This window comes from Shewanella algidipiscicola (assembly GCF_003605125.1).
Classification (GTDB): Bacteria; Pseudomonadota; Gammaproteobacteria; order Enterobacterales; family Shewanellaceae; genus Shewanella; species Shewanella algidipiscicola.
Map to the genome: position 1 here is coordinate 1 of NZ_QPQT01000022.1, position 56496 is coordinate 56496.

Below are 56496 nucleotides of genomic sequence, written 5' to 3' on the forward strand. Positions count from 1 at the left end.
CGATGGCATCCCTGCCATCAACGTCCGCAGCCGCATCTACACTGGGTTATTCTGTCTCTTCGATTTTGCTTCATTTCGTGCGAGTAGCTAGTTAAAAAGCTAACTCGGTTTTGGACAAAAGTGTGTTGGCCTTCGAATGAAGGTGGAGACATTTTTGGCTGGTAGCATTTGCCGGAATAGGTTTTTAGATAGCTGATGGTAGCGTTAACCTTCATCATTTTGAATTGCTTGCCGCAGGCCTTTCGTGCAGGTACTTCCTCGGCACCGCTGTAAACCCATCCTTGGGCGCTCTGCGATTTCATCCCTGAAATCGAAGGCCTCAGCCGCACCTACACCGAGTTCTGAATCTCTTCGATTTGACTTTACTCGTGTCACTTGGACAATCAAAAGCTAAATTGTTTTTGGACATTTCTGCGTTAGGATTTTTGCTCTACTATGTGAGTTTAAGATTAATATTTCTATGGCTAACGCCCTGTTAACAGGCAAAATATTGTTGGCTAAAATTGTTGAGGAACGAAACACAGTCAACTGTATTTTGTCCTTGTTTAACAGCTTGTTATACACACTATTCCGATTCTGTGGTAGTAGCATTTTTAAATACTATTGTTACACCGCCAAAATATGAATTTACCCACAAACCCAAAATCCCCAAAAGCCACATAAACAATGTAAATAATAAACCAATTAACAAACCTAATGGTATTGATACTAAAAAACCTGAAATACCTGTGACAGCCTCATGATTCCATTTTATTGTTTCAAAGCCAAAAATGGCTAAAATCCCCATCAATAAAGTAAAACTCATTAAACCATAACCGATACTTTGGAATAGTAATTTAAAAAATGATCTTTTAGAAATATTCTTGGCTGATACTTCCATAGTGATAAATCCTCCTGTGTGTATAACGCCTTGCTCACCTGCACATACTGCGGAGAGCGTTTTGTGTAAAAATGGAGCGCAGCGACAGACACAAAACGAACGTAGCAGTATGTGTCAGGTGCAGCAACTTGTTAGCATTTACACAGCCAATCGCTCCATGATGTAATTCTTTAGCTCTACGCCTCGCATAGATACAGTGTTTTCTCCAACAACCACAAAACCATATTTTTCAAAAAACGGTCTTGCTGTGATACTCACATGTGAATAGGCACGATTTAAATCCGAGCTTCCTATAAGGGCCTCCATTAGCGCGCCGCCTACTCCTTTTGATTGATACTCTGCACCTACAACAAAATGGTCAATATAGCCATCGCTTTGGAGATCTGCGTAGCCTGCAATTTTACCTTCATAAATTGCGATGTATGGGTTGATACCTTCTACCCGATCTCTCCACTTTTCAGCATTATACTCAAGCGGAAGCCAAGCTCTAATCTGCTCAGGCGTATAATCTCTACTGCAGGTCTCGCTAATTGCAGAAGTAAATACTTTAAAGAGTTCGAGCTCTACCCCTTTGTAATATGCTTGTATCGTGATCATAGATGCTAACGCCGCGCTTTGCGGCTGGTTTGGAGCGCAGCGGAAAACCAGTCCGACAACAGCGCTTTGTTACAAGTAAACTACGCCGGAATATGGAATAGCATAACAGCCAAGTTTACTTCTCTATTTTTGTCACCATTAAGGTGAAACCGATAACTATACCAACCTTCTTCCTGCTCATTTACGAAACCAAGGTAGTTTTCATGCTCGGAGATGGAATCCTTTGCAGTTTCAAGAACGGCCATAAAGTCTTTGTTTCTTACGAACATTACAACTGCTGCTTTAGAGTCGCGCCAAGTAAGGTATCCGAGTAATTGGCTGATGGTTTCTAAGAAACCTTTCTTGCCGTGCCAATATTTCAGCTCAGCTATGAACACATTTTTTCCTTCGTGGCGAAGCAGAATGTCAGTTTTCCCAGACTTGTTAAAAGTTTCGCCAGTAGCAGCCCCTTCAAAGTTTGGCTCAAGTATCAGAAGCATATGATCTCTTAGATGCTCTTCTTCCTTTCCAGAATAGGTAGAGGGCAACCTTTCAAACTGCTTTCCAACATCATGGATTATTTTGAGTATTTGCACGTAGATCGTTGAATCCAGGGTCGGCTCTGGCTGATAGCCTTTATCTGTGACTTTTGGCTGCGGTTTTGATGCAATAGCCTTTGTTCTTTTAGCTGGCACAGAAAATGTGCCCGACTTATTGCCAGTTTCTTTTATTGGTACACCTAATGATGCGATTAAATTATTTTTCTTTAGTAGTTGCTCTTTTCTTGCATCAAATATTCTTTCAGCATGTTGCCGAAGTGACGAATTGAAGCTTTCTATATTTCTGGTTAAATATCCGTTCTGGGTTTCTATGCTTCGGATAGTATTATCTGATTCCTGCTTTATTCTCTGTGCATCGAGATTAAAGTTAATCATTCTGAAGGTAATGCAGCCTTGCTCGACATTTATTAAAGGAGCGGACATAGAGTATGTGCTTGCCCTAACTTTTAATAATTGGGGGTCTCCGGAGAATGGGAGATGAAATACCAATACATCTCTTGGATACGAGCCGCCCCGATCCATAAAATAACCTCTGGGGTGCATTTCTGCAGGAATCATCTCCTCGTGCGTAGATACCGAGAGACCGTCCTTATGAATTTCTATAGGCTCTATACAGAATTCGCTAATCAGATGCTGTAGATATTCTTCTCGGTTAACATTAAGAATGTAATCATCAGCTTGTCTCTTAATGGCTTGATCTAGAGCTGACTTTTGGTTTTCGAACATGCTAAATCCGTCATATTCGGAAAATGCATGGAATCCTTCTCGTCGATATCCCCTCATAACTATCCTTTACTTGTAACATTTTATTAGTGCGCATGCGCGTTTACCTCGTTGGACCAGTGAAAACGCGCACAGTTAACTATCTGTATGTAATGAACTTATCAGCATTCTGTTAAATATACCATCCGGAAAAACGCGCATGCGCGTTTCCCAAACCTATTATCTAACCAATAGGTTTTATAATCACATGATTTTAATCATATTTATTTATATTGGAATGTGAAAACGCGCACGAAGTTGGGATAAAAATCGTCATGATTTCAATATGACTGTATGCCTGTCCAGCTTTTAAGCATTGCAACATTTGAGTGAAATGGATGAAAATTTCTAGGCAAGAAAGTCTGCTTGTAACTACTCCGCAAACCAGGTGTTAACTTACTTTGGGGCAAAAGCTTCTTAGCCTTTAACTCACTAGTCGTATCAAATGAAGTCCAATCGAAGAGGCGTTAGGTAGAGGTGTAAGCGCGGTTTTGGCCCTTGGCGGCATGGATGCCGCCGTGGAGCGTATAGGGATATATTCACAGCGAGCCAAAAAAGCGCTTACACATAAGCCTGCGGCAGGCAATTAACTGCCATTGAAGGTACGCATTGAAGTGCATCAAACCAACATTCACTAAATCAAATGTCATCGACCTTTATTTCAAAGGCCAACACACTTTGGGGCAAAAGCTTCTTAGCCTTTAACTCACTAATCGTATCAAATGAAGTCCAATCGAAGAAGCGTTAGAGATAGGTGTAAGCGCGGTTTTGGCCTTCGAAATCATGGATGATTTCGCAGAGCCTCCACGGATGGCTCACAACGATATCCCTATCTAAAAGCCAGTTCGACAATCCCTGTCTCTCGTTCATAAGCACGAAGCTATGCTTCACTCACCGAGCCAAAAGAGCGCTTGCACATTAGGTCGCTCCGTCACATCCATGTGATCACGACATTTGCGCATCCATGCACTGCACCTGCGGCAGGCTATTAATTGCCATTAAGGTGCGTTTTCATAGCACATCAATAAATGAAAATTCAGCATAACGCTGCTCAAGTAAACTTAAAAAAAATGCCAAACCTTCATCCCAAGGTGAGGTGACATCACCTACAATATCACGATCGTCGCTAATCCGAGGAAGGCAAAAAAGCCAACAACATCGGTGACTGTGGTTAACACCACGCCGCCGGCGAGTGCGGGGTCAACCCCCATTTTGCGAAGCAGTGGCGGAATGGTAGTGCCCGCCAAGACGCCAGCCAGTAAGACGATAATCATCGCCGAACCAAAGACCAAGCCCAACTGCCAATCGCCAAACCACTGAAAGGCGATGATGGCGACAATAGCCGCCCACAGCATGCCGTTTAATAGGCCGATACTAAACTCATGGCCAATCAGTTTAAGCATATTTTTGCTGTTAACCTGATTGAGCGCTAAGCCGCGAGTCACCATGGTGAGGGTTTGACTGCCAGCAACTCCTCCCATGCTTGCGACCACGGGCATCAACACGGCGAGGGCGACAATTTTTTCAATTGACGCTTCAAATAGGTCGATGACCCAAGCGGCTAAAAAGGCGGTTAACAAGTTGATGCCTAACCAGATAGCACGTCGCGCCGAGCTTTGAAGCACAGGAGCGAACATATCGGGATGGTTGTTTAAGCCCGCGCGTGAAAAGACCTCTTTATCGGCCTCCTCTTGGATAACATCAATGACGTCATCGACGGTAATACGGCCGATAAGCTTATGTTGCTCATCCACCACGGGGGCAGAAATAAGGTCTTTATCTTTAAACACCTGCGCCACCACAGTGTCAGGGGTAAATGGGGTAAAGCTGGTGACTTCGGTGAGCATCACTTGTCGCACGCTAAGGTCAAGTTCGTTAGAGACTAGCTGACTTAACGGCACGATACCGAGCAATATGTTGTTACGGTCAACCACCATTAAACTGTCAAGATGATCGGGTAAGGTGCCTTCACGTTGCCTTAGGCGGCGCAGGTATCGCAGGGCGGCTTTTATCGAGACATCGGCGCGCACGGCAGTGATGTCGACATCCATTAAGCCGCCAGCGGTTTCGTCGGGATAGTGTTTGACTTGCTCATACCGTTCGCGGCGTTGTGAGTCCATGGCTTGCACCATGGCCGAGATCACTGTGATGGGCAAGTCGCTGTCGATATCGGCTAATTCATCCATCTGCATGGTGCTGAGGCTAGCGATAAGCTCATCTTCATCTGTTTGTGAAATCAACGGACGGCGTAGCTCTGGGTGTAGCTCTAATAATATTTTGCCGTAGAGAGCAGTGGGGACCATGGGCCACAAGGCGAGGCGTTCTTTTTGTGGCAAGGATTCAATCACGCGGGCCACTTCGGCGGCCGATGCGTTGGCTAATATGGTCTGTATTGTTTCATTATCATTTTGCGTCATGGCCTGATCGAGTGAGTTGATCAGGTGATGAAATTTTTGCGTCATAGAGACCTATTCCTGTGGGGTAAATGTCGCGCTAAAATCCAGTTTTCATTGCGAGGTCGGTAAAATCACTTTGTTACTGAGCTTAGTGTCGTCGCCATTATGTGAGTCTAGTTGAGGGGGTAACCGATAGCCTAATGGTTACTGTTTTCGGGTTGACTGCGATGGCGACCTATTTATGGCATGCACGTGAGTTGTTGTGTTGGGCATGGCGTGATGAAAGTATGTCGCTGGCTAATGCCTGTGCTACTGCCGTTGCTGAGCAAGGTGGTTAAGCTAATCAGTTGAAATACCATACAGTATTGCTCGTTTTTATGCTAATTAAGTTGAGCGTGTAAGGTGCAGCCACCTTGGCTTAGAGGCGTATCGCGCCGTTAATATAGGCAGGAAATGTTAGGCCGGTAATGTTGGATAGTGCAGGCACTAATACAGGCGTTAGTGCTTGGTTAGTACTGTGATAGTACTGTGATAGTACTGTGATAGTACTGCCGCTACGCTAAATGGGGCCATCTGCGATTTATCTCGTAAGATAAATCGCTTCTAGGTGAGCGTGACAAGATGAGGCGCCGACAGAGGCTATCATCGGCGTGCTTAGCTGGCTATCGATTTAAGTGTTAGGTGAAAGCGTTTGATGTTAAATCGTAAGTTAGCGATTTGAATACCGCGTAGCTACTGGCAGATTAAGCTTGCAGCCCATTGAACTTGGGCTATTAGAGATTAAGTGCGGTAAAGCACTTTGACCACATGCCAGCCGAATTTGGTCTTCACCATATGGGGCGTGATTAGCTCTCCACTAAAACAGACCTTATCAAACGGCGGTACCATTTGGCCTTTTTTAAATTCGCCCAAGCTGCCGCCTTTTTTGCCCGATGGACACGTGGAGTGTTTCTTTGCCAGCAGATCAAACTTAGCGCCTTTTGCCAATTGCTGCATGATAGCTTCGGCTTGCTCTTTGTGTTTGACCAAAATGTGTAACGCTGCTGCGGTTCTTGCCATGATGTAAACTCATCTGTATTCAAAAGGATAACGCCAGCCACTGTGGCTTTAAAGTCAAATTGGCTGCGGTTTTGTGGCGTAATTATAACAATGACTGCCGCGATATTCATCGTCTTAATATTACCCGTAGTGAAGATGACCGCAGGTGCATTTGTCACGGACACGTAGCAATGCTGTGTGGCGCGGGGGAATTTGCTATAATGCGCGCCACATTATGATGTTATAGCGTAAGGTTGGCCTCGATGGCGCGTTGTGTTGGTACAGAGCTGCAACTTATTCATCTGTTTGTGCATTTAGTCAATGCAGGCGGTTTTTCTCAAGTGGCTAAAGAGTTAAGCATGCCAGTGTCGACCGTCAGTCGTAAATTGACCAAGCTAGAGGCGCTACTCGATACTCAGCTCATTATGCGCAGTACGCGTAAATTGCGTTTGACCGAAGAGGGGAGCGCGCTATTTGCTCGCTACCAAAACGTGGTGGCCCAGTTTGATAGCTGTGCCGAAGCGCGCCTAGATAAACCCGAGGGCACCTTACGTATCGCCGCGCCTGTGTCTATAGTGTCGATGATCTTTATCGAGGCGATTAACGCGTTTTCCAAAGCCTATCCCGATATTCAACTGCACATTACCCAAGATAACGGCAGCATAGATCTGATTGATGAAGGGGTCGATGTCGCTATTGTCGGCGGCGCGCAGCCCGACTCTTCTTGGGTATCTAAATCACTCGGTGTGCTCGATTATGGTTTATATGCCTCGAGTGGCTATTTGAATCAAGCCCCCAGAATTACTCATCCGGTGCAGTTGTCTGTGCATCGCTTGATAAAAGTGTGGCCGCTGTTTAACTGGTCACTTAAACATATCGATGGGGAAGACTTTTACTATGAAGGCCCGGCTAAGTTGACCCTTGGTGATCTGCATGGGGCGATTAAGGCCACTGTGGATGATGGCGGTATCTTGTATGGTCCATCGTTATTTGTTAACCCTCAATTGGCCAGCGGGGCGTTAAAGCGGGTATTACCCGACTGGCGTGGCGAGCAGCGGCGTATTTCATTGCTGTACCATCAGCGCAGCCAGCAGCCGCTGAAGGTCAAACTGTTTATTGAATTTATGCAAGATAAGGCCAGCAAGCTGTTTGATTAAACGGCTAGTTGATTAAATGGATAGTTGATTAACGCGCGAGTAAATAAAAAAAACTGCCACCGACGAGGCGTCGGTGGCAGCTGGCTCGAAGGTCAATTGCTGACCCGATAAATGTTAACTTAAGCCCTCGGGCGCATCGCGCCGCGGTCTTAAACTAGATACACATTCAAACTGCATGCCCCATGGGCACCCACCACTAAGGCTTGCTCAATATCGGCGGTTTTCGATGGACCTGCGATAAACACACCAAACTCGCCCGCATCTAAACCAATCTTTTTGATGGCTTGGTGCATATTGGCAACCACTTTGTCGGCTTCGACCACCAAAAATAGGTTTTCACAGATAAAGGGGGTGACGCGATGGCCAAGGTTTTGGTTGTTGACCCAAATCGCACCGTTTTCGGCGACGGCCAGATCGCCCGGGATCACCGCATAATCGATATCTTTTAGCTCGTGGGCAGTATCAGGGACGGCGCGATTGCCTTTGATCCCATCCACCGTTGAGATCACCTGTAAGCCTTGAGCTATCAGCTCATCCACTTTAGCCTGTAAGCCTTCGAGCCCAGCGCGGCGGTGCAGTGTGCCAGCCACAGTGGCAAGGTTGGTTTCAAACTGGCCAATAACGTCGTCAAGACGGGGGCTCACATCGATATTCGGCATCGCTTGTGGCTCAACGGCAACGGTTTTGAGCGCCTGCAGGATAGATTGTTTGCTTGACATATTACTGACCTCTATTTTTGTTAAACCAGGCTTCAAAACTGGAGTTAGGCGCGACCGGTAATTCGCGGTATTTACCCCATGCACCCGAGAAGGGTTTTAATAGGGCGCCAGGCAAGATCCGCAGTGCGGTGCGGGCAACGCTCATCGAACAGTTGAGCATGGTTTCGCTGGCCATAAAGTTACCCACCAGTGGCATATAAGTGCTCTTGCCATAAGGCAATTGTCCTGCTTGCGCCTTGAGGCGGCGATGGTGGTGGATGATCTTATCCAGTGGCACCTTAGTGGGGCACACATGAGTACAGCTGCCACACAAGGTACAGGCCCAAGGCATAGAGTTGGTGGCGTCATGTTGTGAGCCGACGGCAATACCGATAGGGCCTGGAATGGTGTAGTTATAGCTGTAGCCACCAGAGCGGCGATACACAGGGCAAGTGTTTAAGCAGCCGCCACAGCGGATACATTTAAGCGCTTCGGCTAAAATTTTATCTTGCAGCATCTTAGTGCGACCATTGTCGACGATGATCACATGCATCTCGCCGTCAGCCTGTGGCCCACGGTAAAATGAGCTGTAGGTGGTGACAGGTTGCCCGGTTGCATTGCGCGCCAAGGTGCGCAGCAGTACGGCGGCGCTGTCGAGATCGGGAACCACCTTATCGATACCCATAGAGTGCAGCTGCAACTTAGGTAGGTTAGCGCCCATATCGGCGTTACCTTCGTTAGTGCACACCACCACAGCGCCTTTATTGGCAATGGCCATGTTTACCCCTGTCATGGCCGCATCGGCCGACAGGAATTGTTCACGCAGGTGAGCGCGGGCCGCTCGGGTTAAGTAAAGTGGGTCTGATGCGCCAGCGTCGGTGCCGAGTTTGTCATGAAATAGGTCGCCCACTTCCTCTTTTTTAAGGTGGATAGCCGGTACCACAATGTGTGACGGTGGCTGCTTGGCAAGCTGAATAATGCGCTCGCCTAAGTCTGTGTCGATAACCTCAATGCCGTGGCTTTCAAGGTAGGGGTTTAAGTGACACTCTTCGGTGAGCATCGACTTTGATTTGACCAGTTTTTTGACCTGCTTTTCGGCCAAAATTTTATGCACTATCTGGTTGTGTTCCACACCATCTTTAGCCCAGTGCACCTGAATGCCGTTGGCTTGACAGTTTTGTTCAAACTCTTCTAAGTACTGGCCTAAATGGGTAAGGGTGTGCAGTTTAAGCTCAGATCCTAGTTGTCGCAGTTGTTCCCATTCCGGCAGGCTGCCAGCGGCGCGGTCGCGCTTTTCTCTCAGTGCCCACAACGCTTTAGAGTGCCAATCGACGCGGGATTCATCTTGGCAAAAGATTTCGCCTTTCTTCGCATGCGAGGCGGTAGTATGACTCGTAGACATAATGTACTCCTAAAGCGCGGCGTTAATAACTTGGGCGATATGTAAGGTTTCGATTGGCAGCTGTTGGCGTCTGATCATGCCATCTAGGTGCAACAAACATGAGGGATCGAATCCTACTGCGTATTTAGCGCCAGTTTCTGCGTGTGCTTGTGCTTTATCTTTACCCATTTTGGCCGATACAGCGCCTTCATCGATGGCAAAGGTACCGCCAAAGCCGCAGCATTCGTCGTGACGGCCGGGATAGACGATTTCAATATTAGGGATGGCCTTAAGTACCGCTTCAACCTTATTGGTGCGTGGTCCCATTTGCTCACTGGGGGTCGCTAAGTCGAGCATGCGAATACCGTGGCAGCTCAGTTGGAGACTGATCTTGTGGTTAAACGGTTTGTTAAAGGCGCTGATGGGGGCGACATCGTGAAGAAACTCGGTTAATTCATACAGCTTGTTGATCACAGCTTGAGCTTCTGGGCTGGTGTCAAATTCGTGGAAGTTTTCTTTTGCGGCCACCAAGCAAGAGGCGGCGGGGCAGACAATGGCATCGCACTCAACGCCTTTAAAGGCATTAAGCAGTTTGAGGGTGGTTTTTTTCGCTTCGTCAAAGCAACCCGAGTTGGTCATTGGTTGGCCGCAGCAGGTTTGCCCTTTAGGTAAGATCACCTGATGGCCTAGCTTTTCCAATAATTCAACGGTGGCGATACCAACATGGGGCATCATTTGATTAACCAGACAGGGGATAAACAGTGCTATCTTCATGAAGCGCTCTCTTATTCAGTGACTTGACTGCATGGGAACCTATGTACTGGCAAGGAGATGTTCGAGTTGCCGTTACACAAGCAATGGATCTTTCCCATCGTGCAGGAATTGTTCGTGCCGATAATTTAAGCGTATATCCTTACAATAAGTAGTGCTAATTTAGTAAATATAAACGGGCATTTTTTCATTAATGAAACAGGTGGCCATTGGGCGTTTCTAGGGCTGAAATGTCCATGAGCTAGGTCAATAAAGGTTGTGTTCAAACGTATATATTAAACGGTCGTTTAATTTTTTTATTTCAATCATGTGTCGTTAACGTATTGAAAAAGCATATATTTAATCTTAACAGCGACTTGTAAGTGTTAAGTTAGAGCTGTTTTTGTATTTAGAATGTTTGATCTAATGTAGATTTTGTGACGTAATGCACATAAATTAAATGGTCGGATGAGTCTGAAGATGAGTATAAGAACAAAATTTAAAAAAGTACTGCCGAGTATTTCTACAACAGAACAAGAAGCGCTCGATGCGGGTGATGTGTGGTTAGAAGGATCTATCTATCAAGGTATGCCAGATTTCGACGCCCTGCGCGCTGTGCCAGCGGTCAGCCTGTCAGCCGATGAGCAAGCGTTTCTTGATGGCCCTGTGCAGCAGTTGATCGAAATGGTCGATGATTTCGCACTGCAAAATTGTACTCACTTGCCTGACAATATTCTTAACTTTTTAAAAGAAAACAAGTTTTTCTCTTTAATTATCCCTAAGGCCTATGGCGGGCTGGAATTTAGTCCCTATGCCAATTCGACCATTGTCGCCACCATTGCCGCTAAAAGTTCTGCGGTTGCGGTTACCGTGATGGTGCCTAACTCATTAGGCCCGGGCGAATTATTAATGCATTACGGCACCGATGCGCAGCGCGATTATTGGTTGCCACGCCTTGCGAATGGTCAAGAGATCCCCTGTTTTGCCTTAACGAGCCCTGAAGCGGGATCGGATGCGGGTGGGATCCCAGACGTCGGTACTGTCACTATGGGCGAGTACCAAGGCGAGCAAGTGCTAGGCTTGTCGGTTACTTGGGATAAACGCTATATCACGCTGGCCCCTATCGCTTCAGTACTAGGCTTGGCGTTTAAGGTGCAAGATCCTCAAGGGTTACTCGGCGCTAAGGAGTCGCTTGGTATTACTTGTGCGCTTATTCCTAAGTCGCATCCGGGCGTGCAGCTGGGTAATCGCCATGATCCTATGGGATGCCGTTTTTATAACGGCACGACTCGCGGCGAAAACGTGTTTATTCCGATGGAATTTATCATAGGTGGCCAACAAAATATCGGCCGTGGTTGGCAGATGCTAGTGGCGTGTTTGGGCGCGGGGCGTGGTATTTCATTACCCGCACTTGGGGTGTCAGTCAGTCAGGCGGCATTTAAGTCGTCGGCTGAATACGCCGCGGTGCGTGAGCAGTTTGGTCTATCCATTGGTCAGTTTGAGGGGATTCAAGAGAAGCTGGCCGATATCGCGGGTAAAACTTATCTGCAAGAGGCGATGCGTGTATTGACCACCGAAGGCCTTGGCCTTGGGCTAAAACCATCGGTGGTTACCGCTATAGCCAAATACCATATGACCGAGATCGGCCGTGATGTATTGAACTCGGCGATGGATATTCAGGCGGGTAAAGCGATTCAGCGTGGCCCACAAAATACCCTAGCGTCAGGTTATGTGGCGCAGCCTATCGCGATTACGGTCGAAGGTGCCAATATTCTTACCCGTAACTTGATGATTTTTGGTCAAGGTGTGATGCGCTGTCATCCTCATTTGCAAAGCATGGTGGAGTCGATTCATAGCGATGCCGCCGATGCCGATAAGACATTTAATCGTATCTTTAGGCAAACGGTGGGTTATAGCGTTAACAATAGCTTGCGCGCCTTCCGCCTTGGTTTGCTGCCTTTTACGGCTAATGCGACCTCCGATTTGGGTGAGGTGATTGAATATGAAAAGTCGGTTCATAAGCTGGCCTCTAAGCTGGCGGTGTATGCCGATTTCTCGTTACTGGTATTGGGTGGCAAGCTCAAGCAGGCTGAGATGTTGTCTGCCCGTTTGGGGGATGTCATGAGCTACCTGTATGCGGCAATGGCTGCTATCCGTTATTACGAGCAAAAGGTGTCTGCCGCGAGCCGCGCCGAGGCCGCGCCGTATTTCCATTATGCGACCCGCTGGGCCTTGTGCAATGCAGAAAAAGCCTTGCTGGATTTCCTCGATAACTTCCCGTCGGCGCCGACGCGTCAATTGATGAAACTCATCACAGTGACATACTCACCTAAGATGAAGAAAATCAACGATGACCTTGTGCGTGAGTTGGCTCATCAGGCGCAGTTAAATACTGGCTTTAAGCGTCAACTAACCCACCTAGTTAAACCTGTAGCGGGCGATGGTAACTACATTAACGAGCAGGCTTATTTAGCCAAGATAGCGTGTTTGCCGCTACTGGCTAAGGTGAAAAAGGGCTTGAAACAACGCACCTTTAAAGGCGGCGTAAAGTTTGCCTTAACCTTAGATGCCGCGCTTGATGCTGGTGTTATCACCCCGGGTGAACATAAGCAGCTGCAAGATTATAACCTCAAGCGTGAGCGTGCGATCCGTGTCGATGAGTTTGATTTCAACATGAACCTAGTCGATGACAGAGTCGAGTTGAAATTAGCAAATTAATGGCTTGTTATAAGCTGTCATGCCATTAATACCAAGCCGCCACTAGGGCGGCTTTTTACTGGGCGCTATCGCTGTTACAATTTGATTTTTATTTGAAGGATATTCAGTGTTAAGCCGTAAAGCCTATCGAAGGCGAGGGCCCGATTACCGCGGTGGTGAACAGGTCAGCTTTAATGACATTAAAGAGGTCTTTGGTCTTAATCATATTCGCCTTGGCAGTTGGGTAGAGGCCGAGGAGAAGCATAAGGCGGCTAACTTGATCTTTGATGCCTTTGCCGATCTGGCCTTCATGCTCAAGCTGCCGCCTAACGCAATGGGGCTGCGCCAAAGCCTTAACTTAGCCTTTGGCACTGGTGGTCAAATGGGCGTTCAAGCCCATTATATGCCAGCTCACCGAGAGTTAGCGCTGGCAAAAAATGCTGGCGCGGGGGCGCTTGCCCATGAGTTTTGGCATGCCTTTGACCATTATATTGCGCCGAAAGCCTATCGGGTGCGCACCGCTGGTATCGCCTTTGCCAGTAGTTGTTGGCTGGCCGATGTCGAGCCGATTAACCATCCGCTAAATCAGCGCTTAGCCTGTGTATTTCAAACCTGTTTATTAAGTGCCGATGGCCAAGACAGCCACGACTTTGTGACCCGTGCCGTTGCCTTAGATAAACAGTATCAGCGCTACTATTTTGCTAAGCCAACCGAGTTGATGGCGCGGGCCTTTGAAGCCTGTATTGAGAGCCATCCAGAGGTCGACAACCCCTACTTAGTCGACGAAACCTTAAATTCAGATCTCGCGAACATCGGAGGCTATCCTGATTTGGTGCACCGCGAGCAGATTTTTCAGCAACTGCTTAACTATTTTGAACCTCTAGGCGAAGCATTAGCGCGCCAATAAGGCCGTTAATTACTCCACCCAATGTAAGACATCACGAATGATAGACCAGCGCGGTGTATCTTCTGTGGCGCCTTGGCCTAGCATCCAATAGTTATACAGCCGTTGCTGGTGGCCATCGACTTTACGTAACTTTTGCCAGTTATTGACGTAATTGAGAAGCGATTGATTGTCTTGGGCGACCGCATAAGCCACCGGGTATTGCACCTTACTTTCGAGCAAGGCAATGCCGTAACCGGGGAAGAATAAGGTCCAAGCCGATCCCGCTTCGGCGCTGATCACTACCGCATCATAGTTATCGGCTTTCTGCCTAAAAAAGGTTTTATAACCGTCGATTTTAACAAAGGTGAGGTTGGGGTAGTTGGCCTTGGCTTCTTCGATAATGTCACTGTGCTCTACATAGGCGATGGTGGTATTTTGCAGCGCTAAAATCGATTGTTTGCGTTTAAAACTGTTGACCTTATGGTCTTTGGTGGCGATAGCTAAATTTAATTTGAGCACAGGGTCAACATAACTCAGCTCATCCATTTGGTTGATATCCATGGCTAAGCCTGACATGGCAATATCGAAAAACCCCGCCTTGAGTGACTCGGCCAAGTGATCTTTATGAAAAGGAATAAACTCCACTTTTACCCCTAAGTCTTCGGCGAGTTTACTGGCCATTGCGCTGTCAAACCCCACTAGTTGGGCGGCATTATTATAGTAGCTAAAAGGCACATTACTGGGGATGTAACCCACCTTTAATACTCCGCGTTGGCGGATAGTTTGCACATTAGCGATTGGGGCGCTTGGTGTTTTGCCAAGGATAGGAAACTGTTTTTTTACGGTAGTCGGCACTTTATCGGCCACCTGCATATTGGCAATTACGCCGCTGGTGACATCAGGGCTGTGGATCAACATGCCCATTCCCACTCGGCTCACCACTAAGGTCAAGGCGACTCCTACGACGACGCCAATACTTAATTTCAGCAGTTGTGGTGGGCGCAGCTTTAAACGCTGCTCAAACTGGGATACCGTGAGTAGCGTTAAGGCAAATAGATACATTACGGCGGCTATTGAGTTAAACTTTCCAGTAATAAAGCCTGACATTACAAATAGTTGAAATAGATCTTGTGGCAGATGCAGTAAGTCCAACATAAAGGGGATGGCGACATAGACACTACCAAACAAAGAGAGCAGGCCGCTAATTGACAGCGACGGCAGGTCGCTAATGTCCACCGGAGTGCCGTTAAACCAGCCGGCAAACAGCACAAACAAAATGACCGTCAGTTTACCGATGTTGGGGAAGGTGAAGGCGATGGGCACCAAAATTTCAATTAGGGTTTCGGCGTCATCGCTGAGGCTTTCATGCTCGCGCATGATCTGCTTACATTCGTCGACAATCACAGGGATCACGATAAAAATATTGCCGGTCGCGAATGCGGTGACCACGCTCGATTTCGCGATGCGCAGCGCTTGGGTATAGGTCACCGGGGTGAGTGAGGCGATGATCCAAGGCAACAGCCAGAAAGTGAGCAGTAAACAAAGTACAAAATAGCTGATGAGATACACCTGCATACTGGCAAATTCATCGACTCCCATAGTGCCCGCCGCCGAGGCCGACATGGCAAAAATGCCGATAGGCAAGACCCGCACCAGCGCCTGAGTGATCTTAGCGAATATTTCGCTACAGGTATGCATAAAGGTAATGATAAGCCGTTTGTTTTCCCCCTCCATGCCAATGAGCGCCAGCCCCATGGCGATACTGAACACCACCATGGCAGGCACATAGCCTGCCGCCATCGACTCAAACGGGTTGGCCGGAATATACAGCTTAAAGTAATCGATAGGAGTCGTGGGCTCGACAATGCTGGTGCTGAAAAAAGAGGCCGTTTCAACAAAAGGAAATGACAGCGGCATGAGGGCCACCAGCACTAAGCCCATAAGCCACAGCAGCAACATGATGACGCCTGCGCGGCTAAAAATTAAACTGGCAGTGGTGCGCTTAAGTTTGCCGATACCGCCAATGAGAGAGACTAAAATAAAGGGTAGCACTGTCATCTGCATTAACAGAATGACGCTGGTGCCAATATTGCTGAGCCAGCCAACCGACTCGCCAAAGAATAAGCCCACACCAAAGCCTACAAACATGGCCACTATCATCTGGGTGGAGCTTTGCATCGCGCGCAGTTTTGTTAGCACAGGTTCATTCCATTTGAGTAGTCGATAACGCCCGGCGAAATGACGACAATGACTGGTGATAAATAATCGCTTACTGGTTGTTTATTATAGGGTCTGTAGTAAGGGAGGATAAAGGGTTAACAGTGATTATTGTCAGTATGGTGATTTATTTGTGATGAATTTGTCGTTGGCAATGTCACTGGCCAAGTCGCTCGTGCCGTTTTGCTTAATAGGAACTGCGGTTGGTATGACACTGACTTAGCATGCTTTGTTAGACTTTTATCCGTTTAGACGTCTATAATGCCCGCGGTCTTGACGGCGATGCCGCTTTGTATGGAATAACAGTTGTGCATTGCCGTTTATAGATAACCAAATTCGAGTCAATCTTTTGTGGTGCCCAGTTGCGTCAGTCGCAATGGGATAATCGGGAAGCCTGTGAAAAGCTGGCACTGCCCCCGCAACGGTGAAAGGTGAAAGCTGAGTGCGCTTGCTACAAGCGTTAAAAAAACTCAGTCTTGTCGTATCAACCGCAGTTTGGGTTTATACCTATCCTCAGTCCGGAGACCGGCCCTTAAGGTGATTTTGAGATTTCGGCGGGCAGATCTCGAAATGCGACTACATATCGCTTTAATAGCGTGAAGTCGTGACCTCTTGCCCCGTTTCCCTTTTAGGAGTTAAAGGTAAATGGGTACACAACCTACAGCTATCGCCCTGTTAATTGGCGGTTTATTAAGTTTTTCTGCGTTTTCAGTGACAGCGCAAAATGCCACCTCTGCGCAAATCAATATCGACGATGCTATTACCGTTATCGGTCGTAATGTCAGTACCCCTCTCAATATTGCTGCTAACGTCAATGTGATTGATGCCGCCGCGATTGAGATGAGTGGCGCAACGAGTTTAACCGAAGTGTTACGCGGTCAAAGCGGTATACAGATTTCCGATTCAAACACCGGAGCCGTATTTGCTCTGCGGGGCTTTAGTGCTAGCCAAGCGGCGAGTAATACCTTAATTTTGATTGATGGACGTCGACTAAACAATATCGATATCGCCGCTCCAAGCATTAGCGCCATTGCCCTTAATCAAGTTGAGCGTATCGAGATCATGTCTGGGAGTGCGGGCGTGCTATATGGCGATCAGGCGGTGGGTGGTGTGATTAACATCATCACCAAAGCGCCACAGGGCAGTGGTGGCAGCGTGCAGTTGTCAGGGGGCAGTTTTGATACCTATGAAGGTAACGTTGATGTGTCAGGGGCGATAAACGCTAATTGGCGTTTTTATGGTGCGGCCAGTTATAACCAAGGGGATAACTATCGTGACCATAACGCGAATGAAACCTCATCGTTATTAGGGCGCTTGCAGTATCAAGACGACGTGCAGCACTTTTTTGCCGAAAGCAGTTATTACGACAACCGTCGAGAATTGGCAGGCGCATTAACCCTCGAGCAGATTGAACAAGACCCACGTCAATCAGATGCCAGCGCACCAGGTGCCTATGACAGTTATCTGCATGAAATGACCACGGCGCTGCGGTCGGGTTATCAGCGCCAACTCAACCAGCAATGGGAGCTTGGGGCGGATATCAATTATGCCGACACCTTAATCACTGGCCTTAATAGCTGGGGAAGCGACCGCCGTGATACGCGCTCACTGCTGGAATTTAACCCTAAGGCGACTGCTAACTTTACTACTGAAAACGGCCCGTTAACCCTAGTGACCGGGCTCGATTTAAGCCGCGGTGAGTCGGTGTTTAGCAGTGGCCGTGAAAACGTGCAAAAGCAGGCCAGTGCCTATGTGCAAGCCACAGTGCCACTGACTCAAAGTGTGAGTTACATTGTGGGTGGTCGTTATGCTGAGGTGACCGACGATCTGCGCGATCCCAGCGCCTATGCTAGCGGCATTGAGCTGGATCAGGATGCCCATGCGTTTGAACTTGGGATTAACTATCGCCCCACGGACGCTCAGCGTTTTTACCTGCGTGCCGACGATAATTTCCGCTTTGCCAAGGTTGATGAGCAAGCTTATACCCCGCCTAATGTGAAGGGGCTTAAGCCGCAAACTGGCCGCTCTTATGAAGCGGGGTGGGACTGGACGCTAGCGCAGCAAACACTGCGAGTGAGTGCCTATCGCCTCGATCTAGAAGATGAAATTGTGTTCGACCCTAGCGCCGACACTCCAACTGGCGGCAGTTTCCCTGGTGCTAACGTGAACGCCGATGCATCACGTCGTTATGGCGTCAGTTTAGATTGGGATTGGCAAGTCATGCAGCAGGTACTGCTGGGGCTAGAATATAACTACATTGATGCCGAATTTACCGATGGCGTTAATGATGGTAAGTCACTTTCTTGGGTGGCGAAGCATTCGGGTCGTGGCTATATCAGTTACGATATCAGTGAACATGTGCAACTGTTTGTTGAAGGTCTGTATACGGGGGAGCGCTTTATCGAGGGCGACAACGCCAATGTTGATCCTAAGCTAGCGGATTACCTGCTCACCAATGTCGCGCTTAACTATACTCGCGGCGCATGGTTAGCCAGCTTGCGAGTCGATAACCTGCTTGATGAAGAGTATGTTAGCGCAGGTTATTACAGTGCATGGGGCAACGGTTATTACTCTGGGACTGGCCGCGCGCTGCGTTTAACCGCGAGCTACCGCTTTTAAGCGGTAATGCGTGCACGCCAAGTGACTTAAAGTAAGATAAAGCCAGTCAGATTTACTGATTGGCTTTTTTATGGCTGCAATTTTATCGTAAGCACATGTTATTGCTGGTATTACTAGTGAGGCCCAGGCTTAACAACTCCTTTAATTGATTAAGCCAGACTTAATCATTACAGGTTAGTCTTGTGAGTGGCAAAGCGATAAACAAGGAGTTAAAAGATGAAATTAAAATGGTTACTCTTGGGCATCGCCATCGTGTTGCTGGCTTGGCTACTGCCTCAAAAGGGCGAGACGTTAGCAGCATTACCGCAGCATGGGCGTATTTTGGCCTTTGGCGACAGCCTTACCCAAGGCGTAGGCGCCAGTGCCGGAGCCGATTATCCCAGTGTTCTGGCTAACTTAACCGGCCTTGAGGTGGTTAATGCGGGTATTTCTGGCGAAACCAGCGGCGAAGGGGCGCAGCGATTTGCACAGGTGTTAGATGCCACCCAACCTCATTTAGTGTTATTGCTGGAGGGCGGCAACGATTTTTTACGTAATATGAGTGAGCAGCAAGTTGAGCGAAATTTAGCGCAGATGATTGAGCAGGCGCAGCAGCGTGATATTGCCATTGTTTTAATTGCTGTGCCTCAAAAAGGGATTTGGCTGACACCTGCTAGTCTCTATAAGCGTTTAAGCGAGCAATATGGCTTACTGCTTATTGAAGATAAGTTAGCTGAATTACTTAAATCGAGCGAACTTAAATCCGATGCGATTCATCTCAATAATGCCGGTTATCGTCAGTTGGCTGAGCATCTGCATCAACGTTTACAGCAGGCGGGGGCTATTTGAGCGGATGATGTTGAGATTGTAAGTCGTCAATTTTGCTTATTGCTCATTATGATTTCATCTCAAATTTATCATGAGTTTTACTCATAAAAGCTATTTATCGCTATATAGGGAGTCTCTTACATGTCAATACCCTGCAATTAAAGGGATAAAAAGCCATTTAAAATGCCTTTTTTGTTTTCGATTCGAGATGATTCAATGTGTTAAGCTGTAACGCTTGTTAGTGGTTTGTAATATCGTGGCGCTATTCCGCGCGGCATAATAGGGTTTTATGGCTAACGTACTCAGCATTATCGATTTATTTGCGATAAAGTAGCGTTTTGTGGCAAATCGACTTGACCGCAGCGGGCGTTTTATGGGTAAATTCGACGGTAATAATTGGCGATTTGCCACAACGATTAATCAGGTTAATAACTTCTCATGACAGATCTTGAGCATCAAGTATTCACTCAAGTACGTGCGATTATCGGCAATGAAGAGCAGGTCATTGGTCGCCGTGGTATTCTTATCCCGTTAAAAAAAGCCATTATTGCCGATGGCGATATTCGTAATGTCATTGATATTGTCTCCTCCGATCCAGCATTAGCGGCTCACATGCTGTACCGCAGCAATGCGGCCGCTGCCCCTTGTGCAGCTGCTATTAAAAACCGCTCTCTCAAAGATGCTTTGGTTCGTTTAGGCCAAATTAACATTTATCGTTACGCATTTTCTTTCTATCTCAAAGAGCGACTGGATGAGCTACCTCAGCTGTATAAAAAGTTGGTGACCGGTTACTGGACACTCACCGAAAGCATAGCTGTAGAATCGGTCGACAGTTTACACCAAATGGAGGGGGTGAATATTGACCCTGATGAAGTGCAAACCTTGGCGCTGTTTAGTGTGTTTGGCGAAATTGTCGCCTTAACTGCCTTTGCCTATTTAAACGCTGAATCGGAACAGTCTCTACCCCTGTCCATCATTAAATCGATCATTGATAACCATAAACAGACCCTCACCCTCGATGCTTTTGAGGCGCTCGACTTAGATGAGGAATTACGTCAAGAGTTTATGATTGCGCATAACTTACGTCAGACACGTAATACTGACTCACCTGGTCTGATTTTACGCCGAGTATTAGCGATGCGTAATCAGCTGCTTAAACCGCTTTAACCCCGATGCGCGCAGCGCAAGTAAGCCTAAAACCTGTTTTGAGTGTGATAACAAAACAGGTTTTGCTGTTTATCTAAATGAGTATTCTCTCTGCTCTATTTTCTCAGCGTTAATTGAGAATATCCTGTTTCGCCATGCCCTCGCTTGCCACTAACTGCAACCAGTGTTGCGCCACTCGAGTTTTGCTACTGCTGCGGCGATAGGCCCCAAATAGCGGGCGTTTTAAGCCGTCTCGGCCTAATGGTAACGCACTAAGTGACAAGCCATGGGCTTGGTTAATCGACCATGTGGGGAGGGCGGAGACGCCATCTTTACAGGCGATGCGTTGCAGTAGCGTGGAGGTGAGATCGCATCGAATTTGTTTAGCGATAGGCACGCCCGCCGGCTCCATAAAGTGGCGATAAATGTCTAAACGTTCGGGCGGCACAGGGTAGGTGAGCAAGGTTTGCTTGGCTAAATGAGCTGGGCTGACAAAAGGCTGCGTTGCTAGGGGATGATCGGCGGCGCAAATTAGTTTTACTTCAAAATCAAATAGGTGCTGATAGGTAATATCATGATCTGGAATAGGGTCTGACGTCAGTACCACATCTAATTGCCCCTGCTTGAGTGCCGTTAGCGAATCAAATAGATGCCGGCTCGATAGCTCTAAATTACTGTGGGGAAAGCTGGCATTAAACTCAGTGATAACCGGCATTAACCAGCGAAAACAACTGTGACATTCAATCCCGACAAACAGATCGGTATTGTCACTATTGAGGCCATTTTTAAGATCAAGCTCGGTCTCTGTCACCTTAGGCAATATCTCTTCGGCTAGATGCAGTAGCCGCACACCTTCTTGAGTAAACGACAGCGGCTTGCTCTTACGGATAAAGATGGCTGAGTTGATCCGAGTTTCCAGCTCTTTGATTTGATGGGATAAAGCCGATTGGGTGACAAAGCGTTTCTCTGCAGCCCCTGCAAGACTGCCACTTTCCTTGAGTGCAACTAATGTGCGTAAATGCCTAAGCTCTATCATTTTTACCTCAGATGAATCTTGCTCATGTTGGGGTTGAAATCAATTCCATTGCGAACCAACAGACTAACACAATAAACTTCTAGACGTCCAGACGCCTGTTTCGTTGTGGCGTATTTATTATTAATCAAGCTTGAGCTGTGATGTCAGTGCAGGGGGCATCATTCATTGGCTTATCTCATTTAGAAGGGTATCAGTATGCAAACTATCAATATCGCGTCATTAGGTTTTCCTCGAATTGGGCGTCAGCGTGAACTTAAATTTGCGTTAGAGCAATATTGGCGCCAAGAGATCACGCCAGCGGCGCTACATGAGGTGGCCAGCACTTTACGGCAAACTCATTGGCAGTGGCAGGCCGATGCGGGGGTGAGTTTGTTGCCAGTAGGTGACTTTGCCTACTACGATCAGGTGCTTACCTTAAGCGCCACCATTAATGCTATTCCAGCTCGCCATCGTGATGGTGACAAGGTGGATTTAGATACCCTATTTAGAGTGGCACGAGGGCGCGCCCCAACAGGTGCGGCCAGCAGCGCCTCGCAAATGAAAAAGTATTTCAATAGTAATTATCACTATATCGTGCCCGAGCTGAGTCAAAATCAAACCTTCAGTATTGCCTATGAACAGTTGTTTGATGAGGTGGAGCAGGCCAAAGCCTTGGGTCATCAGGTGAAACCTGTGTTGCTTGGACCACTGTCTTACCTCTACTTGGCAAAATGCGAGGGGCAAGCATTTGATAAGTTGAGTTTGTTACCCCAATTGATTGAGGTTTATCAGGCGATCCTTGCTCGCTTTAAAGCCCAAGGGGTGACCTGGGTGCAACTTGATGAACCTATCTTAGCGTTAGAGTTAACGCCTGAGTGGCAAGCGCTCTTTGCCGCAACCTATGCCTCATTGAGCCGCGCGCAGGTTAAGCTGTTACTGGCCAGTTATTATGGCTCGGTGGCACATCACCATGAGCTCATTGCGAATTTAGCAGTGGCGGGTATTCATCTGGATTTAGTCAGTGCACCGGAGCAGTTGTCGTTGTTTGCGAGCAGTTTACAGCCCGAGCAAATATTGAGCCTAGGGGTGATTAACGGTCGGAATGTCTGGGCGGCTGAGTTAGATAAGATTGCCGCGGATATTGCCCCTGTAGTGGCCGATTTAGGCAAGCAGATCTGGTTAGCGCCGTCTTGCTCGTTACTGCATAGTCCGGTGGATCTTGATGTGGAAACCGAGCTCGATACAGCGCTGCGTCAGCAGCTCAGTTTTGCCAAACAAAAACTCAATGAGCTTAGCCAGTTGCGTACCCTATTAATCGAGCCAGACTCAGAGGCTGCCCGGGCCACCGCCGAGCGCTGCCGCGCGCGCCGCGAGGCTAGGCAGCAGGCGGCTAATTTGCAGGTGAATGAGCGCGTCGCTGGGTTAACCACTGGCGATTTTGAGCGTCAAAGCGGCTTTGCCCAGCGGCAAGTATTACAACAGCAGCGCCTGCGCTTGCCTTTACTGCCGACCACGACCATAGGCTCATTCCCACAAACCCCTGCCATACGAGGACTGCGCAGTCGTTGGCGTAAAGGTGAGTTGACCGAAGCGGCATATATTGCCCAGTTGCAAGGTGTTACTCGCGACACCATACAGAGGCAGTTAAAACTGGGTATCGATGTGTTGGTTCATGGTGAAGCCGAACGTAACGACATGGTGGAATACTTTGGTGAACAGTTAGATGGCGTTGGTTTTACCCAATTTGGTTGGGTGCAAAGTTACGGCTCACGTTGTGTTAAACCACCCTTGATTTATGGTGATGTCTCACGGCCTAAGCCGATGACATTAGACTGGGCCACCTATGCCCAATCGCTGACTGACAACCCCGTCAAAGGGATGCTGACTGGCCCAGTAACCATCTTACATTGGTCATTTGCCCGCGAAGATATTAGCCGCGAGGTGATCGCAAACCAACTGGCCTTGGCCATCCGTGATGAAGTAGTTGATCTGCAAAACGCGGGGATTAAGATTATCCAGATCGATGAACCGGCATTTCGCGAAGGGTTGCCGCTGAAACAATCACAGTGGCAAACCTACTTAGATTGGGCGGTAAACGCCTTTAAACTCAGCGCCGCCGGCGTTAAGGATGACACCCAGATCCACACCCATATGTGTTACAGCGAGTTTAATGCCACCATCGCATCGATTGCCGCCATGGACGCCGATGTGATCACCATTGAAACTTCGCGCTCAAATATGGAGTTGCTCAATGCCTTCGAAGATTTCGACTATCCCAACGAGATAGGCCCAGGCGTGTATGATATTCATAGCCCAAATATCCCCAGCGTCGAGCAGATGGTTGCGCTTATCGACAAGGCGGCGACTAAAATTCCTGTTCGCCAATTGTGGGTTAATCCAGATTGTGGGCTCAAGACGCGCACTTGGGATGAAGTTGAACCTGCGCTGCAAAATATGGTGACGGCCACGCAGGAGCTAAGACGCAGACTTGGCTGATTGATGCGTTGAGCGAACCCGCCCAAGATGGCAGTGATCCTTTAAAGCCGATGGCGCTATGTGCGCCATCGGCTTCTTAACCTTGGGCAGCGGCGCATCTGCCGCTTAGTATGATGAATACCATCAAAAGCAAGCCGTTCATCTCGCCGAGACAGCCTGATAGGTAACACCTGTGTCGTTAGCTGTCATTTATGGGCGCTATCCCGGCGTAGTTGATGCCCGATAGCAGCGCCATCTCTCTATGCCATGTGGCTAAGTCATTAGGGTTAAAATCACTTAGATGATGATGACCACAGGCGCGTGCCATCACCTGCATCAGCTCGGTTGAGGCGGCAAGAAAGTTGGCCAGTTGCCGCGCCGAGGTGTCGATATTCAGTCGCTGGCGTAGAGAGGCATCTTGGGTGGCGATACCTGCTGGGCAGTTATTGGTATTACAAATTCGCGCGGCCACACAGCCAATGGATTGCATCGCGCTGTTTGCGATGGCGACGCCGTCTGCGCCCAAGGCCATGGCTTTAACAAAGTCCATCGGTAATCGCAGACCGCCAGTGATAATCAAGGTGACGCGCCCGCTAGCGCCCTGGCTGTCTAAATAGCGACGCGCCCGAGCAAGTGCTGGGATGGTCGGAACACTGATGTGGTCACGGAATATTTGCGGCGCCGCGCCTGTGCCACCACCGCGGCCATCTAAGATGATATAGTCGGCGCTGGCGTCGAGGGCAAACTGAATATCTTGCTCGATATGGTTGGCGCTCAGTTTAAAGCCGATAGGCACGCCACCACTGAGCTCACGTACGCGATCGGCAAAACGTTTGAAGTCGCTAACCGTGCGCAGGTCGTGAAAAGTCGGTGGCGAGATGGCGTCTTCACCGGCTTTTATCCCTCGCACTTCGGCAATCTTTCCCTGATTTTTGATGCCGGGTAAGTGTCCGCCAGTCCCCGTTTTAGCGCCTTGACCCCCTTTAAAATGAAATGCCTGAATCGAGTGTAATAGCGCCTCTTTATAACCAAATTTGGCGCTGGCGAGCTCATAAAAATAACGTGAATTGGCCGCTTGCTCGGCAGGTAACATGCCCCCTTCACCAGAGCAGATACCTGTTCCTGCAAGTTCTGCACCTTTGGCTAAGGCGATTTTCGCCTCTTCAGATAGGGCGCCGAAACTCATATCAGAGACCAATAAGGGGATGCTCAGTTGCAGCGGCTTACGCGCCTCGGGCCCGATGATAAGCTCGGTGTGCACCTCTTCATCTTCAAATAGCGGTTTTGTTGCCATCTGCGCGGTCATAATTTGGATAGCGTCCCACTGGGGCAACTGTTGGCGCGGCACGCCCATGGCGACTATAGGGCCGTGATGCCCAAGTATGCTTAGCCCTTCTCTGGCTAGCTGGTGGATGAGGGCGACGCTGGGCTCTTCTGCTGTGGCGATGGCGATTGGCATCTCATCCTTGCGCCGCGCCGCGGAGATGCCAGGGCCTTCTGTGCCGACTTGCTCTTGGGTAAATTGCTTATGGCTGCCGTCGCAAAAAGGGGCATTACCTGTGTGCTTGCAGGCGCACAGGTAGGCGTCGCCATCTTGTTTTGCCGTAAATGCTTTGGGCTCAAAGCCGCTACCCTGATGAGAACCATCGCAAAATGGTTGATTGTTAGAGCGGCCACAGGCACAAAAAAAGTATTCTTTGCCTTGCGCTAATTTGACTTTCTTGGGTTTGTTGTCGGCAATAATAGGCTTGTCCATTCGAGCTCCTATGCAGATGAACTGTGGCGATGATTTATGGCGCTTACATTGCCTTCAGTCTAGGAGATTTTTGCCATTAATGCCGATAGTCGGCTTTTCACGGGCAGAGGTAAAAAAGCTTTCTATACTCAAAGTAGACGACCAACTAACTTGGGAGAATCATTATGAGTCACACCTATAAGATCATCGAGCTTGTCGGATCTTCACCCATCAGCTCAGATGAAGCGATAAAGAATGCCATCGCCGAAGCGAGTCAGTCGTTACATCATTTACGTTGGTTTGAGGTGGTTGAGACCCGTGGCCATTTAGAGGAGGGGCTCATTGCCCATTGGCAAGTCACGGTTAAGGTTGGTTTTACCTTAGATACTGACAGATAACGGAAGCAGACGATAGGTGGTTTACGCCACGGCTCATATTAAGGCTTACGCATCTCTTGGTAAGCCTTTTTCAATGGTGCGGATCACTCGCTGGGTCTTACGGTTAGGGTGCTGCGCGGCGACCGTTTGTACCGCTAATGTACAGGCTTTATCGGCTGGTGGGTTGGCTTTTGTCTGCTGCTGTATTAATGCCCAGTCAATATGTTCTATTACCATCTCATCGACCTCATCGCTTATACGTCGGTGTCGCAGCGCGGCGATAATGTCATCCGAGTGCGGCGCATTGCCCAGCGCCACGGCAATGTTACGAAGCCAGCGCTTATGGCCAATACGGCGAATGGCACTGCCTTCGGTGTAACGTAAAAACTCGGCTTCACTCCAAGCAAACAGTGTGAGCAATTGCGGGTGTTTAAGTGGGTCGCGAGTGTGAAAGTCACTCTCTTGGGTCAATGGTGCCTGCGCATTGACGGGGCACACCAGTTGGCAGTCGTCACAGCCGTAGATACGGTTGCCGATCAGCGGCCGAAATTCGATTGGGATCGCGCCCTGCAGTTCGATGGTCAGGTAAGAGATGCAACGCCCGCCATCGACGACATAGGGTTCAACGATGGCGTTGGTGGGGCACGATTTGATGCAGGCGACGCAGGTTTGGCAATCGGCCTGAATAGGCAGATCTATCGGCAGCGGCAGATCGATAAGCAGCTCGCCTAAGAAGAACCAGCTACCGGCCTGATGATTGAGCAACAAGCTGTGTTTACCCGTCCAGCCAATGCCAGCTTTCTCGGCTAATGGTCGCTCAAGAATTGGGGCTGAATCGACAAAAGGCCGAAAGTTGGGTTTTTCCATGCCTAAACTGGTTAATTCTGCCTCAATCTGTTGACCCAATTTTTTGAGCCGATTACGGATCATCTTATGGTAATCACGCCCGCCGGCATAGCGAGAAATATAGGCCATATTCGGGTCGCGTAAATGGGTAGCAAAGCCAGCTTCTGGTGGCAAATAATCCATTCTCGCCGAGATAACCCTTAAGGTGCCGGGGTGGAGTTCTTGCGGGCGGGCTCGCATCATCCCGTGGGCCTGCATGTAGTGCATCTGTGCGTGATACCCCTTGTCGAGCCAGGCTTGTAGCTTGGGCTCTTCTTGGGTTAAGTCGGTGTCGGTAATGCCTATTTGTGCAAATCCGAGCGCTTTGCCCCACTGCTTTATCTTGATGGCAAGTTGTTGCAGTTGGCTGCTATTGAGTTGAGATAGCGCTGTTGGCTGTGTTTGCATGGTAATGGTATCGACATAGTGATGATGGCTAACCGCCACATAATACCAGTTAAGCCGCAGTGGCAACACCTTGAGTGACTCATAAGCTTCATCAGCAATTAGTATCAGTATCAGAATTAGTATCAGCAGTAGCGTGAGGTCGTAGCGTAGCACTGGGCGTACAGACTCGTTACAAATGACTAATTATAAATGACTAAGTACAAACGACTGGGTACAAATCATTGGGCGCAAATGACTGAGTGCAGCTTAGTGGGGGACCGATTGGGGGCGTCGATGAAGCGTGGCAGGCAACTCATATGGGGTTTATGGCACTCAGTTTTGCTTTTCGTCTACGTGACAGGTATAAAGTCAGCCTTTTCCCGATATCTATATTAAGCGAGTTATAGTGAAACGATTATGCGCAAGTATTGTCATGCTGCTGAGTTCATCTTACTGCAGCGCATCTAGCCTTGAACAGTCGGGGGATGTATTGCATCTGCTGTTACCTGCGGTCACGTTGGGGGCCTCTATTGCCGTTGAAGATGATTATCAGGGCAGTTGGCAGCTGATCAAAAGCGGCGTGGTCTCACGGGTGGCGGTCGAAGGCTTAAAGTATGCTATCGATAAACAGCGTCCAGATGGATCGGGCGATGACTCTTTTCCCTCTGGACACACCGCCGATACCTTTGCCGCGGCTACTTTTGTGCAGCAACGCTATGGTTGGCAGTGGGCGATCCCGGCTTATGTGGCTGCTGGTTATGTGGGTTATACCCGGGTGGCGAGTGATAACCACTATCTTGAAGATGTGTTAGCGGGCGCAGCGATTGGCATAGTGTCGGGACTCTATTTTACCGATCCCTATAAAGGTATCACCATCAGCCCGATTGCCGGTAAAGATAACTATGGTATCTATATCAGTGGGACATTTTAATTAAAGGGTTTACAAACATATGAATTATCAGAGCCAAGCCTATCAACAGCGGGCACAACAGGTGGCGTTAAACGTCTGCAATAGCGTTATCCCTATGGATAAGGTGCCGGCTAATTTGATGGAAGCTTATGCCAATCTTTGTCAGGAATTGATTGAAGATAAAGACCAAAAATTTGCAGCCGTGTGGGATGCCCTACCAGCCAGTGCCAGTGCATTATTGCCGCAAGCCGATTTTCATGGTTTTTATATCGCTAACGCTTGGTTGCAACTGAGTCGTGTGGCGCAAGATATTGCCGAGCTGGCCGACAGTGATGAGGCCATTGATGAAAAAGAGTACAACAATATTTTTGCGCGTTTATCGGATGCGTCATTAAAAGAAAGTGCTAAAAAGCTTAAAAAAGCGCGTACCGACAGAGCCTTACTCAACAGCATCAAGAGTGTGATTGGCGGCGAGTGATAAGGTGTCGCCATGACGATGCGACATGTGAGTGCCACCAAGAGATAATGAACGCCCATCATTAACGCGGTTAATGATGGGCGTTTTTTTAGGGCGGGATAAGCGGTTAAACCGAGGCGATTTCGGCGGCGGTTAAGTAGCGCCACTCGCCAGGTGCGAGCGCCTCGTCCAGTTCGATATGGCCGACACATTCGCGGTGTAAGCCGACAACTTTATTGCCTACAGCGGCAAACATGCGTTTGACTTGATGATACTTACCTTCGGTGATTGTTAGTCGCACCTGTTGCGGGTCAATAATCTCTAAGGTGGCAGGCTTAGTTAGACCATCTTCATTTCTCAGTGCTATGCCTTGGGCAAACTCGGCAATGAGCGCTTCACCAATTGGATCGGCCAGCTGCACTAGATAGCGCTTACCGCACTCCTTTTTCGGTGAGGTGATTTTATGTGACCATTGGCCATCGCTGGTGATCAGTACTAGCCCTGTGGTATCGACATCTAAGCGACCAGCAATGTGCAGCTCTTCCGGTTTGGCGACATCGATAAGGCTCAGCACCGATGGGTACTCTTCATCTATGGTTGAGCAGATGGTGTTGACTGGTTTGTTGAGCATGATAAAGCGAGGACCAACCACTGAGATGACTTCACCATTAAGGCAAATTTGATGGTGTGGAGTCACTTTAAAACCGGCGTCTTTGACTATGGTGCCATCGCAGGTCACATCGCCTCGATGCAGGGCTTTTTTGGCCAGTGAACGGGTTAAAGAGGTGGACTCGCAGATAAATTTGTCTAAACGCACAGGTTACTCGGCAATAAAATCATAATGGCAGACATTATGAGGCTAGCGTCGCCAAAGGGAAAGGGGGAGCGTAGTAATTCGCATGCCACCGCCAGACACCCATTGGATGCCGAGCGCCGCTTGCAGGGATGGGAAACCGCAAAGGCGCTCTATATTGGTGAGCGGGTGTGGATTGGTGGTGGGGCGATTATTCTCCCTGGGGTGACGATTGCCAATGAGGCGGTGATTGCCGCTGGGGCTGTGGTGAGCAAAGATGTGGCGGCTTAAACCCTTGTCGCCGGCAATCCAGCAAGAGAGATTAAACCGCTTTAACGGCAGTGTTATGGGTTAAATGGCACCTGTGATATGAAACCTTTAGTTACATATAAGTGGCGCAATGGCGACGCTAGATCGGGAGATTAACTTGTTTACTTTAGCCCAAACAATTTAACATGTGTGGCTTGTGGTAGACGATTTATTTGAGCTAGTGAGTAATACAGCGGGCCTCTAGCGTGATAGTCACAATGATGCACATAGCGACAAAACAATAATTCAATCAGCATAGACCAAGGAATTCAGATGAAGAAAGTGCTCGTAGGCGGACTTTGCGCCTCATTAATCGTGGGCCTTAGCGCCTGCAATAGCGATAACGTCGAAGTTAGTGCGCCAGAGACGGCCAAAACAGAAGCCGCAGTTGCCGTAGAACAAGCGCTGACGTCGGGTATCGACTTTGCTAACTTTGACAAATCGGTTCGTCCGCAAGATGACTTTTACTCATATGTAAATGGTACCTGGATTAATAACACCGAGATCCCAAGCGATCGAACCAGCACGGGTGCCTTTTATGATTTACGTGAAAAGTCTCGTGATGACGTTAAAGCCATTATTGAAGAAGTGGCAGCCACACCTAACCTTACCGCGGGCAGTGACGAGCAAAAAGTGGCCGATCTGTATCGCTCATTCATGGACACCGACACCTTAAACGCATTAGGGATAAAGCCTATTCAGGCTGAACTAGATAAGATTGCCGCACTGCAAAATAAAGATGAATTAGTCGAGTATTTTGCCCATAGCCAAGTGATTGGCGGCGGCACCCCCCTAGCGTTTTATATCAACATCGACGCCAAAGATTCTAGCCGTTATGCCACCCATATTTGGCAGTATGGCTTAAGCTTGCCTGAAAAAGATTACTATTTTAACGAGGCAGAGCGCTTCGTTAAAATTCGTCAAGCGTTTGTCGAACACATTGAAAAAATGTTCACGTTGGCAGGCTTACCTAATCCAAAAGCCAGTGCAGAGCAGGTGTTAGCGCTTGAGACCGCTATCGCTAGCCGTCATTGGGATGTGGTCGAAACGCGTGATAGCACTAAGACCTATAATTTGTATCAAGTGGCTGAGCTCGCTACCTTAGCACCAGACATCAACTGGGACGGTTACCTTAAAACCTTAGGTGCCGACCAGCAAGCAGACATTATCATTAACCAACCTAGCTTCATTGAAGGCTTCAATGAGGTGCTTAAGGCTAATGATTTAGCCACATGGCAGACCTACATGACTTGGCAGACATTAACCCATTTTGCCGGGAATTTAAGCTTAGATCTCGATAAAGAAAATTTTGAGTTTTTTGCTAAGACACTTAATGGCCAAGCGGAACAAGAGCCTCGTTGGAAGCGTGGCGTAGGCGCGGTGAATTCAGTCTTAGGTGAAGTTGTCGGCAAGGTGTATGTTAAGCGTCACTTTACTCCTGAAGCTAAAGAGCGCATGCAAGGTTTGGTTGAAAATTTACGCGGCGCCTACGGCGAAAGCATCGAAAACTTAAGCTGGATGAGTCCAGATACCAAAGTGGCGGCTAAAGATAAGCTGGCTAAATTTGACCCTAAAATCGGTTATCCCGATCGCTGGGAAGATTACACTAAGCTGACCATTAAAAGTGATGACTTAGTGGGTAACGCCATGCGAGCAAATATCTTAAGTCATGATAAAGAACTGGAAAAACTCGGCTCAGCGATTCGTAAGTGGGAGTGGCACATGACGCCGCAAACCGTTAATGCTTACTACAACCCAACGATGAATGAAATCGTCTTCCCTGCGGCTATCTTACAACCGCCATTTTTTAACATGGCAGCCGATGATGCGGTTAACTATGGTGGCATTGGCGCCGTAATTGGCCATGAAATGGGCCATGGCTTCGATGACCAAGGGGCTAAGTTTGATGGTGAAGGCAACATGCGTGATTGGTGGACAGAGCAAGACTTAAAAGAGTTTGCCGCGCGCGGTAAAGCCCTAGTCGAGCAATACAATAACTATGCGGTGTTTGATGATCTCAAGGTTAATGGCGAGTTGACACTGGGTGAGAACATTGGCGATCTGTCGGGGGTGACCATCGCCTATAAGGCTTACAAGATGTCACTCGATGGCAAAGAAGCGCCAGTTATTGACGGCTTGAGCGGTGATGAACGCTTCTTTATCGGCTTTAGCCAAATTTGGCGCGCTAAGATGAAAGAGGAAGCGATGCGTAATCGAGTGGCAACCGATCCCCATTCACCCGCTAAATTCCGTGCGATAGGAGCATTGTCAAATATGCCCGAGTTTTACACCACCTTTAACGTTAAAGAGGGCGATGCTATGTATATCGCGCCTGAAAAACAGGTGAAAATTTGGTAAATCTTTAAGGCAAGATTAAGCGTTATTCTATCTGCCGTTATGCAGATAGGTTTCACGCTTTAAAGTTTGACTTTAATTAATAAAAAGAGCGCATTACGCGCTCTTTTTTTGGTGGTGTTTTATTGTGCGTCAAGATGAATCAATATTCACTTTGTATTCAGCAAGGGTTAAGCCATTGGAGGATAGATTAGAGGCTCAAGGTTAGGATTGTTACCGAGGATGGTTATGAATAGATTATTTCGCACCTTTATTATTTTCCTGTTATTGCTGTCGACCCGTAGCGGTTTAGCCGCCAGTTATGAACCCCAAGTAAATCTAAAAGATCCACGCAGCAACTTCATCTCACGCCAATCATTTCATCCTAACCTCGCCGGCCTTATCGCCATCCCTACCACATCATCGCAACCCATTCGACAAACCAGCAGTAATCTAGAACAACTTTACGCCAAAGCCGAGGGGGCGCAGCAAGAGTTGCGAGACATACTCAAGAGCCTTGATGGGGCAGAGCATTACGAGCTGATGGTGCCGGCGGTTAAAAGTTATCAGCGTGCGGCGCAGAAGGTCGTCGTTAAGTTTAATGGTGATGCTAGTCAAATTACCGATTTAGCCCGTGCCAGTATTGTTGCCAGCGATATTCATCGCCTGATGCATGCGTTCGAAGCGTTGCAACACAAGGCGACGATTGTGCAAGTTAAAAACCGCTTTGCCACGCCTAAAGCATCGGGTTATCGCGATCTTAATTTATTGGTACAGCTGCCACAAAGCGGCATGATTGCCGAGGTTCAGTTACACCTTAAAGCCATTGCTGAGATTAAAAGTGGTGAGGAGCATCAGATTTATCAAGCAGTGCAAACGATTGAGGCCAACGCCAAACAGCAGCAACGTGCTCTGACCCAATTGGAACTGGCGAAAATCACTCAGTTACGTCAGCAGTCTCATAAGTGTTATCACAAGGCATGGTTGCACTATAAACGTATCGACAGTGCCCACCTCATTGCCCAAGCTGCGTAGCTGGCAACGGCATATTGTTCTCAGCCGATGGCGTCGCGACGACAGATAATCCACCGCGATGTCATTGAGCTGAGTTTACCCATCAGCCCTCGGCCGAAATTGGCTTAACAAATCCCCGCCAAAGCGATTATACTTGCCGCCATTAGCCCCATAACTAGCGAATACACCATGCATGATCTGATCGAACAGCTACAGGAATTAAGTGAAACCGTACCGGTTCCGCTAGAGTTACCCACCTTTGAACAGCTGGTGGAGGTGGAAGAGCAAATTTTGATCCCACTGCCTGCAGAGTTAAAAGAGTACCTCTTGTATGCCAGTGATGTGATCCACGGTACGCTAGAACCCGTGACCGCCAGCGATCCTTATGCACATACCTATTTGCCCGAGGTGACCTCGTACGCTTGGTCTATCGGCCTGCCTCGAGAGTACATCGCTATCTGTCAGATGGGCGATGACTTTTACTGTATCGACCAAGAGGGTCAAGTGATGTTGTGGCGTGATGGTGAGCTCGATGATGAGGGCTGGGAATCGTTTTGGCAGTGGGCCGAAGATGTGTGGATTCAAGCTTAGCCGCTTAACCTTATCAGCGCTTTTTTACCTTAGCTGATATTTGCAAAAGCAAAACGATAAATGTTTACGCACCCAATTTGGAAATCAATATGTCGAAAAATGCAGAATTAAATGCGATTGAAATTACCTACCTTCGCCACTCTTTAGGTTTAAGCGCAGCGCAAGTGGCTGAACTATCAAAGTCGACCGAAGCACAAGTGTTGGCTTGGGAAGCGGGCGAGGCTGACGTATCAGGACTTGCAGCAAAAAAATTACTTGAGCTTGATGAAACCATCGAGATGCAAGTGCTTAACACTTGCGATGGTATTGAAGAATTATTTAAAAAAGAACCCAAGCGACATTTAAGCTTTGTGGTGTACCCAACGCAGGCGATTTATACCCAATACAACCCTGAGTTTTTGAGTGCGCTGCCATTAACTGAGCTGTATAACACCGCGGCATGGCGCATCAAAAAAGAGTGCAAGTTGGTGCTAGAGGTCGATGTGACCCTAATCGCTCTGGATGTCGAAGCCTACAAAGCTTATCGCGAAAAAGAGGGGCTTAAAGAGAGCCGTGAAAACCGTGCTAAGTGGGCGGCCACCCAGCTTTAAGTGTTAGCTCTCATACCGTAAAGGTAAGCAGAAGACCAATGCCAGTCAGCTTAGCTGACTGGCATTTTTTGTTGGGGCTTGCTCGATGTCGATTGCCTCGCCGTTGAGGATGACCTATTTTCAGCAGGCTTGAGTGTCAAAGTTGCAATGTGCTTCTATTAAGGTGTCATCGTTTTCTGGAAACGTCTTAGATCTGTTAATAGTAACTATGCCTGTCGGTAAGCATGAGCCTAATGGCTGCTTTTTGTTTTTCATTTTTAGTGGTTGCTGCAATGGCTGACATCATTCTGGTGACGCATTGAATGAATTGCTATTGACTCTATTTTAAAGACAGTTTCATATAGGATTTGTTTTATCTATGTTTTCTCTAATGTAAGTTGTGTAAACAACTCACATGAGGAGAATCCGAGCCTAGCGTGCCATTATGTGGGATTAATACAATATTGCAGGCAGTAACCTACCAAATATGAATAAATGGATAACGATATGATCAATAGCACGCAAGCTATGGCGGCGATTGGCCCACTTGGGCGAGTCAATCGCGTACTCAAAGCCACAGGCCCCGGGTTGTTAATGGCGGCAGCTGCCATTGGTGCATCGCATTTGGTCGCCTCAACCCGCGCTGGCGCCGAATTTGGTTGGCAGCTAGCTTGGGTGATCGTGGCGGTTAATTTACTTAAGTATCCGTTTTTTGCGGCGGGAGCGCGTTATACCGCCGCTACTGGCGAGAGTCTGCTGCATGGTTACCTGCAGCAAGGCAGGCGCTACCTATTGCTGTTTACTGTGCTCAATACCCTTGCTGCCATCGCTAGCACCGCTGGGGTGGCGATGTTAACGGCGGCGATGCTCACTTTGTTTATTCCCTTGTCTATCGATATCTTGGCGTTCATCGTTTTAGCCTCTAGCTTGCTCATGCTGATATTGGGGCATTATCAACTGCTTGATAAGGTGACCAAGGTGGTCATGTTGGTGTTAACCATTACCACCTTAACGGCAGCCGCATTAGCGTTTAATGCTGAGCCAATGATAGTTGACGGATTTGTGTCACCTTCGCCATGGGATTGGGCCCATGTGGGCTTTTTGGTGGCGATGATGGGCTGGATGCCCGCGCCTATTGAGGTCAGTTGTTGGAATTCATTGTGGTTATTAGAAAAGCAAAAGCAGCAAAGAGTGACTCAAGCGCAAGCCCTGTTCGATTTTAATTTAGGTTATGCCACTACAGCGGTGTTGGCGGTGGTGTTTTTATCCTTAGGGACCTTGGTGATGCACGGCAGCGGTGAGCACTTTTCCGCCTCTGGCGCTCAATTTGCTGACCAGCTCATAACCCTTTATAGCCAAGTTCTTGGCAGTGAAAGTCGTTATTTAATCGCCATTGTGGCCCTGCTGTGTATTTTCAGCACGACAGTGACAGTGATCGATGGTTACAGTCGAACTTTAGCGTTAGGTTGGCAATTATTGGTGCAGCAATCAAACGACAAAAGTAGTGCCTGGCTAACGGCTATCATGGTCGGAGTAAGTCTATTGGGGCTGGGGATCATCTTATTTTTCAAAGGCGCCTTGCTGCCATTATTGCAGTTTGTGATGACGTTAGCGTTTATGACGACCCTTATTTTTGCGTGGCTCAATTACCGTTTGATGACCAGTGAACGCTTGGCAGTAGCGGATCGTTACGGCACAAAAATGCGCTTATTATCTTGGTTGGGTATGGGGTATTTGCTGGGCTTTGCCGGCTTATTTATCTATTGGAAAACACTAGGATAATCGTTTTTCTTGTCGGCTTGACTCCAATGTATATACGCAGGTGAAATATCGACGGCGTGATGAGCCAAAAATGGTGAAAAAACCGCTTAGTAAAGGGTAAAACTCGGTTATAATACGCCTCTAAGATGATCGCGCAGCCGCGCAATCCAAAAGGTAAAGACATTCGATTATGATTAACAACGATATATTACGCCGTTTACGTTTTGTGTTTGACTACCAAAATGCGAAAATGATCAAGATTTTTGCCAAGGTAAAACATGAGATTACCCAAGAAGAACTGCTCGACATGCTTAAGAAAGAGTCAGAAGAGGGTTATAAACCGTGTAACGATAAGACCCTTTGTCTGTTCCTTGATGGCTTGATCATCGAGAAGCGGGGGTTAAAAGAGGGCGCTGAGATCCCTGAACCCGTGTCGCAGTTAAACAATAACCTGATATTCAAGAAGCTTCGAGTCGCACTTGAGATGCGTGAAGAAGATATCATCAACACGCTTGCCTTGGCAGACTTCAGCATGAGTAAGTCAGAGTTAGGTGCTTTGTTTAGAAAGCCTGGCCATAAGCATTTTAAAGAGTGTGGTGATCAGGTGTTGCGTAACTTCCTTACTGGGTTATCGATTAAATATCGTGGTAAGTGAGCTTAAATCAGTCATATTGAAAGCACAGCCTAGGCTGTGCTTTTTTGTGGGCCAAAGTAGGATGTTTAAAACAAAGGTAAGGATAAAATAATCAAAAATCCACCGCTAAAAGGACAACAAAGATCACACTTTGTGGTAATCTTGCCGCATTCGAACGACAGTCAATCCACTATTTCACATACAATAAAGGTTACCAATGGACGATAATAAACGCCCGCTATATCTTCCTTTTGCCGGCCCAGCCATTTTGGAGGCGCCTCTTATCAATAAAGGCAGTGCGTTTACCGAAGAGGAGCGTATTTTCTTTAACCTTGAGGGCCTACTGCCTCATGTTATCGAAACAATTGAAGAACAAGCGTCGCGTGCCTACGACCAATATAAAAACTTCAGCAATGATCTCGATAGACATATCTATTTGAGAAACATTCAAGACACCAACGAAACCCTATTTTATCGCTTGGTGCAAAACCACATTACCGAGATGATGCCTATTATCTACACCCCTACGGTGGGGATGGCGTGTGAGCGTTTTTCAAAAAACTATCGTCGTAATCGGGGTCTGTTTGTCTCTTATCCTCATAAAGACCGTATCGATGATATTTTGAATAACTCGACTCGCCAAAAAGTGAAAATTATTGTGGTCACCGATGGTGAGCGTATCTTAGGTCTTGGTGACCAAGGCATTGGTGGTATGGGGATCCCCATTGGTAAACTCTCTTTGTATACCAGTTGTGGTGGGATCAGCCCAGCATATACCTTGCCAATTACGTTGGATGTAGGCACGGATAATCCGCATCTGCTTGAAGATCCTATGTATATGGGTTGGCGTAATCAGCGTATTGGCGGCGAAGAATATGCCGAATTTGTTGAAGCCTTTATGCAAGCTGTACATCGTCGCTGGCCAGATGCATTGATCCAATTTGAAGATTTTGCGCAAAAGAATGCCATGCCATTACTTGAGCGTTATAAAGACCAATATTGCTGTTTTAATGACGATATTCAAGGCACTGCGGCAGTGGCAGTCGGTTCATTACTGGCTGCCTGTAAGGCTGCTAATACTCAGTTGAGTCAGCAACGCATTGCGTTTCTTGGTGCAGGCAGCGCCGGCTGTGGTATCGCCGAGGCGATTGTGGCGCAGATGGTCTCTGAAGGTATTTCTGATGAGCAGGCTCGTCAGCAGGTGTTCATGGTTGACCGTTGGGGCTTGCTGCAAGACAACATGCCTAACTTATTGCCATTCCAGCAAACCTTGGCACAGAAGTCTGCGTTGGTGGATAGCTGGACGACCGAGAATGAAAACATTTCATTGTTGGACGTGATGCACAATGGTAAGCCGACCGTATTGATTGGAGTGTCAGGCGCGCCGGGATTATTTAGTGAAGAGATCATCAAAGCGATGCACAGTCATTGTGCGCGCCCGATCATCTTTCCGTTGTCAAATCCAACTAGTCGTGTTGAAGCAACGCCAAAAGACATTTTGCATTGGACTAAAGGTGAAGCATTGGTTGCCACAGGCAGCCCATTCGAACCTGTGGTCATTGACGAGCAAACCTTTGAAATTGCTCAGTGCAATAACAGTTATATCTTCCCAGGTATTGGCCTTGGGGTGTTGGCTTCTGGCGCGAAACGCGTCAGCAATGAAATGCTCATGGCCTCGAGCCGTGCGTTAGCCGAATGTTCACCGCTGGCGATACAGGGGCATGGTTCATTGCTGCCTAAGCTGGAGGATATTCATCAGGTGAGTAAGCATATTGCGTTTGCGGTGGCTAAGGTTGCCGTTGAGCAAGGCCATGCACTGCCTTGCAGCGATGAATTGTTGCTACAAGCGATTGAGGGGAATTTTTGGACGGCCGATTACCGCCGTTATAAGCGTACCTCATTCTAATCAATTGTGTTTCGATATGATAAAAGCTGCTCAAGGGCAGCTTTTTTATTGGGCGTGTATCGTTAAGGGGCATTTGGGGGCGATCATGGCGTGTCCTCGCGTGGTATTTAAGTTTGGATGGACTTGATAAAGGCTAACTGTGTCGGGTCGGCGGCGTTGGCTCTAGCAAGGTTTTTATCCACTCGCGTCCAGATGGTTAGTGTGGTTTACTTTGTGTAAATCATATTGACAGTCATCACAAAGTTGAGCTTTAGCGTTTGATGCTATTAGCATTTTACTCCGATTGTTGTTACTTTTAAGTTTCAGTTAATACTGATCGGTAAGTCTAGGTTTATCGGTTCGCAGCAATTTGCTTTTTTAGTAGGTGTTTAGCCTTAGCGAAAATTTAGGTTCGCTGTAAAAGCTAAATTGAGCGTCACCTTTATTTCACTATTTTGTCAGTTTGGCCATTGCCACTGACTCTAGGAGCCACTATGAAATATCTCGCTATTGTTGCCGCCTTACTCTTTGCTGGTTCAGCAGCAGCACTCGATTGTACTGAGTGTCATGAGAAAGTCGATTTGACGGTACACCAAGAGGCCGAAGCAACATTGGCTACATGTAATGATTGTCATGGTATGAGCGATGCCCACACCGTCGACATGGAGCTACACACTCCAGAATTGACCATTACAGAATGTGCCGATTGTCATGGCATGGAAAAGTAATTTCTGATTAGTTAAGTTGCTGTAATGTAAGCCATCTTATTGTTTTTAAGGTGGCTTTTTTTATGGCATCGTTCAGAGCAAATGATGATTAAATGAGCTCATATCAAATTGCCAGTTACCGTATCGTTTTTACCTTATCGCAAGATACACATAGTGGTCGCCACTCGCCTAACTGTGGCTGGAGCTAGTGCACTATGGTTGATAGATGGGCTCGACTTGGTATTTTTTACGTAAAAAAAGGGCCCTCGTTATGGACCCTTTGTTGGAATTATCGTATCAGCGTAAATTTAAGCTTGAGCCCAAGATTAAATAATTCAGTTTTAGGCTTAGGCATTTAAGTTGCTCTTTTAACGCTTCAGTGTGGGTGAAGCTTTCTACGACGCCCTACTGCCAATGCTAATAAGCCAACGACGAAGTAACCTAAACTCCCCCCGTCATCAGAACTATCAACCTGTGGCGTTTCTGGCTCTGGTGCCGGCGGTACAGGATCGACACCGTTAGACATGACTGTCAGATTAAAGCGGGTGTGTGCTGCATCGTTAGGGAAGGTGATGTCATGGGCTGTGACTGTAACGACTGTTTCGCCATGCCAATCCTGCTCTGGGGTTAGGGTCACCATGTTACCTTCGATAACGGCGTTGATGTGCTCACCACTGACCTTAATGGCATTTGCGGTGTTTTCCTTATCCTGTATTAACACTTCAAAGCTGATGCTGTCATTTTCATCGACAGACATATCATTGATTGCGCCAATAGACAGGTTTGACGGCACATTAATGGTAGCAATGCTGGTGGTGCTATCGCTGCCGGTGTAGTCACTATCTACTGCTAAACTGAGTGCGTGACCCACGCCAGTAGCGCCGACCCGAGCAGAAAAGGACACTTTTATTTCAGACTGCTCCGGACCGATATAGTTAGCACAGACCACAAGTCCCTCTTCGATTTTTACGTCAAGGTCGTCATAGGCAAACCCATCACCGCTGTAACCATAGGAAGGGCCAAAGGTGCCGCGCGGGCCATAGTAGCCATGCAGGCCAATAGAGCCTAAGTGAGATTTAGTCCCTTCGAGTTTGTCATAAGCGAAAATAAATTCATGCTTACCCGGGGTGAAATCTATTTGACTCGAGGCGATCACCTCGAAGCTATAGCGTGCGTCATAGTCTGGCTCGAAGTTAACCCCCCAAGCAAATTCTTGGCGCATATTATCCCACTCGATAATGAGGTAAGTACCGTCTGCAGTACTTGCCATACTCACCCCATCGAGGCTATCTGTGTCCAAGTTGTATTCAGACAGGGTGGCACCGTCACCTCGCCACAGTGGAGCAATAATGGTGTCAGGGAAAAAGTCGCCTGCAACAGGATAGTGTGCCGGCCAGAACAGCGGCATACTGTCGAGTTGAATAAAACCACCGGGTGAGATGGTGAGTGTATCTGGCTCCATGTAGTCGGGGTTATTGTTGTACAGCGGGATATGCTCAATACCAAAAATGCTCAATGGCAATATCACAGTGTCAACCACACGACCTTGGATCGCCGGCTCCGCAGTGATGCCTGCTTCGCTGAGTAGATCTAAGTAGTATGGATTTGAGCCGATAGGGACTCGGCAACTTTCATCCACTGCACTTGTGGTGTACTGATATTTGCGTTGCTGAGCGTTACTCGCCATCTGTAGCGTGCTGAGGCTGATTTGCTGACCTTCAATATTTATTGAATCTTGCAGGCTTTGGTTGTTACTGATCGCCATTACTGTGTCTTCGAGCAGTTGCAAGCCTTCAGGTAGCGTGACATTAAGGTTCACATCTCGCTCTAACCCAAGGGTGTTGGGTGCCAGTGTCACAGTGACATCGACCACATCGCCTTCTTTAGCTTGTTCTTGACTGGTCACAATAGCGACATCGTCACCGGCGTGAACCAAATGGATAGCCATCTTACCAATGTTGCCCTCATTGTCAGCGCTGCTACCCACTTCAATTACGCCATAGAAACGATCGCCTTTTTGTGCATCAGGCAGTGTCCAATGCATCTGTAGTTGGTAAGGGTCAAGACCATTGGTGCTTTGTGGTCCAGTGATGGTTAAGGCTTGATTACTTTCATTGGCAATAATCGCTAAGCTGGTCTTGATACTGTCTTGGGTATCTTTAGCATCACCATATAGGCTCTTGTTATTGCTGACCATAGCCCAGTAGCGGCCCGGTAGCGGATTATTAATGTTGCAGTAATCGAGGAGGTCGGTCGATGAGAAGCATATTGCTTCGTCATGCCATTCAACCAAACCATTGGCATTCAGATCCATACCTATATCGACCTTGCTCACCGCCGCTTTATCTTCGGAGGTGACTTCCCATACGATTCGACTCGTGCCTTCGGGAACATCGAAGAACTGGATATCAATGCCGGGGTTGCTGCTTAGCGTTTCAGGCTGAGTAAAATCGGGGAGCTTGGACGCACTGAGCTTATGATGGCTCATTTTCCCGGCAGTTAAACCATGGACCTTAACATTGAGCTCACTGATCTCTTTGGTCATTAACTCAGGCGTCAATATGGTACCATTGTCACGGTGGATCACACCCGACACCATTTCTGGTAGGCTAGAGCCGCTATATCGTGCCATTACTGGCAGGTACTGTGATGCTAAGCGGTTATCTTTAGGGGTGATTTCAACCTTACCAAAGACCTCGTTAGAAGAGGAGTTTACATTCACCGAAGTCACATCCAATACGTTGGCGGTAACCATAATGCTTTGAGACTCGCCAGCTTTCAGGCTAAAGCTGTTTGGGTACACGGCTAACTCAAGGAAGGGGGCACCTTCGGCCTCGAGCCCTATCGCACTGATTTCCCATTCACCGTCTGTCGTGGCAGTAAAGGTACGCATCCAAGTGCAGCTGCTTTTACATTCTGAATTGACTAAGTAAGGCACGTTGAGAGCGGTAACGTCCCCGCCTTCTTCAGGGTTAGCCGCGCGGTAGTTATCGGCGGTTTCATCCATTACTAGGCCGACTTTCATTGCTCGAGCTACGTTAATGACGCCACTGCCCATCTCGTAGAACGTCGCTTCCTGAAGCTTTGTTGGAATCGTATTACTGTATGACTTACCAGGGAGAGCCGTGGTCATCAAGGCCGACTGGATCATCGCCGGCGTCCATTGTGGATAGGCTTGCGTTAATAGCGCTAAGGCACCAGCAACATGTGGGCCAGACATAGAGGTGCCACTGATTGCCACGTAATCACTAGGCGCGGGGAACATACTGAAGGGCATTTCATCGGCGTAAGCGGCAAAAACATCCACCCCAGGCGCCGATACGTTAGGAACCATCACATTAGGGGTAGTCAGGCTAGGGCCGCGAGATGAGAAGCTTGCTAACAGGTCGGCTTCACGTTCGTTGGTCACAATCTCTGAGGCATAAATACTGGCTTGGGTATCTACTGCCCCAGCGACCCATTCGATGAGTTTTTTCCCCGCGTTATAGTCAACGTGCAACCCAGGAATGGGGAACACATTTAAGTTCAAGGTGTGGCCGCCTGAACCATCATCCCAATTAATCGCGTTATAGAGCACGACCGCACCCGCGCCGCCGGCGGCCACATTGACGCCTTTGTCCACCCGTGGGATATCGCCACGCTTACATAAGACAATCTCATTGCTGTTGAAGGTATTTGCAGGAAACGGGGTTAGACAGAGTGCATCGCCATAAGTGGCTGCATCTACCAGAGTACCGCTGAAGTCGCCTGTAATGCCGGCACCGATGATCTCTTGTGGCGCATTAGCATCGGCAAAGTCGGTGAGCATACCTGAGATTTGATCGATTTTACGGCCATGAGTACTCGCCGCAACCGAGGTTAGCCAGGGCGATACATGGTCAATATTCGATGGGCCATATTGGCCCCAGTTACCGGCAGAGGCTGCAACAGAAATATCCGATTCACGCGCGGCGAGAAAGGCCATTTCGATAGCATCGTACCAAGGTAAGCTCTCTAAGCCACCAATAGAGAAGTTAATGACATCGACCCCGTCGATAATGGCATCTTCGATGGCCGCTATAAGTGCATCACCTGGGCAGCCACCATAGGTTTCGCCGTAAGATCCATCTCCAGCATAACAGGCTTGGTATGCGATAATGTTGGCACGTGGTGCCACACCTGACACTTCAGGTAACACTAATGGCGTTGGCACACCATCAGAGGATTCTGTCATGCCATTTAATGGAAAGTTCAAATTATATAGCAGGTTACCTGCAACCGTGCTGGCTGTGTGTGAACCGTGGCCATTGTAATCTTCGCCATTAGGTGGTCGCTTGTATTCGATATCCCACGCCGGAACGTCTGGCTGATAAACCGGATCTTTGTAGGCATCGGTAATGACGTTGTACGAACGCACCCCTATCAGTTTACTGTTACACATCATTGGGTATTCGAGACAATCACCTACATAGTTACCTTCGCCTAATGGATTAATGTGTCTATAGCCATCACCTGCAACGGCGGCGAAAGAGGGGTGATCTGAGTTAATCCCGGTATCGATAATCCCGGCGATAATCCCTTCTCCGCGCAGTTCAACGCCATCGGGGACGCTTGTTCCTTGCCACACCATGTCGGCGCCAATGTGTTTTGGCCCTGCATCGGTAAATAACTTGTACTCTTTCGCGCGGGTGACCGCTTTGATCCCTACCATTTTAGCCACATCGGCCGCTTGCTGTTGTGTCAGCTTGAGGGTCATGCCGTTTAAGGCAACATTAAAGCGCTGCTCGATTTGAGCATCGGGGGCAACCATTCTAATTTGGTTCACGGCGCGATCTTGTGTCTGGGTCAAGAACTGTTTATAGCGTTTAGCCGCAGGGCTCTTGACATCTAATGTGTCACGCCCATTGCTGCGTAAATTGGATTGCTGGCTACGTGGTGAGGTGGCTGCATAATCGGGTCGCTCACCTTGATATAGCGCGATTGGCGCATCCATCAGTTGGATGATGTAGGTATGCCGGCCTTGAATATCATTTTCCCACACAAAAGGTGCTCGATGATTGCTGCCTCTAGCGGCTCGGTGTACGTTGATACCGTTTTGTCCAAGGGACTTGGCTTTGTTTGCTGAGTGTGAATGTTTGTTGTTGTATTTTTCCAGCAATTCTGGGGTTATTTTGACACCGACCAAATTATTGATTTGGTGTAGCTCTGGGGACAAGGGGTCAGCAACAAGCGCCCCTAGTCCTGTCGCATACAACGCGGCTAGCGTCATAATGCTCATCTTCTTGAGTTTCATGTTTCATTCCTTGTTTATTTTCGTTGTTGCGAACATGTTAATGGTCGCGACTCGATTGTTACGGTTTACTCTGTCGTCAAGCTAATGCGTTATGCGTATCGGGATATGTTAAAAAGCTATAATTGGTCACGACGATGATTTTTAATTGTTTTTAATCAGTTGCTTGTCTGTTTTTTAGGTGATGGGATATGTTCTGGTGAGATACAAAGTGTCACAGCAAGTTAGTTGTTGAACGTTTATCACAAGGTTATGTTGTTGTTTTGTTACGTGGTTGGTGGGCGGATTCGCTGTGATCGAATTTAGACATTTACGAAATTTTAATGTACTTGCTAAGGAGCAAAATTATCAAAAGGCCGCCAAACGGCTTAACCTCGCTCAACCATCACTGACCAGAAGCATACAAAGGCTGGAGAGTTTACTCGGTGCTGAGTTGCTTAATCGCGGACATCAATCGATGTCGTTGACGGCGTCAGGTGAATTGGTGTTAAGTCATAGCGATACTATTTTGGACAGTGTCGATACTTTGCGTAAGGAGCTGCATTATCTGCAGGGCAAAAGTAGCGGCCATTTATTGATAGGAGCCAGCCCTGTACCTGCTAACACCATTATTGGTCCAGCAATAGGACGTTTTGTTGAGCAGCATCCCGATGTAAACGTGGAGTTGAAGGTCGCAACTTGGCAGGAGCATATACAACAACTGCTGCTGGGGAAGTTATCTTTGATGGTGACCGATATTACAAGAGAAGCGTTAGGTCATGATGCATTGCTACAGGCGTTTAATTTGCCTTCTTATGATGCGATTTTTTGCACACGAAAAACCCATCCTTTGGCGGTGAAGTCTGAACTGACTTTAGCAGACATACGCGATTATCCTTTAGCTATACCACGCAATTTACCGACGGGAGTGATGGAGTCTTTTGGTGATCTTTTTTCCCCATACCGAGATGATTTTGCAGGGTTGCTGCGTTATGACACCTTTCAACCGATAAGCAGTGCACTTCAACATTCCCATATGGTGGCTTTAGCGCCTCAAATTAGTGTGATAGAGGAACAGAGGAAACCATTGCTATGTGCCTTGAGCCCAATAGATATGCCTCCTTTAGCTGTGTGCTTTAGTATTGTGACACTTAAAAAGCAAAGCTGTATTACTACGAGTCGATTTGTACATCAATTGATTTCAAGTGTCGCCGAACTATCGCTATCCTGATGGTTGCGATGAAGTGTTTAGAGTGGTCAGTGTGGACTGAGTGACTGTATTTAGGTGACTGTATTTAGGTGACTGTATTTAGGTGACCGTCATATGCCGCTATAGCGCGTGAGTTTTTTGAAGCGCCTCCTTTTCGGTCTTATCTATGGTGAATTTGTTTAAATCTACAGCGGTTAGTCTGTCAGGGGTTAAGAAACATCGTTGCTTGGCCGATATAAACTATAATCGCTAAAGGGTTACAGCCTTTATTCAAGTGTGTTGATAGTCGATTAAGTTAATCAAGCTAACATTGCTCAGCCAATTTACTTTAAGGATCCTTTCTCTATGCTCATTCGCCACAAATTGCTTGCTAGTGCCGCAGTGTCTATCTGTTCGGTTATTGCGATGTTTGGTTTACAGCTATATTCAGGCGATACGCTCGACGATCTTTCGCACGCAGCTCAGAGAGTGATTGAGTTGGAAAAAGAAGTGCTTAGCCTACGCAAAGATGAAAAAGATTTTTTTGTGCGTTTAGACTTGAGCTACCTAGATAAACATAAAGTAAACGCGAGTCAGTTAGACAGTACTCTGCATGCACTCAATGAGACGTTCGAACATTATGGTATCTCTGCTGCAACGTTAGATGGTTTTAAACAAAGCGTAGAGCGCTATGAGGCTGTATTTATTGATATTGTAAATTTACAGCAAAAAATAGGTTTACATCCCAAGGATGGTTTATATGGCGCACTGCGCAGTGCGGTGCACCAAGTTGAATCATTAGTTGAGCAATACAATGAAGCTGAAATGATGGTGACTATGTTGCAGCTTAGACGTAATGAAAAAGATTTCATGCTGCGTCGTGATGTGAGTTACGTTGATAAGTTCAATACTAATCTAGGCAAATTAAAGCAGCAGGTCAGTGATTCGATGTTAGAAAGTCATGTCCAGTCGCAACTCATTCGATTGCTTGATGGCTATCAAACTAGCTTTAAGATGTTAGTCGACACTGAAACTGAGCTTGGCTTGAGCAAAGAAGATGGTCAAATGGAGCTCTTAAGAGAAAGTATTGCTAAGGCTGAAGATGATTTAGTGGTGTTGAAAAAACAATCTCTTGAGGCGATTGATAGCGCGCAGAGCCGCGCGACTACCATAGGCATTGTCGTGTTTATTTTGATCACCATAATCTTAGTTGGTTTCACTCTGGCCATTATTCGCAGCATAATGGATCCCGTTAAAAAGATCAGCGAGGCTATTTCGCAAATCGAAGAAACCAAAGATCTGACTCTACGTTGTGATACCACTTTAGGTGATGAGATAAGCCAGATTGGTATTCATTTTAATAGTATGGTCGATTCATTACAGCAGCTGATTAAGCAGGTGTTAGATTCTGTCGATATGGTTAATCGTTCGTGTAAAGAACTATCTGAAAACTCCATTCGCGCATCTGAAGGGGTGAGTCGCCAGTTGAATGAAACCGATATGGTTGCCACTGCAATCACTGAAATGGGCGCCACTATTGATGAAATCGCTAATAATACTGAATTGGCCGCAGAGCGTGCCAGCAATACCCATAATAATGCGCAGCAGGGACAAGTGGGTGTGGTGCAGACTATCGAAAAAATTCAAGCATTGGCAGAGCAACTCAATGGCTCAGTGCAAGTGGTGGCGGATCTTGAAAAAGACAGCGAAACCATTGGCAGCGTCCTTGATGTGATCAGAGGCATTGCTGATCAAACTAACCTACTAGCGTTGAACGCCGCCATTGAGGCGGCTAGAGCCGGTGAGCAAGGTCGTGGCTTTGCGGTCGTAGCCGATGAGGTTAGAAGTTTAGCTATGCGCACCCAAGAGTCGACAGAGGAGATTTCTGGGATTATTGAAACCTTACAATCGCGCACGCGCTCGATTGTAGAGTTAATGGAATCGACTCAAAAGCAAGGTAGTGAAAGTGCTGCTGAGGCGGCAAATGCTGGCGCTTTACTAGAACAAATTAATGCCGATGTAACCAACATTATGGATATGAGCACACAAATTGCGGCCGCTATCGAAGAGCAGAGTGCGGTGGCCTCAGAGGTGAACCAAAACGTGGTGATCATTCGCGATATCGCCGCAGACTCAGCAACAGCAGCGCAAGAAAATGCCAATGCTTCGGATGAAGTGCGTGCACGTACCGAAGCGCTTTACCAGGCGGTAAGCTTATTTAAGATTTAATTTTTACGCTAGCAGTAAAACAACAGGGCCAAGATGTTTCATCTTGGCCCTGTTGTTTTAACCCCCTAAACCAAGGTAAGACAGGTTTAGGGGGGAAATAGCTTAGATGGTTCAGGTGATGCGCAAGAGAGTTTAGGCTGAGATAATTTGAGTTATGGTCTAGAGAGCTTAGGTGATAGCTCTGGAAGCTTAGCGAGGATGTTGGGGACTCGTGTTAGATACCTATTTCAGAGCACTTTTAATCGACACTAGGTCACTGCACAACTCTTTGTACACTACTAAATTAACAACAGTATTTAAAATCTATAGAAACAAAAAAGCCTCGCATTGCGAGGCTTTTTTGTTTAGTTGCCGCAGCACCTAATTAAATTTGGTGCCCGAACCCGGAATCGAACCAGGGACACGAGGATTTTCAATCCTCTGCTCTACCGACTGAGCTATTCGGGCGACGGGGTGCATTAAATAGCTTTTCGGGATTTGAGTCAACCCATTTATTGAAAATATGCTTCAAAAGCTTCCGTTTGAATAAGTTTTGCACGAAACGTACTTTTTTGTCGCAATTATGATTTTAAAACCGTATTTAAGTTAGTGTGAGGTTTTGCGGGATGCCACTATGGCGTTAAACGAGGCCTGTTAAATAGGATTAGGGTATCCAACGAGAAGGATGTTCGCATGGTTAATCGCAGATGTAAGTTAGATAATCAGCTTGGTCTCAGTAGGGCGGGAGTTTAAGTGACTTAGTATTAGGGCTTAGATTGTCATTCAACATGGTTTTAACTGGCACGCAAGATAAGCGAAGATGTTAAATAGGTGGTCGCTCTTAACGAATAGTAACTGTGAGAGACGTTATCGGGCGTAACGCTATGTTGTAATCGGTAGGGGACACTGACAAGGCTGTGCAAGGTCGCTCTTTAGTGATGTGCGTAACCTTAGGGCTTAATTTAAAACAGTGGGCTTTACGCGTCAAAAAAGAGACAAAGTGTGTGGGGGGCTAAAGATGTGTAATTTAAGGCTGACATCAATCGGTTTACCGTTGATGTCAGCCAGAGCGTTAATATATCAGTAGTTATTTTACTAATTGATTATCAGGAAAGTTGCTTTGCATCACCAATAACACATGCTCTTTAAGTTGCTCTTGTCCAAGCTCCTCATAAGCCGTCGCCATGATCTCTAAGGCGCGCTCTGTGTGAGGTGTACCAGGATACGATTCCATCACGGTTTGCGCTCTCACTGCCGCAGCGCTCCATGCATTCATCTTGATATAGTACTCGGCGACGGTCACTGAGTACTTTGCCAGACGATTTTTTAAAAATTGCATACGTTTTTGCGCATCAGCAGCGTATTTACTGTTAGGATACGACTTTATCAAACGGTCAAAATCTTTAAAGGCATCTTGCGCCGCTTTTGGGTCTCTATCTGTCCTGTCAATATTTAGCATGTCATGAAACATGTAATTATCTGACTGCATATTGACGAGTCCACGCATATAATAGACGTAATCTATATCTTTATGGGTGGGGTTTAAGCGAATAAAGCGATCGATATTGGCGATACCAGAAGCGGGATCGTCCAGTTTGTAATATGCGTAAATCAGGTCTAATTGCACTTGAGTTTTGTGTGGACCGAACGGATAACGAGAGTCCAACGCTTCCAATGAGCGCACAGCTTTACTGTAGTTGCCTAACTCCATTGACGTTCTAGCTTGTGAATAAAGCACTTCAGGGGATGATTTAGTCAGTTCGATATCATCTTCTGGACTACTACTGCAAGCCGCGAGGGCCAGTGATAACAAGGCGACAGCAGCGCCTTTGGCAAAATTATGCATACTTGAATTCGATTCTTTTTAAGTTGTAGTTAAGAATTTTTCCATTTCAGGATAAAATAGAAACAATCCGATTGTAACAGATAGCACATTATTTTGGACCCCAAAACGCGGGTACGGTTCCTATGACACAAGAGATTAATCTAAAAAGCGAGATAACAGCAACACAAACTGGTCAAAGATTGGATCAAACTTTGGCCGAAATGTTCCCTGATTATTCTCGCACACGCATCAAAGAGTGGATACAGGCAGGCGCTGTCAGTGTCGACGGTGTAGTGCAAACTAAGCCTCGAGAAAAAGTACTCGAAGGCCAAGAGATTGAAGTGCAAGCTACGCTGCACGAAGAAACGAAAGCTGAAGCACAAGCTATTGATTTAAATATAGTCTATGAAGATGACCATATTTTGGTTATCAATAAGCCAGCCGGTTTAGTGGTGCATCCAGGAGCTGGCAACAGTGACGGTACCTTGCTTAATGCGTTATTGCATTACTGCCCTGAGATTGAGTTGGTGCCAAGAGCGGGGATTGTGCATCGTCTCGATAAAGACACCACAGGATTAATGGTGGTGGCTAAGACGGTGGAAGCGCAAACTCATTTAGTGGCGGCATTACAAGCACGAGAAATCGTTCGCGAATATGAAGCGATAGTACAGGGCACCCTTATTTCGGGTGGCACTGTGGATGAGCCTATTGACCGCCATCCGACTAAGCGTACTCACATGGCTGTGGTACATAACGGTAAGCCAGCGGTGACCCATTATCGTGTCGCCGAAAAGTTTCGAGCTCATACGCGCTTGAGATTGCGCCTTGAATCTGGTCGTACGCATCAGATCCGCGTGCATATGGCCCATATTGGTCACGTATTAGTGGGCGATCCGGTTTACGCTGGCCGTCCGCGTCCGCCTAAAGGGGTGACGCCTGAGTTTTTCGAGATCTACATGGGCTTTAAGCGCCAAGCGCTACATGCGATCAGACTTGAGCTAGCTCATCCATTTACGTGTGAAATCATGAGCTGGCAGGCGCCAGTGCCTGATGATATGGTGCAATTGACTCGAGCGTTGCGTGAAGATACCAAAGCGCATCCGACCGATTATTAATGCTACCATCAGACTGGCTTATACCTAAAGGGGTGAAGCTCGCCTTCACCCAGAGACAGGGTGGTGTAAGCCAGCCGCCTTTCGATAGTCTTAATCTCGGTACCCACGTGGGTGACTCGCTCACCGATGTTATGCAAAATCGCGCTATTATTAGAAGCGCATTAGCACTGCCATGTGAGCCAGCTTGGTTGGAGCAGGTGCATGGTGTCAAAGTGGTCGATCTTGATAATGATCAACAACGAGTTGCCGACGGCAGTTTTTGCCAAAGTACTAATCATGTTTGTGCCGTGCTGACTGCAGATTGCCTGCCGGTGCTTATTTGCGATAAACAGGCTACGCAAGTGGCTGCTGTACATGCCGGTTGGCGCGGCTTGTGCGATGGCATTATTGAAGCTGCGATAGGACAATTTGATGCGCCAGCCGATCAGCTATTGGTTTACCTAGGGCCCTGTATTGGTGCTACAGCCTTTGAAGTTGGTGATGACGTCAGGCAGCAATTTATCGCTAAACATCTGCAAACAACCTTGTTTTTTAGCCCTCGCGGACATAAATATATGGGGGATCTGCAAGGGATCGCACGCTATCGCATTGAGCAAGCGGGTGTTAGCCATATTTTTTGCTCATCCGATTGTACTTATACCTTGAAACAGCGTTATTTTTCCTATCGCCGCGAGCCAATCACCGGTCGAATGGCTTCCTTGATCTGGTTAGAAAAGTAGCATTTTTTGACCTTTGTGAATCTGGTTAAGCTTGAATTAAGCAAAAAAGCCCCCATCTTTAAATTAACAAAATACTGAAGGTTAACTTCATTCGTTGGTTTTAGGAGGTTGTATGCGGCTTGATCGTATGACAAATAAATTTCAGATAGCCATCTCCGATGCTCAATCATTAGCGTTGGGACGTGACCATCAGTTCATTGAACCTATTCATTTAATGATGGCATTGCTTAATCAAGATAGTGGCTCTATCCATCCTTTGCTGACTCAAGCAGGGATTTCGGTGAGTACACTTCGTTCATCATTAAACCAAGAGCTTGAGCGATTACCTCAAGTTGAAGGTACCGGTGGCGATATTCAATTATCGCAGGCGTTAATTCGCTTACTAAACTTATGTGATAAATTAGCGCAAAAGCGCAAAGATAAGTTTATCTCCAGTGAACTGTTTGTGCTGGCTGCCATAGAAGGCGGTGATGCATTGGCACAGTGCCTTAAAAAGTCTGGTGCGACCAAAGAGTTATTAGAGCAAACCATATTGCAAATTCGCTCTGGTAAAAATATTGATGATCCTAATGCGGAAGATCAGCGTCAGGCGTTGAAAAAGTTCACCGTTGATTTAACTGAGCGCGCCGAGCAGGGTAAGTTGGATCCTGTGATTGGCCGTGACGATGAGATCCGTCGCACCATTCAAGTGCTGCAGCGTCGTAGCAAGAACAACCCTGTCTTGATTGGTGAGCCTGGTGTGGGTAAAACGGCGATTGTCGAAGGCTTGGCACAACGTATCATCAACGGCGAAGTGCCCGAAGGGATCAAAAATAAGCGGGTATTGTCACTCGATATGGGCGCATTGATTGCGGGGGCTAAATATCGTGGTGAGTTTGAAGAGCGCTTAAAGGCGGTGCTCAACGAGCTTGCACAAGAAGAAGGCCAGGTTATTCTGTTTATCGATGAGTTGCACACCATGGTCGGTGCCGGTAAAGGCGATGGTGCCATGGATGCCGGTAACATGTTAAAACCTGCGTTAGCCCGCGGTGATTTACACTGTGTCGGTGCAACAACGTTAGATGAGTATCGTCAATATATTGAAAAAGATGCCGCGCTTGAGCGTCGTTTCCAAAAAGTGTTGGTGGATGAGCCTAGCGTGGAAGACACTATCGCGATTTTGCGTGGACTCAAAGAGCGTTACGAATTGCATCATCATGTAGAGATCACCGATCCTGCGATTGTGGCGGCGGCGAGCATGTCTCATCGTTATATCTCGGATCGTAAATTACCGGATAAGGCGATCGACTTAATTGATGAGGCGGCATCGAGTATTCGTATTCAGATCGACTCAAAACCTGAGCCGCTAGATAGACTTGAGCGTCGGGCGATTCAGCTTAAGCTCGAAGAGCAAGCGTTGAGTAAAGAGAACGATGAAGCGAGTTTACGTCGCCTAAGTACGCTGCGCAGTGAGCTACGAGAAGTTGAAGAGAAAGTTGCAGAGCTTACTGAGATTTGGCATACCGAGAAAGCAGCCTTGGCTGGTACTCAGCATATTAAAGCCGAACTCGAACAGGCTAGAATGGATATGGAAGTGGCGCGTCGTGCAGGGGATTTAACCCGAATGTCAGAGCTACAATATGGCCGTATTCCTGAGCTTGAAAAGCAACTTGATTTAGCTTCTCAAGCTGAAATGCAAGATATGACCTTGTTGCGTAACAAAGTGACCGATGTCGAGATCGCTGAGGTGCTCTCAAAGGCCACAGGTATTCCAGTGTCTAAGATGCTTGAAGGCGAGAAGGAGAAGCTCTTACAGATGGAAGATGCGTTGCATACACGGGTTATTGGTCAAAATGAGGCCGTTAATGCCGTTGCTAATGCTATCCGTCGTAGCCGCGCAGGTCTTGCGGATCCTAATCGCCCCATTGGTTCATTCTTATTCCTCGGACCAACGGGTGTGGGTAAGACTGAACTGTGCAAATCGCTCGCGAAGTTTTTGTTTGATACCGAAGCGGCGATGGTGCGAATCGACATGTCGGAATTTATGGAGAAGCATTCAGTATCACGTTTAGTGGGGGCGCCTCCAGGATATGTGGGTTATGAAGAGGGTGGCTACTTAACCGAAGCGGTCAGACGTAAGCCTTACTCGGTTATCTTACTCGATGAGGTTGAGAAAGCGCATCCTGATGTATTCAACATCTTGTTACAGGTGCTTGATGATGGTCGTTTGACCGATGGACAAGGTCGTACGGTTGATTTCCGTAATACAGTGGTCATCATGACATCGAACTTAGGTTCAGACATTATTCAAGAACGTTTTGGTGTCGCAACGTATGCCGAAATGAAAACTGAAGTCATGAATGTCGTGACCCATAGCTTTAGGCCTGAGTTCCTTAACCGTATTGACGAGAGTGTCGTGTTCCATCCGTTAGAGTCAGAACACATTGCACATATTGCTAAGATTCAAATTGATAATCTTCGCGCTCGTCTTGCAGATAAGGACTTTGAATTAGAGATAAGTGATGACGCATTGGCGTTAATTGCTCAGGCTGGTTTCGATCCTGTCTATGGTGCGCGCCCATTAAAACGTGCATTGCAGCAAGAGGTTGAAAACCCATTAGCGCAGCGTCTATTACGAGGCGAGTTAATCCCAGGTAAGCCAATTCATATTGGCAGCGCCGGTGGTGAGTTAACCTTTACTCAATAACGATGCGTAAGAGGTGTTAATCAATAGTCAGTACCATCGCTAAATTGACTTGTTAGCCTCTCCAACCGAAAAGCCCGAACTTATTATATTGAGTTCGGGCTTTTTTATTAGCTTCATCGCCCAGTAATTTGTCATCCTTAACAAGGAAACGCTGGTATGGAAATGTGAGCCCGTAAAGTAATTATTAAATTGAGGATTTTACCCTAGTGATTTTGCAATCACTATAAACATCAACTACCTTGCTAATAGTGTTTTGCTTCGTAGTGTCAACTCGATTTGTTATTAATTAGTTTAATCGAGTTGTCACAGAGTTAAGCCATCATCGAGTGGATATTCCGATTAATGGTGTCTTACCTTATATCGTCACCGCTATACTTATGGCATGTTGGACGCCATTGCACTGAAGGAGTGATGAATGAATATCAAATTAATCTTATTATTAGGAATAGCTCTTGCGTTAACTGGGTGTAGCACCTCATCCGGTACGGCGCCCGAGTCGTTAACAAGTGCAACTTATATAGGGGTCGGTAATGTCGAATATGATAGCTTGTATCATTATGGTTACAATATTGGCTGTCGTAGCGCGGTAACTGTGAAGATTAACCCCGCTAATAATGTTGACGTCGAGTCAATGAAAGATCCCGTCCTCGATGGACTAACTGAATTTGATAAAGGTTGGCGTTCAGGCGTTAAGGCTTGTGAGGATGGCATTAGCCGCTCTATGTATAGTGTGGGAACGTCATAGATTGAGCTTAGCTTAAGTGAGCATAGTGCAAGTCAGCTTATTTTATACAAAATAGGCTGATTTTCTCTTGTTGCGCCGACATGGCAGCTTGCCTTTGTTCTTCCGTCATTCTCTCCATATCACCTGTTTGTGCATTTCTTCGTGTCAGTCTGGTGTGGGTGTTAAGTAGGTTGAGTTGATGTTTAGCATTGCTACAAATCGCTTTTGCTTGTGCTTTATCTTGTCGCACTATTGCTTCTGCTGCGGTTTGTTGTGGGTTTTTAGTTGGCACGCTAACTTCAGTCTCTTTTGGCGCAATAAATCCTACTTTTTGCTGTTCTATATCTTCGCTATACAATGTTTCAGATGGCCTATCTGGCGGAACCTGTTGGCTGTAATGAGTCACCCCATTTTCATCAACCCACTTGTAAATGGTTGTCGCCAATACCGTAGGGCTCAATATTAGTGTGAGTAATAGTGCGTGATACCGAATTTTAATCATCTTGCTATCCATAATAAGCACTTGTGGATACCTAATTTTAATATACCTAACGAAATATACGCTTCTTGCCAGTTAAATAGATTATCAACGTGAGGCAAAAATAGCTTCTACCGAGTCAAGATAACGCTGCTGTTAAGGATATGCAAAACTTAAATAACATTAAGTTAAACAGCAAATGTGACCGCTTCGTTGACGCAACTTAGCCACTGAAATGAACCCGTACTTAAATAAGGGGCAAAATATAGGGGGCAAAATGGTCCAATTGTTTATTAGGACCATGTTCAATAGAACAAATCCACTTCCCTTTTTCTGTGCCTGTATGCAAAAGCCCCTAAGGGATGCCGAGTCAGAGGGAGGGAAGCTAAAAGGGCGTTTAGCTTAGACTTATTTTTGACGTTGATGAAGATGGCGGTGGGCATATCATACTAATGTCAAGCCGCACTACGCTAAGCTTGATATCTAAAGCATAGATTTTAGTACCTACGATGTAGACGATAGGCTGACTAACTATGGCGCACCTATCATCGACGCTCAGTAATCTATCGACACGATAAATAATTTTTGGCAAATTTTTACACATTTTCTGCAAAGTGAATCAATCTGTGCCAGACTTATCTTCCCGCTCAGCAATGCCTCGTTAAATACCGAGCCATTTATCGCATGATAATTGAGCATCTTGAGTGGGGAAGTGGCTTTTATAGAGCGATTTTATCGGTTTTTGTTTGAAAAGTGTGCGAGCGTGATTTAATACGTAAAAAGCCCTTGCGCCCATCTGAGAACTGCCTATAATGCGCATCCACTGACACGGCACAGCAGGCCAACTATCTAGGTAGTATAGGACTTGCAGCTAAGTCAGCGTCTCTTTTAACAAA

Annotated in this window: 41 protein-coding genes, 1 tRNA gene, 1 pseudogene and 1 riboswitch; of the genes and pseudogenes, 26 read left to right on the top strand and 17 right to left on the bottom strand. The window is 47.2% G+C overall.

Annotation, left to right across the window (positions count from 1 at the left end):
* Positions 1-565: 565 nt before the first annotated feature.
* The 4 genes from DVO77_RS18325 to mgtE all read right to left on the bottom strand — a co-directional run bounded on the left by DVO77_RS18325 (position 566) and on the right by mgtE (position 5240).
* Complete coding sequence (locus tag DVO77_RS18325; RefSeq protein WP_119979325.1) at positions 566-880, bottom strand: hypothetical protein; 315 nt, start codon at positions 878-880, stop codon at positions 566-568.
* Positions 881-1018: 138 nt separating this feature from the next.
* On the bottom strand, positions 1019-1477 hold the full coding sequence (locus DVO77_RS18330; protein WP_119979327.1) for a GNAT family N-acetyltransferase: 459 nt from the start codon (positions 1475-1477) through the stop codon (positions 1019-1021).
* Between the two features lie 80 nt (positions 1478-1557).
* Positions 1558-2742 carry a hypothetical protein gene (locus tag DVO77_RS18335; RefSeq protein WP_162924220.1) on the bottom strand — a complete coding sequence of 395 codons (1185 nt, stop codon included), beginning with the start codon at positions 2740-2742 and terminating at the stop codon, positions 1558-1560.
* Positions 2743-3884: 1142 nt separating this feature from the next.
* A complete protein-coding gene (mgtE, locus tag DVO77_RS18340) occupies positions 3885-5240 on the bottom strand; it encodes a magnesium transporter (protein ID WP_119979331.1) in 1356 nt (451 codons plus the stop codon).
* Positions 5241-5374: 134 nt separating this feature from the next.
* Between mgtE and DVO77_RS19090 the strand changes: the two genes are divergently transcribed.
* Positions 5375-5512 (top strand): hypothetical protein, encoded by a 138-nt coding sequence (locus DVO77_RS19090; RefSeq protein ID WP_162924221.1) that lies wholly within the window; start codon positions 5375-5377, stop codon positions 5510-5512.
* A gap of 442 nt (positions 5513-5954) precedes the next feature.
* Here DVO77_RS19090 and DVO77_RS18345 read toward each other — a convergent pair whose 3' ends face one another.
* Positions 5955-6233, bottom strand: coding sequence for a peptidylprolyl isomerase (locus tag DVO77_RS18345; RefSeq protein WP_119979333.1), 279 nt, complete (start codon positions 6231-6233; stop codon positions 5955-5957).
* Positions 6234-6475: 242 nt separating this feature from the next.
* Here DVO77_RS18345 and DVO77_RS18350 point away from each other — a divergent pair, with 242 nt between their 5' ends.
* On the top strand, positions 6476-7369 hold the full coding sequence (locus DVO77_RS18350) for a LysR family transcriptional regulator (protein ID WP_110457468.1): 894 nt from the start codon (positions 6476-6478) through the stop codon (positions 7367-7369).
* A 149-nt stretch (positions 7370-7518) separates the two neighbouring features.
* Here DVO77_RS18350 and DVO77_RS18355 read toward each other — a convergent pair whose 3' ends face one another.
* From DVO77_RS18355 to DVO77_RS18365, 3 genes are read right to left on the bottom strand one after another with little or no spacing between them, the layout of a single operon-like run.
* Positions 7519-8088, bottom strand: coding sequence for a LutC/YkgG family protein (locus DVO77_RS18355; RefSeq protein ID WP_119979335.1), 570 nt, complete (start codon positions 8086-8088; stop codon positions 7519-7521).
* A gap of 1 nt (position 8089) precedes the next feature.
* A complete protein-coding gene (locus DVO77_RS18360; protein ID WP_119979337.1) occupies positions 8090-9469 on the bottom strand; it encodes a lactate utilization protein B in 1380 nt (459 codons plus the stop codon).
* Positions 9470-9478: 9 nt separating this feature from the next.
* Positions 9479-10222 (bottom strand): (Fe-S)-binding protein, encoded by a 744-nt coding sequence (locus DVO77_RS18365; protein WP_119979339.1) that lies wholly within the window; start codon positions 10220-10222, stop codon positions 9479-9481.
* A gap of 456 nt (positions 10223-10678) precedes the next feature.
* Between DVO77_RS18365 and DVO77_RS18370 the strand changes: the two genes are divergently transcribed.
* Together DVO77_RS18370 and DVO77_RS18375 are read left to right on the top strand one after the other, a co-directional pair.
* Complete coding sequence (locus DVO77_RS18370; RefSeq protein WP_110457472.1) at positions 10679-12916, top strand: acyl-CoA dehydrogenase; 2238 nt, start codon at positions 10679-10681, stop codon at positions 12914-12916.
* Between the two features lie 106 nt (positions 12917-13022).
* Positions 13023-13802, top strand: a complete 780-nt coding sequence (locus DVO77_RS18375) for a CLCA_X family protein (protein ID WP_119979341.1) — start codon at positions 13023-13025, stop codon at positions 13800-13802.
* A gap of 9 nt (positions 13803-13811) precedes the next feature.
* Here the strand turns inward: DVO77_RS18375 and DVO77_RS18380 are convergent, their stop codons facing one another.
* A complete protein-coding gene (locus DVO77_RS18380; protein WP_119979343.1) occupies positions 13812-15980 on the bottom strand; it encodes a cation:dicarboxylate symporter family transporter in 2169 nt (722 codons plus the stop codon).
* A gap of 353 nt (positions 15981-16333) precedes the next feature.
* Positions 16334-16546, top strand: a riboswitch (cobalamin riboswitch).
* A gap of 97 nt (positions 16547-16643) precedes the next feature.
* Here DVO77_RS18380 and DVO77_RS18385 point away from each other — a divergent pair.
* From DVO77_RS18385 to DVO77_RS18395, 3 genes are all read left to right on the top strand, one after another.
* Entirely contained in the window at positions 16644-18617 is a 1974-nt protein-coding gene (locus tag DVO77_RS18385; protein ID WP_119979345.1) for a TonB-dependent receptor, read from the top strand.
* A 216-nt stretch (positions 18618-18833) separates the two neighbouring features.
* On the top strand, positions 18834-19445 hold the full coding sequence (locus DVO77_RS18390; RefSeq protein ID WP_119979347.1) for a GDSL-type esterase/lipase family protein: 612 nt from the start codon (positions 18834-18836) through the stop codon (positions 19443-19445).
* Positions 19446-19862: 417 nt separating this feature from the next.
* Complete coding sequence (locus tag DVO77_RS18395; RefSeq protein WP_119979349.1) at positions 19863-20591, top strand: HDOD domain-containing protein; 729 nt, start codon at positions 19863-19865, stop codon at positions 20589-20591.
* A 109-nt stretch (positions 20592-20700) separates the two neighbouring features.
* Here the strand turns inward: DVO77_RS18395 and DVO77_RS18400 are convergent, their stop codons facing one another.
* Positions 20701-21606: a LysR family transcriptional regulator gene (locus DVO77_RS18400; protein ID WP_119979351.1), complete on the bottom strand. Its 906-nt coding sequence runs from the start codon at positions 21604-21606 to the stop codon at positions 20701-20703.
* A 204-nt stretch (positions 21607-21810) separates the two neighbouring features.
* Here DVO77_RS18400 and metE point away from each other — a divergent pair, with 204 nt between their 5' ends.
* Entirely contained in the window at positions 21811-24081 is a 2271-nt protein-coding gene (gene metE, locus DVO77_RS18405) for a 5-methyltetrahydropteroyltriglutamate--homocysteine S-methyltransferase (protein WP_119979377.1), read from the top strand.
* Between the two features lie 178 nt (positions 24082-24259).
* Here the strand turns inward: metE and DVO77_RS18410 are convergent, their stop codons facing one another.
* Complete coding sequence (locus DVO77_RS18410) at positions 24260-25816, bottom strand: glutamate synthase-related protein (protein WP_119979353.1); 1557 nt, start codon at positions 25814-25816, stop codon at positions 24260-24262.
* 164 nt (positions 25817-25980) lie between these two features.
* On the opposite strand from DVO77_RS18410, the gene DVO77_RS18415 reads away from it, so the two are divergent.
* A complete protein-coding gene (locus tag DVO77_RS18415; RefSeq protein ID WP_110457480.1) occupies positions 25981-26193 on the top strand; it encodes a dodecin in 213 nt (70 codons plus the stop codon).
* Between the two features lie 45 nt (positions 26194-26238).
* Here DVO77_RS18415 and queG read toward each other — a convergent pair whose 3' ends face one another.
* Positions 26239-27465 carry a tRNA epoxyqueuosine(34) reductase QueG gene (gene queG / locus DVO77_RS18420; protein ID WP_119979379.1) on the bottom strand — a complete coding sequence of 409 codons (1227 nt, stop codon included), beginning with the start codon at positions 27463-27465 and terminating at the stop codon, positions 26239-26241.
* A gap of 412 nt (positions 27466-27877) precedes the next feature.
* On the opposite strand from queG, the gene DVO77_RS18425 reads away from it, so the two are divergent.
* Together DVO77_RS18425 and DVO77_RS18430 are read left to right on the top strand one after the other, a co-directional pair.
* On the top strand, positions 27878-28375 hold the full coding sequence (locus DVO77_RS18425; protein ID WP_373317399.1) for a phosphatase PAP2 family protein: 498 nt from the start codon (positions 27878-27880) through the stop codon (positions 28373-28375).
* A 19-nt stretch (positions 28376-28394) separates the two neighbouring features.
* Positions 28395-28832 (top strand): DUF3069 domain-containing protein, encoded by a 438-nt coding sequence (locus DVO77_RS18430; RefSeq protein WP_119979355.1) that lies wholly within the window; start codon positions 28395-28397, stop codon positions 28830-28832.
* A gap of 106 nt (positions 28833-28938) precedes the next feature.
* Here DVO77_RS18430 and rsuA read toward each other — a convergent pair whose 3' ends face one another.
* Positions 28939-29628: a 16S rRNA pseudouridine(516) synthase RsuA gene (gene rsuA, locus DVO77_RS18435; protein ID WP_119979357.1), complete on the bottom strand. Its 690-nt coding sequence runs from the start codon at positions 29626-29628 to the stop codon at positions 28939-28941.
* An 87-nt stretch (positions 29629-29715) separates the two neighbouring features.
* On the opposite strand from rsuA, the pseudogene DVO77_RS18440 reads away from it, so the two are divergent.
* From DVO77_RS18440 to DVO77_RS18480, 9 genes and pseudogenes are all read left to right on the top strand, one after another.
* Positions 29716-29895 (top strand): annotated as a pseudogene (locus tag DVO77_RS18440) (DapH/DapD/GlmU-related protein); the annotation flags it as partial.
* A 291-nt stretch (positions 29896-30186) separates the two neighbouring features.
* Positions 30187-32271 carry a M13 family metallopeptidase gene (locus DVO77_RS18445; protein ID WP_119979361.1) on the top strand — a complete coding sequence of 695 codons (2085 nt, stop codon included), beginning with the start codon at positions 30187-30189 and terminating at the stop codon, positions 32269-32271.
* A 225-nt stretch (positions 32272-32496) separates the two neighbouring features.
* Complete coding sequence (locus DVO77_RS18450; protein WP_119979381.1) at positions 32497-33282, top strand: RelA/SpoT domain-containing protein; 786 nt, start codon at positions 32497-32499, stop codon at positions 33280-33282.
* Positions 33283-33450: 168 nt separating this feature from the next.
* A complete protein-coding gene (locus tag DVO77_RS18455) occupies positions 33451-33852 on the top strand; it encodes an SMI1/KNR4 family protein (RefSeq protein WP_110457486.1) in 402 nt (133 codons plus the stop codon).
* An 89-nt stretch (positions 33853-33941) separates the two neighbouring features.
* Positions 33942-34442: a DUF4447 family protein gene (locus tag DVO77_RS18460; protein ID WP_110457487.1), complete on the top strand. Its 501-nt coding sequence runs from the start codon at positions 33942-33944 to the stop codon at positions 34440-34442.
* A 486-nt stretch (positions 34443-34928) separates the two neighbouring features.
* A complete protein-coding gene (locus DVO77_RS18465; RefSeq protein WP_249038214.1) occupies positions 34929-36203 on the top strand; it encodes an Nramp family divalent metal transporter in 1275 nt (424 codons plus the stop codon).
* A 169-nt stretch (positions 36204-36372) separates the two neighbouring features.
* The gene (locus tag DVO77_RS18470; protein WP_110457489.1) at positions 36373-36837 is read left to right on the top strand and encodes a YehS family protein; all 465 of its coding nucleotides are present in this window, start codon (positions 36373-36375) and stop codon (positions 36835-36837) included.
* A gap of 196 nt (positions 36838-37033) precedes the next feature.
* Positions 37034-38722, top strand: a complete 1689-nt coding sequence (locus DVO77_RS18475; protein ID WP_110457490.1) for an NAD-dependent malic enzyme — start codon at positions 37034-37036, stop codon at positions 38720-38722.
* Positions 38723-39195: 473 nt separating this feature from the next.
* On the top strand, positions 39196-39429 hold the full coding sequence (locus DVO77_RS18480) for a cytochrome c3 family protein (protein ID WP_110457491.1): 234 nt from the start codon (positions 39196-39198) through the stop codon (positions 39427-39429).
* Positions 39430-39784: 355 nt separating this feature from the next.
* Here DVO77_RS18480 and DVO77_RS18485 read toward each other — a convergent pair whose 3' ends face one another.
* The gene (locus tag DVO77_RS18485) at positions 39785-44680 is read right to left on the bottom strand and encodes a S8 family serine peptidase (protein WP_119979364.1); all 4896 of its coding nucleotides are present in this window, start codon (positions 44678-44680) and stop codon (positions 39785-39787) included.
* Positions 44681-44969: 289 nt separating this feature from the next.
* Here DVO77_RS18485 and DVO77_RS18490 point away from each other — a divergent pair, with 289 nt between their 5' ends.
* Both DVO77_RS18490 and DVO77_RS18495 read left to right on the top strand, forming a co-directional pair.
* Positions 44970-45887, top strand: a complete 918-nt coding sequence (locus tag DVO77_RS18490) for a LysR family transcriptional regulator (protein ID WP_119979382.1) — start codon at positions 44970-44972, stop codon at positions 45885-45887.
* A gap of 324 nt (positions 45888-46211) precedes the next feature.
* A complete protein-coding gene (locus DVO77_RS18495; RefSeq protein ID WP_119979366.1) occupies positions 46212-48074 on the top strand; it encodes a methyl-accepting chemotaxis protein in 1863 nt (620 codons plus the stop codon).
* Between the two features lie 371 nt (positions 48075-48445).
* On the opposite strand, the gene DVO77_RS18500 is transcribed toward DVO77_RS18495, so the two are convergent.
* Both DVO77_RS18500 and DVO77_RS18505 read right to left on the bottom strand, forming a co-directional pair.
* A tRNA-Phe gene (locus DVO77_RS18500) sits at positions 48446-48521 on the bottom strand.
* A 619-nt stretch (positions 48522-49140) separates the two neighbouring features.
* Positions 49141-49899, bottom strand: coding sequence for an outer membrane protein assembly factor BamD (locus tag DVO77_RS18505; protein ID WP_119979368.1), 759 nt, complete (start codon positions 49897-49899; stop codon positions 49141-49143).
* Positions 49900-50021: 122 nt separating this feature from the next.
* Between DVO77_RS18505 and rluD the strand changes: the two genes are divergently transcribed.
* The 4 genes from rluD to DVO77_RS18525 all read left to right on the top strand — a co-directional run bounded on the left by rluD (position 50022) and on the right by DVO77_RS18525 (position 55143).
* A complete protein-coding gene (gene rluD / locus DVO77_RS18510) occupies positions 50022-50993 on the top strand; it encodes a 23S rRNA pseudouridine(1911/1915/1917) synthase RluD (protein ID WP_110457494.1) in 972 nt (323 codons plus the stop codon).
* A complete protein-coding gene (pgeF, locus tag DVO77_RS18515; protein WP_119979370.1) occupies positions 50993-51712 on the top strand; it encodes a peptidoglycan editing factor PgeF in 720 nt (239 codons plus the stop codon). The genes rluD and pgeF overlap by 1 nt, the downstream gene beginning before the upstream one ends.
* Positions 51713-51824: 112 nt before the next feature.
* Positions 51825-54398, top strand: coding sequence for an ATP-dependent chaperone ClpB (clpB, locus tag DVO77_RS18520; RefSeq protein ID WP_119979372.1), 2574 nt, complete (start codon positions 51825-51827; stop codon positions 54396-54398).
* A 415-nt stretch (positions 54399-54813) separates the two neighbouring features.
* A complete protein-coding gene (locus DVO77_RS18525; RefSeq protein ID WP_119979374.1) occupies positions 54814-55143 on the top strand; it encodes a hypothetical protein in 330 nt (109 codons plus the stop codon).
* A gap of 37 nt (positions 55144-55180) precedes the next feature.
* On the opposite strand, the gene DVO77_RS18530 is transcribed toward DVO77_RS18525, so the two are convergent.
* Positions 55181-55624 carry a DUF4124 domain-containing protein gene (locus tag DVO77_RS18530; RefSeq protein WP_249038215.1) on the bottom strand — a complete coding sequence of 148 codons (444 nt, stop codon included), beginning with the start codon at positions 55622-55624 and terminating at the stop codon, positions 55181-55183.
* Positions 55625-56496: the final 872 nt, after the last annotated feature.

Coding starts and splice junctions, on each gene's coding strand:
- DVO77_RS18335 (WP_162924220.1), bottom strand. CDS start 2,742: ATGTTCGAAAACCAAAAGTCAGCTCTAGATCAAGCCATTAAGAGACAA.
- DVO77_RS18395 (WP_119979349.1), top strand. CDS start 19,863: ATGACAGATCTTGAGCATCAAGTATTCACTCAAGTACGTGCGATTATC.
- clpB (WP_119979372.1), top strand. CDS start 51,825: ATGCGGCTTGATCGTATGACAAATAAATTTCAGATAGCCATCTCCGAT.
- DVO77_RS18480 (WP_110457491.1), top strand. CDS start 39,196: ATGAAATATCTCGCTATTGTTGCCGCCTTACTCTTTGCTGGTTCAGCA.
- DVO77_RS18495 (WP_119979366.1), top strand. CDS start 46,212: ATGCTCATTCGCCACAAATTGCTTGCTAGTGCCGCAGTGTCTATCTGT.
- DVO77_RS18360 (WP_119979337.1), bottom strand. CDS start 9,469: ATGTCTACGAGTCATACTACCGCCTCGCATGCGAAGAAAGGCGAAATC.
- DVO77_RS18390 (WP_119979347.1), top strand. CDS start 18,834: ATGAAATTAAAATGGTTACTCTTGGGCATCGCCATCGTGTTGCTGGCT.
- DVO77_RS18355 (WP_119979335.1), bottom strand. CDS start 8,088: ATGTCAAGCAAACAATCTATCCTGCAGGCGCTCAAAACCGTTGCCGTT.
- DVO77_RS18505 (WP_119979368.1), bottom strand. CDS start 49,899: ATGCATAATTTTGCCAAAGGCGCTGCTGTCGCCTTGTTATCACTGGCC.
- DVO77_RS18325 (WP_119979325.1), bottom strand. CDS start 880: ATGGAAGTATCAGCCAAGAATATTTCTAAAAGATCATTTTTTAAATTA.
- DVO77_RS19090 (WP_162924221.1), top strand. CDS start 5,375: ATGGTTACTGTTTTCGGGTTGACTGCGATGGCGACCTATTTATGGCAT.
- DVO77_RS18350 (WP_110457468.1), top strand. CDS start 6,476: ATGGCGCGTTGTGTTGGTACAGAGCTGCAACTTATTCATCTGTTTGTG.
- DVO77_RS18470 (WP_110457489.1), top strand. CDS start 36,373: ATGATTAACAACGATATATTACGCCGTTTACGTTTTGTGTTTGACTAC.
- mgtE (WP_119979331.1), bottom strand. CDS start 5,240: ATGACGCAAAAATTTCATCACCTGATCAACTCACTCGATCAGGCCATG.
- queG (WP_119979379.1), bottom strand. CDS start 27,465: ATGCAAACACAGCCAACAGCGCTATCTCAACTCAATAGCAGCCAACTG.
- rluD (WP_110457494.1), top strand. CDS start 50,022: ATGACACAAGAGATTAATCTAAAAAGCGAGATAACAGCAACACAAACT.
- DVO77_RS18415 (WP_110457480.1), top strand. CDS start 25,981: ATGAGTCACACCTATAAGATCATCGAGCTTGTCGGATCTTCACCCATC.
- DVO77_RS18460 (WP_110457487.1), top strand. CDS start 33,942: ATGTCGAAAAATGCAGAATTAAATGCGATTGAAATTACCTACCTTCGC.
- DVO77_RS18365 (WP_119979339.1), bottom strand. CDS start 10,222: ATGAAGATAGCACTGTTTATCCCCTGTCTGGTTAATCAAATGATGCCC.
- DVO77_RS18425 (WP_373317399.1), top strand. CDS start 27,878: ATGCTGCTGAGTTCATCTTACTGCAGCGCATCTAGCCTTGAACAGTCG.
- DVO77_RS18400 (WP_119979351.1), bottom strand. CDS start 21,606: ATGATAGAGCTTAGGCATTTACGCACATTAGTTGCACTCAAGGAAAGT.
- DVO77_RS18475 (WP_110457490.1), top strand. CDS start 37,034: ATGGACGATAATAAACGCCCGCTATATCTTCCTTTTGCCGGCCCAGCC.
- DVO77_RS18485 (WP_119979364.1), bottom strand. CDS start 44,680: ATGAAACTCAAGAAGATGAGCATTATGACGCTAGCCGCGTTGTATGCG.
- DVO77_RS18465 (WP_249038214.1), top strand. CDS start 34,929: ATGATCAATAGCACGCAAGCTATGGCGGCGATTGGCCCACTTGGGCGA.
- DVO77_RS18370 (WP_110457472.1), top strand. CDS start 10,679: ATGAGTATAAGAACAAAATTTAAAAAAGTACTGCCGAGTATTTCTACA.
- DVO77_RS18345 (WP_119979333.1), bottom strand. CDS start 6,233: ATGGCAAGAACCGCAGCAGCGTTACACATTTTGGTCAAACACAAAGAG.
- DVO77_RS18530 (WP_249038215.1), bottom strand. CDS start 55,624: ATGATTAAAATTCGGTATCACGCACTATTACTCACACTAATATTGAGC.
- DVO77_RS18525 (WP_119979374.1), top strand. CDS start 54,814: ATGAATATCAAATTAATCTTATTATTAGGAATAGCTCTTGCGTTAACT.
- DVO77_RS18455 (WP_110457486.1), top strand. CDS start 33,451: ATGCATGATCTGATCGAACAGCTACAGGAATTAAGTGAAACCGTACCG.
- DVO77_RS18385 (WP_119979345.1), top strand. CDS start 16,644: ATGGGTACACAACCTACAGCTATCGCCCTGTTAATTGGCGGTTTATTA.
- DVO77_RS18430 (WP_119979355.1), top strand. CDS start 28,395: ATGAATTATCAGAGCCAAGCCTATCAACAGCGGGCACAACAGGTGGCG.
- DVO77_RS18330 (WP_119979327.1), bottom strand. CDS start 1,477: ATGATCACGATACAAGCATATTACAAAGGGGTAGAGCTCGAACTCTTT.
- DVO77_RS18410 (WP_119979353.1), bottom strand. CDS start 25,816: ATGGACAAGCCTATTATTGCCGACAACAAACCCAAGAAAGTCAAATTA.
- DVO77_RS18450 (WP_119979381.1), top strand. CDS start 32,497: ATGAATAGATTATTTCGCACCTTTATTATTTTCCTGTTATTGCTGTCG.
- DVO77_RS18445 (WP_119979361.1), top strand. CDS start 30,187: ATGAAGAAAGTGCTCGTAGGCGGACTTTGCGCCTCATTAATCGTGGGC.
- pgeF (WP_119979370.1), top strand. CDS start 50,993: ATGCTACCATCAGACTGGCTTATACCTAAAGGGGTGAAGCTCGCCTTC.